The sequence below is a fragment of the Pseudomonas sp. GV085 genome (assembly GCF_003050925.1).
Classification (GTDB): domain Bacteria; phylum Pseudomonadota; class Gammaproteobacteria; order Pseudomonadales; family Pseudomonadaceae; genus Aquipseudomonas.
The window spans coordinates 401061-458079 of record NZ_QAOV01000003.1 but is presented as its reverse complement, the minus strand read 5'-3'; the positions used below and the strand labels follow the sequence as shown (position 1 = coordinate 458079).

Here is a 57019-nt window from a genome sequence, read left to right as displayed (position 1 = left end):
CCAACTTTCAGCTCGGTCTTTGAGTAACGCATCTTCAACGCGCCTTCCAGACGGCTGTAATCGTTCGCCGCGCGGCCATCGTCCTGCACCGGTAGCAAACCGGTATTGACCCGGTCCGGGGCGCTGTCGAGCTTGAGGCCGAGCAGGCCGATGATATCCACCCCAAAACCGACGGTGCCCTGGGTGTATCCGGACTTCACGTTGAGGATGAAACCCTGGGCCCACTCTTCAGCCTTCGATTGCTGGTTGGCGCCGACGATGTCGGAATAGTCGCGGCTGAAGTAGTAATTACGTGCTTGCAAGGTGGCGGTGGTGTCTTCAATAAATCCACTTTCGGCGGCCATCGCGCAGCTGGAAAAACTCGAGACGACAGCCATGGACAACACCGAACCGGTTGTTGGGAGATTCTGTTTCATCGTTTTTCTCTTATTGTTATTGATCGACAGGTTGAAGTGCTTCAGCAGTAACGGATTCGGGGCGACGGGCGCTCAACAGCACATGGGTGACCATGCCGAAAATCAGCCCCCAAAATGCGGCGGACAATCCAAACAGCGACATGCCCGAAGCCGTGACCAGAAAGGTCACCAGTGCGGCTTCACGATCGCTCGGCACAGCCATCGCGCCCGTTAACGCGCCGGCAATGGCGGCGAACAAGGCCAGCCCGGCCAGTGCTGCGATCAACTCTTTGGGGAACGCGGAAAACAGCGAGACCAGCGTGGCGCCGAAGATCCCCAGCAGCAGGTAACACAGGCCGCCGACGACCCCGGCCACGTAGCGCTTGCGAGGATCTTCGTGGGATTCGCGACCCGTGCAGATCGCCGCGGTGATCGCCGCCAGATTCAGTCCATGGCAACCAAACGGCGCCAGCAATGCCGCGCACAGCGCGCTACTGGCGATGATCGGGCTCGCCTGCGTCGGATAACCGCTGGCGCGCAGCACCGCCATGCCGGGCACGAACTGACCGGTCAGCGCCACCATCACCAGCGGCAAGGCGATGTTCAGGATCGCGCCCAGGCTGAACTCGGGCGAGATCCACACCGGCGTGGCCAGGCCGATCACCAGTGCTTCACGATGCAAATCACCGGTGAACGCGGCAATCGAACAGCCCACCAGCAGCACCATCATCACTGCATAACGCGGCATCACACGCTTGCAGATCAGGTAGCAGGCAAACATCGCCAGGACCAGCAACGGCTTGTGCTGCATCGACACGAACAATCCGGTGCCGAAACTGAACAGGATCCCCGCCAGCATCGCCGCCGCGATGGCCGCGGGCAGCTTGCTGATGATCCGGTCGAAAGCCCCCGAGATGCCAACCGCGAAAATGATCAGGCTGCTGACCAGATAAGCCCCCACCGCCTCTGCCATGGAGATGTCCGGCAACAGCGTCACCAGCAACGCCGAGCCCGGCGCCGACCAGGCGATGATCACCGGAACGCGGTAGCGCAGGCTCAAACCGATACCGAGCACGGCGCTGCCAATGGAGATCGCCCAGATCCAGGACGACAACACTTCCCGCGAAAGATGTGCCGCTTCTGCTGCCTGAAAGATGATCACCAACGGGCCGGCATAGGAAATCACCGTGGCAATGAATCCGGCCACGGCGGCTGACACCGAGAAGTCCTGGAAAAACGCTTTCATGATTCAGGCACCGGTCGCTGACAGGGCAGGGTTGACTGCAGAGACGCTACGCCGGCTGCTGATGGCGAACACAGTCATGGCAAAGGCCGCCACCGCACCGGGCAAGGCAAACGCCATGAAGTTCAGTTGCAGCGGCAGGCTGATCCCGAGCAAGGCGCCGCCCAACAGAGGACCGACGATGGCCCCGTTGCGCCCAATGCCCGACGCCCAGCCCAGACCGGTTGAGCGAATCGTCATGGAATAAAACTGCGCGGCGCAGGCGTACAAGAGAATCTGCGAGCCAATGGTGGTGGCACCCGCAATGGCGATCAGCAGGTACAACACCGGCGTTGGGCTGTTGAAGCCCAACAGGGTTATCGACACCGCCGCCATGGCGAAAAACACCGCCAGCACTTTCGGCAGATTGAGTTTGTCGCCCAGCACCCCGCCACCGACCGCGCCGAAGATCGCCCCGAAGTTCAACACCAGCAGGAACGACAGGCTCGAACCCAGGCTGTAACCGGCGTTGGCCATCAGTTTCGGCAGCCAGGAACTCAACGCGTACACCATCAACAGGCAGCAGAAAAACGCCAGCCACAGCATCAGCGTGCGCAGCGCTCGGCCTTCACGGAACAGCTGCAACACCGGGGTGCCCGTGCCTTTCACTTCGGCCATGTGCATTTGATCGGACGTTTGCGCGACGTAGGCCGGATCGATGCGCTCAAGAATATTGCGCGCCTCTTCATTGCGCCCCTGACGCAACATGAAGCCCACCGATTCGGGCAGGAAATACATGATCAGCGGCAACAACATCAACGGCAGGACCGCCACGTAAAACACCGACTGCCAGCCGAAACTCGGGATCAACACAATGCCCAGTCCGGCGGACAGCATGCCGCCCACCGAGTAACCGCTGAACATGATCGCAACCAGCGTGCTGCGGATTTTTTTTGGCGCGTACTCGTTCATCAGTGCCACGACGTTAGGCATCACGCCGCCAATGCCGAGCCCGGCAATGAAGCGACAGAGGCCAAACTCGGTGGGGTTTCGGGCGAAACCATTGAGCACGGTGAAGCCACTGAAGAGCATCACGCAGATCGTGATGGCTTTTTTGCGGCCGATCCTGTCCGACAGCGGTCCGAAGAACAGCGCGCCGAACATCATGCCGAACAGCGCATAACTGCCCAGTGCACCGGCTTGCAAAGGACTGAGCCCCCACTCTTTCATCAGCATCGGCAAGACCACGCCGTAGATCACCAGATCGTAACCGTCGAAGATGATGATCAGGGCACACCAGAACAGCACCATCCAGTGAAAGTGGTTGAAACGAGCGTTGTCGATAACCTCATGTACGTCGATCTTGCGCATGGCATATATCTCTTGTTGTTGTTTTTTTAGAGCGTCGGTAACACGGCTTACGTCCGTACAGCCGAGGGTAGAGGCGCCCGATACGTGGCAATAGCCAGTGCGCGCAGATCACTATCCGTTTTGTGCAGGGCCCTGGAACGGGCATGGGAACGGAAGGCTATGAGCCTCTGCGACAAAATTGTCTTCTTTGCGATCACGTTTGAACGCTAAGCTTGGGCCTATGGATGACTCAGACTATTTACGCCTGCTGACCATCGCGGCCGAGCAAGCCAATGCGTTCCTGTCCAATGCCCGCAAATGGGAGCGTGAGCGTTGGGTGTGCCAGCGCCTGCTGCAAGGCTTGAACATTCCCTATCGTGCCGATGAATTCGCCCCCGCCGGGGAGCCGCCGGATGTGTTGTTTCGCGATGCCAGTTTCGAGGTGTTCTTCGTGCTCGACGAGGGCCGGCGCCTCAACGATGAATGGCGCGACGAACTGCAACGCCGGCGCAGCGCGTTTTCCCTGAGCCAACTGGTGCGCCGCGAGGCCAAGCCACGACGTATCCCTGCCAACGAGTTCTTGCTGCGATTGGCGCCGACTTTGCGCAAAAAAGCGCACAACTACAAAGAGCGCGGCATGGATCTGGGTGAGCTGGACATCATTGCCTTCGCCAGCCTCAAACGCGAAGTGCTGGACCTCAACAGCCATTTCCCGCCACCGACCGAATACCTGCGCCAGGGCTGGCGTTCGCTGTCGCTGGTCGGGCCGACCTTCGCCCGTGTGCTGTTCGCTCACCCGGATGCGCCGGATTTCCTGCGCAGCAACCTGGGGCGCAGCATTGTTTTTGATGTCGGGATCAGTCTGTGAGACTCGAGCCTTTCCCCGGTCAGCAGCTAAGCTTCGTTCACAGCTGAATGATTTCCCTGTAGCTTCCACACATTCAGCAACGTCTACCCCTGACGAGGCCCGATATGACCAGCCGCCTGAACCCCGACGACCAAAAGCATGTCGAAGAGTACCTGCAGTTGTCCCAGCACCAAGTCGAGCGCCGGCCTTTCCGGCCCTGGATGCTCCTTGTGCTGGTATTGGCAGTGACCATTGGTCTGGGCCTGTTGAGCCGACTTATCAGTTACCTGACGCTATGAGCTGCCTTGCGCTCGCGTGGGTAACGACGACAAAGATTTCTTTTAGCCTTGCGAGTTATCCCCATGTCCCATCGTATTGTCATTGTCGGCGGCGGCGCCGGCGGTCTGGAGTTGGCTACCCGTCTGGGTAAGACTCTGGGCAAGCGCGGCACGGCCAGCGTGATGCTGGTCGACACGAACCTGACCCACATCTGGAAACCGTTGTTGCACGAAGTGGCGGCCGGCTCCCTGAACTCTTCCGAAGACGAACTCAACTATGTCGCCCAGGCCAAATGGAACCACTTCGAGTTCCAGCTGGGGCGCATGAGCGGGGTCGATCGCGCGAAGAAGAAAATCCAGCTGGCCGCCACCTATGACGAAGCCGGCCTGGAACTGGTGCCGGCCCGCGAAGTGCCTTACGACTCGCTGGTGATCTCCGTCGGCAGTACCACCAACGATTTCGGCACCCAGGGCGCGGCGCAACACTGCCTGTTCCTCGACACTCGTAAACAGGCCGAGCGTTTCCACCAGCAACTGCTCAATCACTACCTGCGCGCCCATGCCGGGCAGACCGACAAAGTCGAGCAAATCAGCGTAGCCATCGTCGGCGCCGGTGCCACCGGGGTCGAGCTGGCCGCCGAACTGCACAACGCCGCCCATGAATTGGCGGCCTATGGCCTGGACCGGATCAAACCGGAAAACATGCACATCACCCTGATCGAAGCCGGACCACGAGTCCTGCCGGCGCTGCCAGAGCGGATTGGCGGACCTGTGCATAAAACCCTGGAGAAACTCGGGGTCAACGTCATGACCAATGCCGCTGTCAGCGAAGTGACGGCAGACGCCTTGATTACCGCCGACGGCAAAGTGATCAACGCTAGCCTGAAGGTCTGGGCTGCGGGGATTCGCGCACCGGGTTTCCTCAAGGACATCGATGGCCTGGAAACCAACCGCATCAATCAGCTGCAAGTGCTGCCGACCCTGCAAACCACTCGCGACGAGAACATCTTCGCCTTCGGTGACTGCGCCGCCTGCCCGCAACCGGGTAGCGACCGCAATGTGCCGCCACGTGCCCAGGCCGCTCACCAACAGGCTTCATTGCTGGCCAAATCGTTGAAACTGCGCATCGAAGGCAAGGCACTGCCGGAGTACAAGTACACCGACTACGGCTCGCTGATCTCGCTGTCGCGTTTTTCGGCTGTGGGTAACTTGATGGGCAACCTCACCGGCAGCGTGATGCTCGAAGGCTGGCTGGCGCGGATGTTCTACGTGTCGCTGTACCGCATGCACCAGATGGCGCTGTACGGGCCGTTCCGCACGGCGATGCTGATGCTGGGCAGCAAGATCGGTCGCGGGACTGAGCCGCGCCTTAAGTTGCACTAACACCTGTAGGAGCAGCCGGTCGACGCTCGATTGCTCGCGAAGAACCTGAGAGCGCCGCGTTAAACCAGAAACGCTGCGTTTTCGTTAACGATCTTCGCGAGCAATCGAGCGTCGACCGGCTGCTCCTACAATTGATTCGCGGCAAGCAATTAACAGACAAAAAAAATCCCCGTATCTTTCGATACGAGGATTTTTAATATGGTCGGGGTAAGGGGATTCGAACTCCTGACATCCTGCTCCCAAAGCAGGCGCGCTACCGGACTGCGCTATACCCCGGTAAAAAAAAGGCACCCTTGAAGGCGCCTTCTTCGATCAGCGCTTTTGGCCTCTGATCTTAAGATTCGATTCCAGCGTTAACTGGTTTCAAAAATGGTGGGTCGTGTGGGATTCGAACCTACGACCAATTGGTTAAAAGCCAACTGCTCTACCAACTGAGCTAACGACCCAAAAATGGTCGGGGTAAGGGGATTCGAACTCCTGACATCCTGCTCCCAAAGCAGGCGCGCTACCGGACTGCGCTATACCCCGGTTTGAAATTGGCTCCGTGACCAGGACTCGAACCTGGGACCCAATGATTAACAGTCATTTGCTCTACCGACTGAGCTATCACGGAACTACACATTTCAATTTACAACTTTGAAGCTTTACTGCGTTCTCTTCGACCCGTTCGCATCGCTGCGTTCGTGTGTCTGAGGCGCGCTATTCTACAATCTTCAGCACCTCTGTCAACCCCCTAAATTGCTTTCAAGTTAATGATTTGCAACTTATTTTGGATTCCTGCCTGGGGAGCGGAAACCCTGGCGGGTGACTGACTGCGGGGCGCACTTTACAAGCCTTTTCCTTTGAGTTCAACAGCCTAACGAAAAAAAGGCCTCACAATGCTAGGCCAGTTGTAGGAGCGAGCTTGCTCGCGAAGAATTCACGAGCGCCGCGTTGAGCCAGCCAACCCGCGTTATCGTTAACGACCTTCGCGAGCGAGCTCGCTCCTACAGGTGTGGTAGCGGGTCAGACGAAAACGATTTCGTCGTTTTCCACCACACCGTGAGCGGTATCGCCCGGCATGAATCGACCGGACAGGATCAGCTGCGCCAGCGGGTTCTCGATCCAGCGCTGGATAGCGCGCTTGAGCGGCCGTGCCCCATACACCGGGTCGTAACCGACCGCGATCAGCTTGTCCATGGCTTCAGGGCTGAGCTCAAGCTTCAGTTCCCGCTCGGTCAGGCGGCTGCGCAGACGACCCAACTGGATCTCGGTAATGCCAGCGATCTGATCTCGCGCCAACGGCTCGAAAATCACCACTTCGTCGACCCGGTTGATGAACTCCGGCCGGAAGTGGCTGGAAATCGCATCCATCACCGCTGCACGCTGCGCCTCACGATCACCGACCAGTTCCTGGATCTGCACCGACCCCAGGTTGGAGGTCATGACAATCACGGTGTTCTTGAAGTCCACCGTACGGCCATGGCTGTCGGTCAAACGACCATCCTCGAGCACTTGCAGCAAGATGTTGAACACATCCGGGTGCGCCTTCTCGACTTCGTCCATCAGGATCACCGAGTAAGGCTTGCGACGCACCGCCTCGGTCAGGTAACCGCCCTCTTCATAACCGACATATCCTGGTGGCGCACCGATCAAGCGAGCCACGGAATGTTTCTCCATGAACTCGGACATGTCGATCCGCACCATCGCCTCTTCAGTATCAAAGAGGAACTCGGCCAGCGCCTTGCACAGCTCGGTTTTACCGACACCGGTCGGGCCGAGGAACATGAACGAGCCGCTCGGGCGATTCGGGTCGGACAACCCGGCGCGGGAACGCCGCACCGCGTTGGAAACCGCCACAACCGCTTCGTCCTGGCCGATCACACGCTGGTGCAACAGGCTTTCCATCTTCATCAGTTTTTCGCGCTCGCCTTCGAGCATCTTCGACACCGGGATACCGGTCCACTTCGAAACGACTTCGGCGATCTCTTCTTCAGTCACCTTGCTGCGCAACAACTGGTTTTCGGGTTTGCCATGCTGGTCGACCATTTGCAGGCTGCGTTCCAGGTCCGGGATCACCCCGTACTGCAATTCCGCCATGCGGTTCAGGTCGCCTTTACGGCGAGCGGCTTCCAGTTCCTGACGGGACTGTTCGATCTTCTGCTGGATCTGCGCCGAACCCTGAACCTCGGCTTTTTCCGAGTTCCAGATTTCCTCGAGATCCGAGTACTCACGCTCATGACGAGCGATTTCTTCCTGCAATTTTTCCAGACGTTTCTTCGCCGCGTCGTCGCTTTCTTTCTTCAGCGCCTGGGATTCCACCTTCAGCTGAATCAGGCGGCGCTCCAGACGGTCCAGCACTTCCGGCTTGGAGTCGATTTCCATGCGGATGCGGCTGGCGGCCTCGTCGATCAGGTCGATGGCCTTGTCCGGCAACTGCCGGTCAGTGATGTAGCGATGGCTGAGCTTGGCTGCGGCAATGATCGCGCCGTCAGTGATCGCCACCTTGTGGTGAACCTCATACCGCTCCTTGAGGCCACGCAGGATGGCGATGGTGTCTTCTTCGCTCGGCTCGTCCACCAGCACTTTCTGGAAACGTCGCTCGAGGGCGGCGTCCTTCTCAATGTATTGGCGGTACTCGTTGAGCGTGGTGGCGCCTACGCAGTGCAGCTCACCGCGGGCCAGGGCCGGCTTGAGCATGTTGCCCGCATCCATCGAGCCTTCGCCCTTACCGGCGCCGACCATGGTGTGCAGTTCGTCGATGAACAGGATGATCTGCCCTTCCTGCTTCGACAGTTCATTGAGCAGGGATTTCAGGCGCTCTTCGAACTCACCGCGATACTTGGCACCGGCAATCAGCGCCCCCATGTCCAGGGACAACAGGCGCTTGCCCTTGAGGCCATCCGGCACTTCGCCATTGATGATGCGCTGGGCCAGGCCTTCGGCGATGGCGGTTTTACCCACGCCAGGCTCACCGATCAGCACCGGGTTGTTCTTGGTCCGACGTTGCAGCACCTGGATTGTGCGGCGAATTTCATCGTCACGGCCGATCACCGGATCGAGCTTGCCGTCTTCGGCGCGCTTGGTCAGGTCGACGGTGTATTTATCCAGGGCCTGGCGCGCCTCTTCGTGGTTCGGGTCGTTGACGGCCTCGCCACCGCGCAGGTTGTTGATTGCGTTCTCCAGGGCTTTCTTGCTCACGCCCTGACCGAGCAACAGTTTTCCGAGCTTGCTGTTCTCGTCCATGGCGGCGAGCAGCACCAGTTCGCTGGAGATGAACTGGTCGCCCTTCTGCTGGGCCAGACGATCGGCCTGATTGAGCAGGCGCGCCAGATCCTGCGACATGTTCACGTCACCGGTCGGGTTCTGGATTTTCGGTAGCTGGTCGAGCTCTTTGGTCAACTCTTTACGCAGGCTGTTGACGTCGAAGCCCACCTGCATCAGCAGGGGCTTGATCGAGCCGCCCTGCTGCTCGAGCAAGGCTTGCATCAAGTGCGCCGGTTCAATGGCCGGATGATCGTGACCGACAGCCAGGGATTGGGCATCGGACAACGCTAACTGCAATTTGCTGGTTAAACGGTCTATACGCATGGGTCACCTTCCTTTTGAGCAGGCCGGACCTATAAAACATCCTGAATGAAGAAACCTGCCAGATATCACAATAGATGTGGTCGATTCTGGGAGATTCAAGCGTCGGGACGTTGATGCAGGTCAGGGAAGCTTAGCGGGCGAGCCAGATCAGCGAGGCGAATCGACCGGTGCGGGACGCACGGCGATAAGAAAAGAAGCGAGGGTCGTTTACGGTGCAGAAACCACCACCATAGACAGCCGTTACACCACGAGCTGCCAGACGCAAGCGGGCCAGCATATAGATGTCGGCCATGAACTTGCCGGGGTTTTGGCTTGGCACGAAGGCTTCTGACGCTTGCGGCAACTGCTGCACGAAGGTTTCACGCACTTCCGGGCCGACTTCAAAGGCTTGCGGGCCGATCGCCGGGCCGAGCCAGACCAATACTTCGGCAGGCGGTACCGCCAGACTGTCGAGCGTGGCCTCCAGTACACCAGCAGCCAGCCCGCGCCAACCGGCATGGGCCGCCGCGACACGAGTACCGGCACGGTCACAAAACAACGCTGGCAGGCAATCGGCCGTCATCGCCGCACAGGCGATACCGGGTGTCGACGTCCAACTGGCATCGGCGGTGACCACCCGGCCTGGATCGGCATGGGCCACGACAATGCCGTGGACCTGCTGCAGCCAGGCCGGTTGAATGGAGAAATGATCGGTAAGACGACGGCGATTCTCGGCAACAGCTTCAGGGCTGTCTCCGACGTGATCGCCGAGGTTGAGGCTGTCGAACGGCGCCACACTGACGCCGCCCGCACGAGTGGTCACACAGGCCTTGACCCCGGCCGGCGCGGGCCAGTCAGGAATCAGCCAGTCACTCATCCGACGAACGCCTCGCGGTCTTGCTTGAGCAGGGTCAGCAGCCAGACGAAATCTTCCGGCAACGGCGATTCCCAGCTCATGCGCTTACCAGTGGTCGGATGATCCAGTTCCAGGAAACGCGCATGCAGCGCCTGACGCGGGAAGTTTTTCAGGGATTCGACCATGGTTGGGTTGGCGGCCGGCGGAATACGGAAACGACCACCGTAGGCGGGATCTCCGACCAACGGGTAGTTGATGTGCGCCATGTGTACGCGAATCTGGTGCGTACGACCGGTTTCCAGCTTCACCCGCACGTGGGTGTGGGAGCGGAAACGCTCGAGCACGCGGTAATGGCTGACGGCCTGCTTGCCACCTTCCATCACGGCCATGCGCTGGCGCTGCTGGCCGTGACGACCGATCGGCGCATTGATCTTGCCTCCGGCTGTCACCACACCGATCACGATGCACTCGTAGATCCGGCTGACGCTGCGGCTCTGCAACTGTGTCACCAACTGCGTCTGCGCTTGAATGGTCTTGGCCACCACCATCAGACCGGTGGTGTCCTTGTCCAGGCGATGCACGATACCGGCGCGGGGCACATTGATGATGTCCGGCACGTGGTGCAGCAAGGCGTTGAGCAGGGTGCCATCGGCATGACCGGCAGCCGGGTGCACCACCAGGCCCGCAGGCTTGTTGATCACCAGGATGTCGTCGTCTTCGTAGACGATGTCCAGGGCAATGTCTTGAGCGACCCATTCGCCCTGAGCTTCCTGCTCGGCAGTCAACTCAAGGATGGCGCCGCCATGGACGATGTCTCGCGGGCGGATAACCGCCCCATCCACAGTCAGGCGGCCGTCTTTGATCCAGGCGGAAAGGCGCGAGCGCGAGTGCTCAGCGAATAATTGTGCGGCGACTTGATCGAGGCGTTGGCCGCCCAATTCGGACGGCACCTCTGCGCGAAGTTCAATTTTATCGGACATGCTCAGACTAGGCGTCGGCACAGCCTTTGGTTTCGGCTGCGCGCTTGTGGTTAAATACGGCGTCTTTTGCCCCGAGGCTATTCAACGGGGCGTTCATCATAACAGGACGGCCACGCCCAAGACAGCGGCCGTCATAGGGACGCAAGCCGCCATGCAAGTGAAACACCTGCTGCTGATCGCCATCCTCGCATTGACCGCTGCTTGCTCATCGAAGGAAGTCGTAGACGAAAACCTCAGTGAAGTCGAGCTGTACCAACAGGCTCAAAACGACCTGGACAACAGTAGCTACACCAGTGCCATCGCCAAGCTCAAGGCTCTGGAATCGCGTTATCCGTTCGGTCGCTATGCCGATCAGGCGCAACTCGAACTCATCTACGCCAACTACAAGAACACCGAGCCAGAAGCGGCCAAGTCCGCTGCGGAACGCTTCATTCGTCTGCACCCACAGCATCCGAACGTCGATTACGCCTACTACCTCAAGGGCCTGACTTCTTTCGACCAGGACGTCGGCCTGCTGGCGCGCTTCCTGCCGCTGGATATGACCAAGCGTGACCCGGGCGCCGCCCGCGACTCCTATAACGAATTCGCCCAGCTGACCAGCCGCTTCCCGAACAGCCGCTACGCACCAGACGCCAAGCAGCGCATGATTTATCTGCGCAACCTGCTGGCGGCCTACGAAATTCACGTGGCCGACTACTACCTGACCCGCCAGGCTTATGTCGCCGCCGCGAACCGCGGTCGTTACGTGGTGGAAAACTTCCAGGAAACCCCTTCGGTCGGCGACGGCCTGGCGGTGATGACCGAGGCCTACCAGCGCATGCACCTGGACGAACTGGCTGCCACCAGCCTGGAAGCCCTGAAGCTCAACTACCCGAACCACCCGACCCTGGTCGACGGTCAGTTCGTGCCGACCGTAGCCGAAGCCGACAACCGTTCGTGGCTGAGCAAGGCGACCCTGGGCCTGATCGAGTCGCGTCCGCCGCTGCCACCGGGTGAAACCCGCGCCAACCAGGACGTCCAGAGGCAATTCCAGGACGCCAAAGACGCAATCCCGGCCGAGCTCAAGCCTAAAGACGACAATGGCGAAGCGGTCGAAGAAGAAAATCACGAAGCGCAAGGCAACGACAGCGACCGTTCGTGGTTCAGCCACATGACCTTCGGCGTGTTCGACTGACACCTCGGGTTGTGCAAAAAGGGAGACTTGTAGGAGCGAGCTTGCTCGCGATGGACGTCAACGTTAACGCGCTTTGTCTGAATAAACGCGTCGTCCTTGAGACCATCGCGAGCAAGCTCGCTCCTACATAAGCTATTAGGCTGTGCGCTGGCCATGTCCTTGGCTAAACTAGCTAATCACTAGTCAAAAAGCAGCACACCATGCTTCGTTTATTGTTCTGGATTGCCCTGATTGCCGCTGCAGTATGGTTCTGGCGCAAGTTCAAGGGGCAGGCATCCACCCCCAGGCCCCCTGCCGAACGGGAAGCGGCGCCCATGGTCCGCTGTGCCCATTGCGGCGTTCACCTGCCCCGTGACCGCGCGCTGAGCCACGACCAACAATGGTATTGCAGCCAGGCTCATCTCGAGCAAGACAAGGGTTCCAGAGGCCGCTGATACGCCACCCGAAATGACGGCCGATTGAGGACTATCGCACGCACTCAAGGAACTGAAAGGCGTCGATTGACGTCTGACGCAGATTATTCAAGATCACTCTCTGCGAATGAACCGGGTAATCGAAAACGTCCTCCACTTGTTGTGCCGCGAGCAAATGTCGCCGCCATGGCTCGACCTGAAATCACTGGAAATACTCGATAATGAAGCCCCAGCCCCCTATATCAAGGGCCTGGGGCTTTATCTGTCCGGCCAGCCGGACGAAAGCATTCTGTCCCGCCTAGACTTCAAGGCACGCCAGGAAAGCGGCTGCTTTTGTATCACCTATGCTCACGGACGGAGCCCACGTTGAACACGAGACCACGACAAAAAGTCTTGATCGTCGATGACGAGCCGGACATTCGCGAACTCCTGGAAATCACCCTGGGAAGGATGAGACTGGAGACGTTCAACGCCCGCAACGTTGGCGAAGCGCAATCCCTGCTACAACGCGAAACCTTCGATCTATGCCTGACCGACATGCAGTTGCCGGATGGTACTGGCCTGGAGTTGGTGCAGCACATCCAGCAATGCCACCCTCAGGTCCAGGTGGCGATGATCACCGCCTATGCCAGCCTCGAAACCGCGATCAACGTGCTCAAGGCCGGGGCATTCGACTTCCTGACCAAACCGGTGGACCTTGCGCGCCTGCGTGAACTGGTCGCCAGCGCCCTGCTGGTTCCTGCCCGCAGGATCGGCATCGATCGTCGCTTGCTGGGCGACTCATTGCCCATGCGCAACCTGCGCAAACAGATCATCAAACTGGCCAGCAGCCATGCGACGGTATACATCAGCGGAGAATCCGGCAGCGGCAAGGAGTTGGTCGCGCGCCTGATCCATGATCAAAGCCCTCGCACCAATCAGCCGTTCATTGCGATCAACTGCGCGGCAATTCCCTCGGAACTGTTGGAGAGTGAGTTTTTTGGCCATCGCAAAGGCAGTTTCAGCGGCGCCATCGAAGACAAACCCGGTCTGTTCCAGACAGCTCACGGCGGCACCCTGCTCCTCGACGAAGTGGCTGACCTGCCGTTGGCCATGCAAGTCAAACTGCTGCGCGCGATTCAGGAGAAAGCCGTACGCAGTGTCGGCGGGCAGCAGGAAGTGGCGGTGGATGTGCGCATTCTCTGCGCCACACACAAGGACCTTGGCGCCGAAGTCGCCGCCGGACGCTTTCGCCATGATCTTTACTACCGCTTGAACGTGATCGAACTCCGGGTGCCACCCTTGCGCGAGCGTCGCGATGACATCGAAATACTGGCCAGCCACATACTCAAGCGCCTGGCCGCCGATACCGGCCAACCTGCAGCGAGACTCCACCCCCAGGCCCTCGATGCACTGAAAAGCTATCGCTTCCCGGGCAATGTGCGGGAACTGGAGAACATGCTCGAACGGGCACACACACTGTGTGAGAACAAACAGATCGAAGCCGGCGACCTGCGCCTGGCTGAAGGCAACTGTGGAGCTGAAGGCGGCGTGCCGGACCTGACCCGGATCGACAACCTGGAAACCTACCTGGAAAACGTCGAACGCCAACTGCTGCTCCAGGCCCTGGAGGAAACCCGCTGGAACCGCACGGCGGCGGCTCAGCGGTTGAACCTGTCATTCAGGTCGATGCGTTACCGGCTCAAGAAGTTTGGACTGGATTGATGCTTTAAAAAGATCGCAGCCTGCGGCAGCTCCTACCTGGGAGCGTACATTCTGTAGGAGCTGCCGCAGGCTGCGATCTTGTCAAAGTCTTCCGGCAGGCGCATAAGGCGCCGGATCGATGATCGGCGCCCGGCCCAGCATCACATCGGCAAACAACTGGCATGACGCTGGCGCCAACACCAGCCCGTTACGGTAATGCCCGCAGTTGAGCCAGAGCCCGTCAAACCCCGGTACCGGGCCGATATAAGGAATGCCCTCGGGTGACCCCGGGCGCAATCCGGCCCAATGCCCCACTACTTCGGCCTCGGCCAGTGCCGGGATCAATTCCACCGCGGACGCCTTCAGGCTTTCCAGTGCCGACCCGGTCGGCGTCTTGTCAAAGCCTTCATGCTCCAGCGTACTGCCGATCAGTATGTGCCCGTCGCGCCGGGGAATCGCATAACGGCCCTTGGCCAGGACCATGCTCAGCAGGAAATCCGCCGCACACTTGTAGAGAATCATCTGCCCTTTCACCGGCTCGACCGGCAGCGTCAGATCAAGAAGCTTGAGCAAATCACCGCTCCAGGCCCCCGCCGTCAGGACGACTTGATCGCCCGCGACAGTACCTGTGGAAGTCTGCACGCCGACCACTTTATTACCGTCACGAACAAACCCGCTGACTTCGCACTGCTCATGAATCGTCACGTTCGACAGCGCCAGCAACGCGGCCTTGAGTGACTTCACCAATCGCGGATTACGCACGTTGGCGACGTCGGCCATGTAGATCGCCCGGGAAAAACCGTTGCCCAGCACCGGCACGGCGTCGTGGGCTGCCGAAATATCCACCGCACTCAATGGACGATTTTCCCGGGCGGCCCATGCCAGCGCTTCAGCCTCGTCATCCAGATCCAGCCAGTACAGACCGGTGGTGTGCACTTCAGGATCAACGCCGGTGGCGGCAAACAAGCGCTCGCCCAGTTGTGGATAGAAGTCCTGGGACCAGTGAGCCAACGCGGTGACCGCCGGGCTGTAGCGCCACGGGTAAAGCGGCGAAACGATGCCACCACCCGCCCAGGACGATTCCTGGCCTACGTTCGAGCGATCCAGCAGCACAACGCTTTGCACTTCGGACGCGAGATTGTAGGCCGTCAGCAAACCAATCACTCCACCGCCGACAATCACCACTTGCTGTTGCCTGGTCATGTTCTGATCCAATCGTTAAATAGACAGAGAGTGCAAAAGGCACCCGAAAAAAACTCAGCGCCCCCAGCAGTCTTTGCTGGTCAGGCCGGTTTTTGCGTTGACCATGCCGAGGACTCCGGTATTGGTGATGGTCAGATCACCACACTTGTCAGTGGCCATGCTCGAGTCAGCCTTGCGCACTGCCGTCAGCAGAAAGGTCTGGTCGGCCAGGGTCGGAGTGATGCTGTAGTAATCATTGCCGACACTGAGGCCCGGCGCATCGGTGTAGGTGTTTTTCTGCGAGTAGAAGCGCTCCAGGAGCTGCGCCTGCTCCGAGAGCAGACCGGCCACTTCTGCGCGACGGCCTTTGTTCAGGTATTCGGTGAAACTCGGGGCGGCAATGGTCATGACAATCCCGATGATCGCAATCACGATCATGATTTCGATCAGGGTAAAACCGCGGTTGGAACTACGCATGCCTCAACTCTCACTTACTGTATTTGTCGCCACATGATGCGACGGCCGCCGCCGGATTTTTCCATCCCCGGTGTATCGTCGCCAGTGGAATCGTTCACGGCCCCGTCCTGGGTCGAATGCTCTCCAACAAAGATCACGCCATCGGATAGCGTGTCGATGTTGTCGACCACTCCATCGCCGTTGCTGTCGAGCATCTTAACGCCGATCGCCTCGGGCAGCTTCAGGCAGACGGCTTTCAACCCCTGATTGCTGTGGTAAAAACCGTACCAGTTGCCATTCGCCAGACAGGTTGGCCGGTTCAGCGCTGGCGAATCCGCTGACGTGGCAGCGTGAGCCGACATCGACAGGTCAAGCGCGACTACGACACCGATCAGTTGTGACCATAACCTGACAGGTCGCTCAGTACTTCGCATAGATGCTCTCCACCACACTGCGCGAATGCCCCGCGATGCCGACCGCCGTTACCCGATACAAGGTCGCCGGGGTATTGATGGGCACATTCACCGCATTTTTGCTGACACCGATATTTTGCACGCCATAAAAGCCCTTGCCCGATGCAACCCAGGTCACGCCTGAAGAGGCGTTGAAACCGGCAGCGGTAATAGCCGAAGACTCGGACGGTGGTGCGCATTGAACGATGCCGCTACAAACAGGTAACGCATAACTGTTTCGCCACACGGCACTCTCGCCCACCCGCAATGCGGCCTCGGCACTCTGGAACGATTGATTGCGCAAGACGACGCTACCGGCCATTTTTTCCTGCAGGGTGGCGCTCTGCATCGATGAAAGACCAATTAGCGTCAGCAAGAGCAGGAACACCAGACTGACCAACAGTGCCATCCCGCGTTGGGAGCGATAAGTCAGGGGAGAACGATTCATCGGCACTCCCTCATGGCAAGCGGTTGCGTAGAGCGGCAACCACGTTGAAGGTTTGATCGCTCACCCGGTTGTGCGGATCGAATAGGGTCAGGGTCAGGCGAACGCTACGAATCAGCGCGGGATCCGTGGGGTTGCTGCTGTAGCGCGAAGCAGCCAGATCAGTGGCCGTACTGGCCAGGCCGAAGCTCACGTCGAAAGCGCTGACGTTATCCACCAATACTTGATCTGCTGCAGCCCCGCCTTTCATCAACAGTTGGTTGTTGCTGAAGCTGTAAATCAGCCGCCGGATCGGAAATGCCAGCTGCCCTGCCACTGGCGTCCGACCTTCACTGTAGGCCGTCGAATTGTTTCGACAATCGGAAAGCACGGTCCAGTCCGGCTTGCCGCCATTGCCGCCGACATCCGCTGTAACCAGCGTCAACTTGCGGCCGCCGTTGTCCCAACGGATCGGTGCTAACTGACTGGCATGGAAATCCCTTTTCTCACTTGAATCGGTGATCGTTTCCAGGCAACCGAACATCCCGACCATGCGGACTTCCTGAATCATTTTGCTCAACACGAAACGTGCGTCCTCCTGCATGCTCGCGGCCGCATTCTGGCTGAGATAGGTGTTCTTGGCTGCGATAAAAACCTGTACCACGCCCAGCACCACAACCAGGCTCAAAGCCATGGCGATCAGCAGCTCGACCAGGCCAAACCCCTTGCTGCAGCGACTCACGGGGTCACCACCGGATCAATGGCCGTGCGACTGCTCAGGATGAAGCTGCGCCGCGAGTCGTCGGCCTTCGCAGCCCGTGAGTCGTCCCAGGTAATCGTGATGGTGTACACCTGCTGATTGACGGTGACGCTGCCCGTCGCGGTAGCACCGAGCGAACTGACAATATTGGCGTTGAAGTCAAACAGGTCCTGATCCCGGGTAACGTCCGGATTGCCCGAAGCCGGCGGCGCGATGGTGTAGTCCGCAGCAGCGTTGGCGCGAATGCGGTCCATCATGTCGTAGGCGATAAAACTGGCCTGACTGGTCATGCGCGCGCTGTCCGTGTACTTCAACGCATTGAGCTGAAACGCCGCTGCCCCCAGCAATCCCACTCCCAGAATGACTAACGCCACCAGGACTTCGATCAGCGTCATGCCCTCCTGCGTACGCTTGCTCCCTGCTTTCATCCGCAATTTCCACCCAATAGAATTCGTCCGTTCAAACACACCGTCAGCGTCCTGCTTTGTGCGCCCCGACCATAGCTGATCACCACCTCTGAGGACGGTGATGACAATCCGCCCATACTGTTGAAATCGATGGCAGTGACGCCAGAGGTTAGCGCCAGAGTTGCGCTGCTGCTCATCGCCGGAACAACCCGCAATACATTGGCCAAAGCGCCCGTACCGTCGTAAACCGCCAGTTCCCCACTCCAGACATCACCACCGGTCGTCGGGCGCACCCGTATGGTATTGCCGTGATCGATGGCTTCGAGCCGGGCAAAATTCAGGGCTCGTTGCAGGTCAGCGATTTCGGTATCGGCCCTGGTTGTTTGCGTCGAACGGGTAAACGCCGGAACAGCCAGAGTCAGCAGAATCAGAAGGATCGCGATCGCAACCAGCATCTCGATCAGCGTGAAACCTTTTGTAGGATGATCCATCGAGGCCTTCTGTTTCCTTCAGCTATACCTGCCCTTGCGCGGCACAACATTCGAGCGATGCGGTGCGTTTGCGTTGCCATTTCTCGCGCAGGGATTGCGCGAGCCACAGCACGCCACGGAGGGAATTGTCATGCGGCAACAAGGCTTCAGCCTGATCGAACTGCTCATGGGACTGGCAATTACAGGAATTGTTCTGCATTTGGTCAGTCCGACATACGGAGCACTCATCGAGTCGAACCAAAGAGAGCAAGCGGCACAGGCTCTTTTCAGCGGTATTCGCACCGCCCGGACTGAAGCCATCGTCCGCAACCAGGCCGTGGTGATTCACGGCATCAATGGCGACTGGAGCCAGGGCTGGCGGATCATTCTGGATATCAGCGGCAAGGGGGATATGGACAGTAACAACCCACTGCTGGCCGAACGCCGGAGCGGCGCACGCGTGTCGATCGTGGGGAACGGCCCGGTCGAAAGATCTATACGATTCAGGGGTCAGGGCGAACCACTGATTGGTGGAACGTTACACATTTGCGCAATTCGCGAACCGGTGAGCCAACATCAAGTGGTGTTGGCTCGGACCGGTCGCGTCAGCCTGCGCAGCGACAAGGCTGAGCAGCCGTCATGCAAAGAAAGGAAAAAACTCAGAGCAACGAGCGAACGCGCAGTTCTTTAGGCATCGAGAACGTGATGTTCTCCTCGCGACCGGCCAGTTCATCGGCACCGGTAGCCCCCCAGGCCTGCAACTGCTGGATCACGCCGCGCACCAGGACTTCCGGGGCAGATGCGCCAGCGGTGATGCCAATACGCTCGACGCCGTCGAACCAGCTTTTTTGCAGGTCTTCGGCACCGTCGATCAGATAGGCCGGAGTGGACATGCGTTCAGCCAATTCGCGCAAGCGATTGGAGTTGGAGCTGTTCGGGCTACCGACTACCAGCACCACATCGCACTCTTCGGCCAGTTGCTTGACCGCATCCTGACGGTTTTGCGTGGCGTAGCAAATGTCGTCCTTGCGCGGTCCACCGATGGCCGGGAAGCGCGAACGCAGCGCATCGATAACACGGCTGGTGTCGTCCATCGACAAGGTGGTCTGAGTCACGAAGGCGAGCTTTTCAGGGTTGTTCACCTGCAACGCCGCAACGTCTTTCTCGTCTTCGACCAGATAGATCGCGCCACCACTGCCGGCATCGTACTGGCCCATGGTGCCTTCGACTTCCGGGTGACCGGCGTGGCCGATGAGAATGCATTCACGGCCGTCGCGGCTGTAACGCGCCACTTCGATGTGGACTTTGGTCACCAGCGGGCACGTTGCGTCGAACACTTTCAGCCCGCGGCCAGCCGCTTCGCTGCGCACGGCCTGGGAAACGCCGTGGGCACTGAAGATCACGATGACGTCGTCCGGCACCTGGTCCAGCTCTTCGACGAAGATCGCACCACGGGAGCGCAGGTCTTCGACGACAAATTTGTTGTGAACCACTTCGTGGCGCACATAGATCGGCGGCCCGAAGACTTCCAGGGCGCGGTTGACGATTTCGATCGCCCGGTCCACACCGGCGCAGAAGCCACGGGGGTTGGCGAGTTTGATTTGCATGCTGTGCCTCGTGTCTTGCCCTGTAGGAGCGAGCTTGCTCGCGAAGAAATCAAAGACACCGCGTTCATTCAGAATGATCGCGTAATCGTTGACGCCCATCGCGAGCAAGCTCGCTCCTACAAAAGGCCGAATTCGTCAGTTAGAGCGCTTTGACGGAAATGATTTCCACGTCAAAGGTCAACGTTTTGCCCGCCAGCGGGTGGTTGAAGTCGATGGTCACTTGCGTGTCATCGAACTCTTTCACCACGCCCGGCAATTCAGTATTGGCCGCATCGTTGAAGATCACCAGCAAGCCAGGCGACAGTTCCATGTCCTGGAACTGTGAGCGCGGGATGATCTGCACGTTTTGCGGGTTGGGCTGACCGAAGGCGTTTTCCGGCTCGATGCTCAGCGTACGCTTGTCACCGGCCTTGAAACCGAACAGGGCCGCTTCGAAACCTGGCAACAGGTTGCCGTCACCAACCTTGAAGGTCGCCGGGGCTTTGTCGAACGTGCTGTCCACGGTGTCGCCGTTCTCCAGGCGCAATGCGAAATGCAAGGTGACTTCCGTGTTCTGGCCGATGCGTTGCTCAGCCAATACCTGTTCAGTCATGAACGGTTTCTCCGGTCTTTTTACTTTTGAACATGTCCAGTGCCAGCATGACAGCACCAACCGTGATTGCACTGTCGGCAAAGTTGAACGCCGGGAAATACCAGCGGTTCTGCCAATGCACCAGAATGAAATCGATCACATGGCCCAGGGCAATGCGGTCATATAGATTGCCCAGCGCGCCGCCAAGCACCAGTGCCAGCGCAATCGCCAGCCAGGTCTCGTTGCGCCCCAGACGCTTGAGCCACACCACCAGCACCGCACTGACCACCACAGCGATCAACGCGAACAGCCAGCGCTGCCAGCCGGAGCTGTCAGCCAGAAAGCTGAACGCCGCACCGGTGTTATAGGCCAGGGTCCAGCTGAAGTAATCGGGGATCACCACGATTTGCTGGTACATCGCAAGCTTGCCTTCGAAGTAGAACTTGCTGGTCTGGTCGATGACCAGAACCAGCAAACTCAACCAGAGCCAGCTCAGCCGTCCGAAACGGCCAACGGCATTAGGCATAGTGACGGACCTCGCCAGCACCGCTGATGTTATCCACGCAACGGCCGCAGATTTCCGGATGCTCCGGGTTCACACCAACGTCTTCACGGCAGTGCCAGCAACGGGCGCACTTGGCGTGGCTGGACTTGACGATCTTCAGCTTCAGGCCGCTGACTTCGGTGACCACAGCGTCGGCCGGTGCCTGCACCAATGGTGCAACACTGGCGGTCGACGTGATCAGTACGAAGCGCAGTTCGTTGCTCAGCCTGGCCAGGTCGGCGGTTAGCGCGTCTTCGGCGTACAGCGTCACTTCGGCCTGCAGGTTGCCACCGACAGCCTTGGCTGCACGCTGGATTTCCATTTCCTTGTTGACCGCGACCTTGACCGCCATGATCCGGTCCCAATACGCGCGGTCCAGCTCGATGCCTTCCGGCAGTTCGCTCAGGCCTTCGTACCAGGTGTTGAGCATGACGGACTCGTTGCGCTCGCCCGGCAGGTACTGCCACAGTTCGTCGGCGGTGAACGCCAGGATCGGCGCGATCCAGCGTACCAACGCTTCGGAGATATGGAACAGCGCAGTCTGGCACGAACGACGGGCCTTGCTGTCGGCGCCAGTGGTGTACTGACGGTCCTTGATGATGTCGAGGTAGAAGCCGCCCAGTTCCTGCACGCAGAAGTTGTGGATCTTCGAGTACACGTTCCAGAAGCGGTATTCGCCGTAATGCTCTTGCAACTCGCGTTGCAGCAGCAGGGTACGGTCCACGGCCCAACGGTCCAGAGCCAGCATTTCTTCTGCAGGCAGGATGTCGGTGGCCGGGTTGAAGCCGGTCAGGTTCGAGAGCAGGAAACGCGCGGTGTTACGGATACGCCGGTAGGCATCCGCACTGCGTTGCAGGATCTGCTCGGAAACCGCCATTTCGCCCGAATAGTCGGTCGATGCAACCCACAGACGCATGATGTCGGCGCCCAGGGTGTCGTTGACTTTCTGTGGCGCGATCACGTTGCCCAGGGACTTGGACATTTTGCGGCCGGACTCGTCGACCGTGAAGCCGTGAGTCAGCAGTTCGCGATACGGTGCGTGGTTGTCGATGGCGCAACCGGTCAGCAGCGACGAGTGGAACCAGCCACGGTGCTGGTCCGAGCCTTCCAGGTACAGGTCTGCACGCGGGCCGGTTTCGTGACCCATCGGGTGCGAACCGCGCAGGACGTGCCAGTGCGTGGTGCCCGAGTCGAACCAGACGTCCAGGGTGTCGCTGATCTTGTCGTACTGCGGCGCTTCAGCGCCCAGCAGCTCGGCGGCGTCCAGTTTGAACCAGGCCTCGATGCCTTCGACTTCAACGCGTTTGGCGACCTCTTCCATCAACTCGACGGTACGCGGGTGCAGCTCGCCGCTTTCCTTGTTCAGGAAGAACGGGATCGGCACGCCCCAGTTGCGCTGGCGGGAAATGCACCAGTCCGGACGGTTGGCGATCATCGAGTGCAGGCGCGCCTGACCCCAGGCCGGAACGAACCGGGTCTCTTCAATGGCCTTGAGAGAGCGCTGGCGCAGGGTGTCGCCGGTGGTCGGCTGCTTGTCCATGCCGATGAACCACTGCGCGGTGGCGCGGTAGATCAGCGGGGTCTTGTGGCGCCAGCAGTGCATGTAGCTGTGTTCGATGATGGTGGTGTGCAGCAGCGCACCGACTTCAGTCAGCTTGTCGACGATGGCCGGGTTGGCCTTCCAGATGAACTGGCCGCCGAAGAATTCCAGCGAGGTCGCGTACACGCCGTTGCTTTGAACCGGATTGAGGATGTCATCGTTGACCATGCCGTACTTCTTGCAGGTCACGAAGTCGTCCACGCCGTAGGCCGGAGCGGAGTGAACCACACCGGTGCCGGCGCCCAGTTCAACGTAGTCGGCCAGGTAAACCGGCGACAGACGGTCGTAGAACGGGTGACGGAAGTTGATCAGCTCCAGCGCTTTACCGGTGGTGGTCGCAATGACCGATCCTTCCAGCGAGTAGCGCGCCAGGCACGACTCGACCAGCTCCTCGGCCAGTACCAGCAGCTTGTCGCCGACGTCGACCAGGGCGTAGTTGAATTCCGGGTGAACGTTCAGCGCCTGGTTGGCCGGGATGGTCCACGGGGTGGTGGTCCAGATCACGATCGAGGCAGGCTTGGCCAGGGTTGGCAGACCGAAGGCGGCAGCCAGTTGGGCTTCATCGGCAATCGGGAAGGCCACGTCGATGGTCGAGGACTTCTTGTTCTCGTACTCGACTTCCGCTTCGGCCAGGGCCGAACCGCAGTCGAAGCACCAATTCACAGGCTTGAGGCCCTTGAACACGAAACCGCCCTTGACGATTTCCGCCAGGGCACGGATTTCGCCGGCCTCGTTCTTGAAGTCCATGGTCTTGTACGGGTTGGCAAAGTCGCCCAGCACACCCAGACGGATGAACTCGGACTTCTGCCCTTCGATCTGCTCGGTGGCATAGGCCCGGCACAGTTCGCGGGTCTTGTCCGCGCCCAGGTTCTTGCCGTGGGTCACTTCGACCTTGTGCTCGATCGGCAGGCCGTGGCAGTCCCAGCCCGGAACATAAGGCGCGTCGAAGCCCGACAGGGTCTTCGAGCGGATGATCATGTCCTTGAGAATCTTGTTCAGCGCATGACCGATGTGAATCGAGCCGTTGGCGTACGGAGGGCCGTCGTGCAATACGAACTTCGGACGATCCTTGCCAATCTCGCGCAACTTTCCGTACAGGCCAATGCTGTCCCAGCGCTGCAGAATCTGCGGTTCGCGCTGAGGCAGGCCGGCCTTCATTGGGAAGGCGGTGTCCGGAAGGTTTAGCGTGGCTTTATAGTCGGTCATTTAAGGCTCTTCATTAGCGATGGGCGCTAGGTGCGGCTAGTGCACGGGCGGCGGCGACATCCGCGTTGATCGCCGTTTTCAACGCCTCCAGAGAGGCGAAACGCTGCTCTTCACGCAGCTTGTGGTGGAAAACCACCGTTAAACGCCGGTCATACAGATCGCCGGCAAAATCTAAAAGATGTATTTCGAGGTGGGCCTTGCCATCACCTTGTACCGTTGGCCGCACGCCGATATTGGCGACGCCTGGCCAGGTCTTGCCGTCGATGTCGACGTTGACCAGATAAACCCCGGTAAGCGGAACGCGACGGCGCTTGAGTTGTATGTTGGCCGTGGGCGTACCCAACTGGCGCGCCAGCTTCTGGCCGTGCAGCACCCGCCCGGTAATCTGGAACGGCCGACCTAGCAGTCGCTCGGCCAAGGCAAAATCAGCTGCGGCCAGGGCGTTGCGGACCTGAGTGCTGCTGACGCGAATACCGTCCAGCTCAACGGTTTGCGCCGCCTCGACGGAAAAGCCCTGAACGATGCCGGCTTGTTGCAGGAAATCGAAATCCCCTACGCGGTCGCAGCCGAACCGGAAGTCGTCACCAACTTCAAGGTGCTGTACGCCAAGGCCGTCCACCAGGATGGTATCAACGAATTCGCTGGCGCTGAGCTTGCTCAGCCGCTGGTTGAAGGCCAGGCACAGGACGCGGTCGACACCTTCGTCGGCCAGCAGCTGCAGTTTGTCGCGCAGCCGGGCCAGACGGGCCGGGGCCGTGTCCGGGGCAAAAAATTCTCGCGGCTGCGGCTCGAAAATCACCACGCAGCTGGGCACGCCCAACTCGAGCGCACGTTCACGCAGCCGCGCCAGGATAGCCTGGTGACCACGGTGAACACCGTCAAAGTTGCCAATAGTGGCGACACAGCCCCGATGCTGGGGGCGCAGATTGTGGAGGCCTCGAACCAGCTGCATAACGCGCTTCTTGCTCATAAAGTGGTCGATTATAACCACACCCGGCGGCCGACGACAGGCAACACCGTAACCCAAAGTGATCGAGCCGACAAAACTGTCGGCCCGCCCGTGTTTATCGAAGCCAGAACCTCTATTCCAGCGTCTTGCGATTGAAGTCGCGCAAACGGAAACCCATCAACACTAACATGCCGAAATAAGCCACCACACCCGCCGCCACCAACACCCCCAGACGCAAGAAGCGCTCGAGCATATGCCCTTGATCCCAGGCTGGCATGAAGTGCATCACACTCAACAGTACCGCGGACATCACCGCCACCGCGACCAGCAGTTTGAACGCGAACTTCGCCCAGCCCGGCTGCGGTTGGTACATCTGCTGTTTGCGCAGTTGATAGAACAGCAAGCCGGCATTGAGGCAGGCGCCGGCACTGATCGCCAAGGCCAGGCCTGCGTGAGCCAGCGGCCCGATCAGCATCAAGTTGAACAACTGGGTGACCACCAGGGTAAAAATCGCAATTTTTACCGGTGTGCGGATGTTTTGTTGCGCATAAAAGCCGGGGGCCAGCACTTTGATCACGATAATCCCGAGCAAGCCGACCGAATAAGCGATCAGGGCACGCTGGGTCATCGATGCATCAAACGCATTGAACTGGCCGTACTGGAACAAGGAAACCGTCAACGGCTCCGCCAGAATCCCCAATGCCAGCGAGCAAGGCAGTACCAATACGAAGCACAGGCGCAGACCCCAGTCGAGGATGCGCGAATACTCGTGACGATCCTTGTTGGCGTAGGTCTTGGCCAGGGTCGGCAGCAGAATCGTTCCCAGCGCGACGCCCAACACGCCGGACGGCAGCTCCATCAAACGGTCGGCGTAATACATCCAGGACACTGAACCGGCGACCAGGAACGAGGCAAAAATAGTGTTGATGATCAGCGAAATCTGACTCACCGACACCCCGAGAATGGCCGGCAACATCTGCTTCATGACACGCCAGACGCCAGTGTCGCGCAGGTTCAGGCGGGGCAGCACCAGCATGCCGATCTTTTTCAGGTGCGGCAGCTGATAAAGCAACTGCGCCAGGCCGCCGACCAGTACCGCCCAGCCGAGCGCCATTACGGGCGGATCGAAGTACGGCGTCAAAAACACCGAAAAGATGATCATGCTGACGTTAAGCAGGGTCGGCACGAAGGCCGGCACCGAAAAGCGGTTCCAGGTATTGAGGATCGCGCCTGCTAACGACGACAGGGAAATCAGCAGGATGTAGGGAAAGGTCACCCGCAGCAGACTGGAGGTCAGTTCGAATTTTTCCGGCGTGCTGGTGAAGCCCGGCGCGGTCACCCAGATGACCCACGGCGCGGCAATCATGCCCAGCACGGTGACCAGCGCCAGCACCAGCGTCAACAGGCCCGAGACGTAGGCAATGAAGGTTCGGGTCGCTTCCTCGCCCTTCTGGCTTTTGTATTCGGCAAGAATCGGCACGAACGCCTGGGAAAACGCCCCTTCGGCAAAGATCCGCCGCAGCAGATTGGGCAGTTTGAAGGCGATAAAGAAGGCGTCGGTCGCCATTCCCGCGCCAAATGCGCGCGCTATGAGGGTGTCACGAACAAACCCCAGAACACGGGAAAGCATTGTGATAGAGCTGACGGCGGCCAACGATTTGAGCAGATTCATGGAAAGAGTTTGTGCCTGTCGATAAACAGCAGGCGAACTACGCGCCTACTTATGCGATACTCCGCGCCGCAACAGCACAGAGCCAAAGCTCGCGAGTTTACAGGTCGCACGCTGGAAAGAAATCTCCAAGCTTGCTTCACCTACCACTTAGCGGAACGTCTCAACCGCCCTTGACAAGAACTCAACTCATCGGCATGATTCGCGGCCTATTTTGTTTGCTATTTCCTAAAAAGTCTTTCGAGGAGCTCGACGGTGGCCAACTCACCTTCCGCCAAAAAACGTGCAAAACAGGCTGAGAAGCGTCGCAGCCACAACGCCAGCCTGCGTTCCATGGTTCGTACCTACATCAAGAATGTAGTTAAGGCCATCGACGCAAAAGACGCTGCCAAAGCTCAAGCCGCTTACGTTCTGGCTGTGCCAGTTATCGACCGTATGGCCGATAAAGGCATCATCCACAAGAACAAGGCCGCTCGTCATAAGAGCCGCCTGAATGGCCACGTCAAGGCCCTGAACGTTGCCGCTGCCGCCTAAGCGACTCGTTCATTAAAAAACCGACCTCAGGGTCGGTTTTTTATTGCCTGCGATTTGGCGAATCCAACGTAATAAAAATGTGGGAGCGAGCCCGCTCGCGAAGAGGCAATGCCAGTCAACATTGATGCTGAATGACACACCGCGTTCGCGAGCAGGCTCGCTCCCACATTGTTGAATTGCGTCAGATTATTGGGCGTGTGCCCACGGCAAAATCGGAATCGCCGTCACCGCATTCTGCGGACTGCCCTCGATCAAGCGATCGCTGTACACCAGATACACCAGCGTATTGCGCTTCTTGTCGAGGAAGCGCACCACCTGCATGGTCTTGAACACCAGGGACGTGCGCTCCTTGAACACCTCGTCACCATCCTTGAGCTCGCCCTTGAAGCTGATTGGCCCAACCTGCCGGCAAGCGATAGACGCTTCGGCACGATCCTCGGCCAACCCCAGACCACCCTTCACGCCGCCAGTCTTGGCCCGCGACAGGTAGCAGGTCACACCATCGACCTTGGGGTCATCAAAGGCCTCGACCACGATCCGGTCATTCGGCCCGACAAACTTGAACACCGTCGACACCTGACCGATCTCTTCGGCCGAAGCCAGCAGGGGCATGGCCAACAACAACCCCAACAATCCTTTTGCCACGCGCATTCAGGTATTCCTTCAGACCAGAATCAGGTTATCGCGGTGAACCAGTTCCGGCTCCGCCATGTAACCCAACAGACCGACAATCGCCTCAGACGACTGACCAATGATTTTTTGCGCTTCCAGCGCACTGTAGTTGGCCAGGCCACGGGCAATTTCACGACCGTCCGGCGCCACGCAGACGACCATCTCGCCGCGACGGAAGCTACCCTGCACCAATTTGACCCCGACCGGCAGCAAGCTCTTGTTGCCCTGGGACAACGCGATCACCGCACCCGCATCCAGCACCAGGGTGCCACGGGTTTGCAGATGACCGGCCAGCCACTGCTTGCGCGCAGCCAGCATGCCGCGCTCCGGCGACAGCAAGGTGCCGATGCGCTCGCCCGCCTTGAGGCGATCCAGCACACGCTCGATGCGCCCACCCACGATGATCGTATGCGCACCAGAACGCGCCGCGAGACGCGCAGCGCGCAGCTTGGTCTGCATGCCGCCACGCCCCAGCGCCCCGCCCGTACCGCCCGCCACCGCATCGAGCGCCGGATCATCGGCGCGCGCCTCGTAAATCAGCTGGGCATCCGGATTGTTGCGCGGATCAGCGTCGAACATACCGTCGCGATCCGTCAGGATTACCAGCAAATCCGCCTCGACCAGGTTCGCCACCAGCGCTGCCAGGGTGTCGTTGTCGCCAAAACGGATTTCATCGGTGACCACGGTGTCGTTCTCGTTGATCACCGGAATGACTTTCAGCTCGACCAGCGCACGCAAGGTACTCCGGGCATTCAGGTAACGCTTGCGATCGGACAGGTCGTCATGGGTCAGGAGAATCTGCGCGGTATGCCGGCCATGCTTGGCAAAGCTCGACTCCCAGGCCTGCACCAGCCCCATCTGACCGATTGCAGCAGCGGCCTGAAGCTCGTGCATCGCACTGGGTCGCGAGGTCCAGCCCAGACGGCTCATACCGGCCGCCACTGCCCCGGAGGACACCAGTACCAGCTCGACGCCCGCCTCATGCAAGGCCACCATCTGTTCAACCCAGACACCCATTGCCGCGCGATCCAGGCCTTTACCGTCCGCCGTCAGCAAAGCGCTGCCGATCTTCACGACCCAACGCTGCGCACCTGTCACCTTGCTCCGCATCATCTTCAACCTTAGCTTGAGGACAGCGCGACCTGGCACTGCCCGTGACGTTATTCGTGGTTATTCGTGACCAACAATCGATTTCCAGATACCAAAACGCCGCTCGATTGAGCGGCGCTTAAGTTTATCGCAACGAATCAGTCACGCACGTAAATGATTTCCGGACCGTCTTCATCATCCACATCTTCTTCGTCCCAATCATCGTCGCCGATGTCGTGGACCGACTTCACGCCACTGCGACGCAGGGCACGCTTGTCATCCAGCGCCTGCAGTTGCGCGCGAGCTTCGTCTTCGATGCGCTGATCGAGATCAGCCAGCTCTTCCTTGTAAGCCGGGTCATTGGCCAGGCGATCAGCACGATCTTCCATGTAACGCATGATGTCGTGGCACAGACGCTCGGTACCGAGCTTGGAGATGGCCGAGATCACGTAGACCGGCCCCGTCCACTCCAGGCGATCAACGATTTCCTTGACGCGAGCATCGTGCTCTTCATCAAGGATCTGGTCGCACTTGTTCAGGACCAGCCAGCGATCACGCTCCGCCAGGGACGGGCTGAACTTGATCAGCTCGTTGACGATCACTTCAGCGGCATCCGGCGCACTGGCGTCATCCAGCGGCGCCATGTCCACGAGGTGCAGCAGCAGACGCGTACGCGCCAAGTGCTTGAGGAAGCGAATGCCCAGACCAGCACCTTCGGAAGCGCCTTCGATCAAACCCGGAATATCGGCAATGACGAAGCTCTTCCAGCGATCGACGCTGACCACGCCCAGGTTCGGCACCAGCGTGGTGAACGGGTAGTCGGCAACTTTCGGCTTGGCGGCCGATACCGAACGGATAAAGGTACTTTTACCGGCATTCGGCAAACCCAGCAGACCGACGTCAGCCAGTACTTTCATTTCCAGCTTCAGGTCGCGCTGCTCACCCGGCTTGCCCGGAGTGGTCTGGCGCGGCGCACGGTTGGTACTGGATTTGAAACGGGTGTTGCCCAGACCGTGCCAGCCGCCCTGCACTACCATCAATTTCTGACCAGCCTTGGTCAGGTCGCCGATGACTTCCTGAGTCGCGGAGTCGATCACCGTGGTGCCGACCGGAACGCGCAGGATCAGGTCTTCACCCTTCTTGCCGGTGCAGTCGGTGCTGCCGCCGTTGGAGCCGCGCTCGGCATCGAAGTGCCGGGTGTAACGGTAGTCCACCAGGGTATTGAGGTTTTCGTCGGCCATCATATAGATGGAACCGCCGTCACCGCCATCACCGCCGTTCGGGCCACCGTTCTCGATAAATTTTTCCCGACGGAAACTCATGGCGCCATTGCCGCCGTCACCAGCCTTTACGCGAATCGATACTTCATCAACAAACTTCATAACAAACGCCTCTCGCCATACGGACGAGCCGAAAAACAATCAAGACATAAGACTCTTGCAAAAATGAGCGCAGCGACCCTAAACCACGACACCTACATCGTACGCCAACAGCCCATACAAACAGCTTTGCAAGAGACTCACCCCACAAACGAAAAAGCCCCGTCGCAAGACAGGGCTTTTCCAGCGATCGCGCAATTAAGCCGCGACTACGCTCACGTAACGACGACCGAAGGCGCCTTTTACTTCGAACTTGATCACGCCTTCGACTTTAGCGAAGAGGGTGTGATCTTTACCCATGCCAACGCCGTAGCCAGCGTGGAATTGGGTGCCGCGCTGACGCACGATGATGTTGCCTGCTTTGATAGCCTGGCCGCCATACATCTTCACGCCAAGGCGTTTGGCTTCTGAGTCGCGACCGTTACGGGTACTACCACCAGCTTTTTTGTGTGCCATGAGTTCAATTCTCCTAGTGAGGAATTAGGCTGAAATTAAGCCTGAATACCGGTGATTTTGATCTCGGTGTACCACTGGCGGTGGCCCATACGCTTCATGTGGTGCTTACGACGACGGAACTTGATGATGCGGACTTTATCGTGACGACCTTGGGAGATCACTTCAGCCACAACGGTAGCGCCAGCAACAACTGGAGCGCCGATATTCACGTCGTCACCATTGGCAACCAACAGAACGCGATCAAAGGTAACGGATTCGCCGGTAGCGATTTCCAGTTTTTCGATCTTCAGGTATTCACCTGGGGCGACTTTGTACTGCTTGCCGCCAGTAACGATTACTGCATAAGACATGGTATTTCTCCGATAATCCTGCTCACCCAGCTCTTTATAAGAAGAGGTATTGGCTGGCATGGCTGCATGGGGCTGGAGGCCCGCTTGCAATTGCGTAAGGCAGGTGCTGCCCAGGAAGTTCAGGGTGCGCGATTGTACGCAAGCCACGAGTCCCTTGCAAGGGGCCGTCCATCGCGCCTTGACAGGCCCGGACGTGGGTCCTAGCATGCCGCGCAACCCTTCTGGAGCGACTGTCGCTGATGCAACCCCAAGCTTTCTACCGCGCGGTGGCGGACGATTTTAGCGCCGTCGACGGCATCATCAAGAAGCAGCTGACTTCGCGCGTGCCGCTTGTATCGAAAATCGGCGATTACATCACCTCGGCTGGCGGCAAACGCCTGCGTCCTTTATTGGTGCTGCTGTGTGGCAAGGCCCTGGGTCGCGAAGGCGATGACCTGCGCCTGCTGGCCGCGACCATCGAGTTTCTGCACACCGCCACCCTGCTGCATGACGATGTTGTCGACATGTCCGGCATGCGCCGTGGCCGCTCGACCGCCAACGCCATGTGGGGCAACGCGCCAAGCGTGCTGGTCGGTGACTTCCTGTATTCGCGCTCGTTCGAAATGATGGTCGAGCTGGGCTCGATGCCGGTGATGAAGATCCTTTCGCAGGCCACGCGCATCATCGCTGAAGGCGAAGTGTTGCAGCTTTCGAAGGTTCGTGACGCCAGCACCACCGAAGAAACCTACATGGAAGTCATCCGCGGCAAGACCGCGATGCTCTTCGAAGCCTCGACCCACAGTGCTGCCGCCCTGTGCGAAGCCACGCCGGAACAGGCCGAAGCCCTGCGTACATTCGGGGATCACCTGGGGGTGGCCTTCCAGCTGGTCGACGACCTGCTGGACTACAAAGGCGACGCCGAAACCCTGGGCAAGAACGTCGGTGACGATCTGGCCGAAGGCAAGCCGACCCTGCCGCTGATCTACACCATGCGTGAAGGGACACCAGAGCAGGCCGCCCTGGTGCGCAAGGCGATCCAGAAAGGCGGAATCGAAGATCTGGAAAGCATCCGCGAAGCCGTGGAAGCCTCGGGCTCGCTGGAGTACACCGCGCAACTGGCCCGCGATTATGTGGCCCGCGCGATCAAGTGCCTCGAAACGCTGCCTGCCAGCGAGTACCGCGATGCACTGGTTGAACTGAGTGAGTTCGCGGTCGCCCGCACGCACTGAGGAACAACTGTAGGAGCGAGCTTGCTCGCGAAGAACTCAATGACCCCGTGTCCATTCAGGAAGCACGCGTTATCGTTGACGACCTTCGCGAGCAAGCTCGCTCCTACAGGAGTTGCAGCACCCCCTCCCGCTTAAAACCCTATATAATGTGCGCTTTTTAGCGATCCTGAATCCAAGGAGCCTTAGTGAGCACGCTGCCACCCTGCCCAAAATGCAATTCCGAATACACCTATGAAGACGGCGCACAGCTGATCTGCCCCGAGTGCGCCCACGAATGGTCCGCCAGCGGTGAAACCGAAGCAGCGTCCGATGACGCCGTGAAAAAGGACTCGGTCGGCAATGTCCTGCAGGACGGTGACACCATCACCGTGATCAAGGACCTCAAGGTCAAGGGTACGTCTTTGGTGGTCAAGGTCGGCACCAAGGTCAAGAACATCCGCCTGTGCGACGGCGATCACGACATCGATTGCAAGATCGACGGCATCGGCCCGATGAAACTCAAGTCCGAGTTCGTCAGGAAAGTCTGAACCTGCTGTCTTCCATCCCGCGCCCGGCCGCGGGATGGCGCCTCACCCTCCCCCCGCTTCACCCAGTCAATCCTCGCAATAGCCAGACGCCAGTCGTTTTTGACCTGACGCAATCTTTACCTGGAAAAAAGCGCAAACCGCCAATAGGCTCTTGCTATTTGGTGAATAAGAATTATTCTCATAAAACCTTCAATGGAGATGAGAACCATGACTTATCTGATCGATGCCTGGCTGGACCGACCACACCCTTACCTCAGGATCCTGCATCGGGAAACCGGGGAAGTCTGTGCGGTGCTTGAAGAAGAAGCCTTGAACGAACTGCAAGACCAGGGTGATCTTGACCTCAATGGCCTGAGCTCCAGCGAGCCGGTGGTGCTCAAGGAACTGGTGCGTAACCTGTTTCTGTTCTGCTATGCCCGGGCGTTGCGCCCGACGACGGATCTCAATGACAAGTTTCATCCATGAGAGACACTGCAAAACACTGTAGGAGCGAGCTTGCTCGCGAAGAACTGGAAGACACCGCGTTCATTCAGGATGGCAGCGTTATCGTTAACGCCCATCGCGAGCAGGCTCGCTCCTACAAGGTAATCAGCGGGTATTACAGAACGTCGAGCAGTTCGACGTCGAATACCAGTACGCTGTGCGGCGGGATGCTGCCAACGCCTTGAGCGCCGTATGCCAGTTCGCTCGGCACGTACAGGCGCCATTTGCTGCCAGCGTTCATCAGTTGCAGGGCTTCGGTCCAGCCGGCGATCACGCCGCCAACCGGGAATTCTGCAGGCTCTCCACGATCGTAGGAACTGTCGAACACGGTGCCGTTGATCAAAGTGCCGTGGTAGTGAGTACGCACGGTGTCTTCACGGGATGGCTTGGCGCCTTCACCGGCAGTCAACACTTCGAACTGCAAGCCGGAAGCCAGAGTGGTGATGCCTTCACGCTTGGCGTTTTCAGCCAGGAAGGCCAGGCCTTCGCCAGCAGCCGCTTCAGCCTTGGCAGCAGCTTCGGCCTGCATGATTTCGCGGATGACTTTGAAGCTGGCGGACATTTCTTCCTGACCCACACGGCTTGGCTTGCCGGCGAATGCGTCGGTCAGGCCAGCCAGGATCGCGTCCAGGCTGACGCCCGGTGGCGGGTTGTCGCGCAGTTGGTCGCCCAACTGACGGCCAATACCGTAGCTGACGCGGGTTTCGTCGGTGGACAGATTTACTTCGGACATGACACTGCTCCGCTGTGCGGACGGCTCGGGAACTTGCCATGCGTGCACAGCGCGTCCCGGAGCGCCCGGAACCAAAAGGGCCAGCAGACTAGCACAGATGTCATGCCATTGATGAGGGGCGTCAGGCGATCGGCACCTTCAGGTTTTCTTCCACGTCGGCAACCAGCCCGCACATTTCGTCATGCACGACCGTGTGCACAAGGTTGAAGTGCAACTTGGGAAAGGAGCGCAGCACATCACGGGCATGCTCCACCGAACGCAGGCTCATCATATGGCCGTGCGTATCGCTCAGGGGGTACGCCGCGCCATGCATCCGTGCTTCCAGCAGGTAAATGCCCCCCTCCATGGAGATCAGGTTCAGCTCATCGACCTTTCCGGCGATGGCATACGCATTCAACTCATTCAGGGTCATGAACGCACCTCACGCAGTGGCGAGCCAACATACTTACATGGATAGGCCTCGGCGCATCAAAGCACAAGCCACTGGCCAGACCGTTTGTCTGTTATCGCAGGAAGTTGTGGCGAGGGAGCTTGCTCGCGCTGGATTGCGAAGCGATCCCGCTTTTTTGGGGCCGCTTCGCAGCCCAGCGCGAGCAAGCTCGCTCGCCACAAAGGGAGCCGGTGTGGATCAGTGCTTGGTGAGTTTATCCAGGTAACCCATGGCGAATGCCGAAACCACGAAGGTCATGTGGATGATCACGTACCACTGCAGATGTTCAGGATCGACGTTCTTGGCGTCCATGAAGATGCGCAGCAGGTGAATCGACGAAATGGCCACGATCGACGCCGCCACCTTCATTTTCAGCGACGAAGAGTCCATGGTGCCCAGCCAGTTGAGCTTTTCCTTGGAGTCGTCGATGTCCAGCTGCGAGACGAAGTTCTCGTAGCCGGAAATCATCACCATCACCAGCAAACCGCCCACCAGCGCCATGTCGATCAGCGACAACAGCACCAGGATCAAGTCCGATTCGGCCATCGAAAACACGTTCGGGATGACGTGGGAGACTTCCTGGAAGAATTTCAGCGCCAGCGCCAGCAACCCGAGGGACAGGCCGAAATAGATCGGCGCCAGCAGCCAGCGCGAGGCGTACATTGTATTTTCGATAAAGCGTTCCATTAAATCTCACATGTGGGCTGAAAATGGCGGCGAGTATACCAGCCGCCCGTCTATACCCAGAAGTAGCCAGAAACCGTCGAAAAATCCGCCACCTGCGCCTGTGTATCAAAGTTTTTCTGCTAGTGTCCAAATCATTGACCGCTCAGCGATATCGGACAGGAAGACTGGAAATGGATGTGCGATTGCCTTTGACGAGTGCCGGATTTTGCATGGCGCTGCTTCTAAGCGGCTGCTCGCCCAGCGATGAAAAACGCCAGGTCAGCCTCGAAGAAAAAACCGCGCAATTCGAAAAGTCGCTGGACGCCATCCAGGATCCAAAGCTCAAGGATGCCGTGTCGGAGCTGGGCGGCTCACTGCTGCTGCTCGAGCGCGCGCAACTCAAGCTCGACAGTAAACTGGTGGAAACCGAATACGGCGAAGACGCCCTCGCCATGCTCAAGCACTACCCGACCCCTCAGGCCCTGGTCGACACCTACATCAACGGGTTGTTCGTGCTGCAAAAGGACTCCAGTTCCGACTACCTGACCGATCTGCAACCGGTGTTCCCCTTCACTTTCAGCGTTCCTGCCGCGTTTCTGTTTCCCCATGGCCTGGAATGGCAGTCGGTCACACTAAGTAATAAACGAGTGATCCCATTCCAGCCGGAATGGTCAGAAACCGACCCCGGCATTCAACTCAGCCCATCGAGTTCCAACCTGACCAACCCCGATGACCTGACTGTGGCCTACCCCTTCATCGAAGGCCTCGACGTCGACAGAAAGCAGCAACCGCAACCGGTGAGCCTGCTGGGCAAAGTAGAGGTCATCGCGCCACGCCGTCTCTACAGCTTCGACCTGACGAAAAAGGACGTAGGCCAGACCCGCACCAATGACAATCTGAGCGTCACCCTGCTCACATTGACGAACAATTACGCGGAAATCGAATACAACAACAGCGCGCCGCTAGCCCCCGAAGTCAGAGAAACACCGCTGAACCCGCTGATCGTCCAGGCCACGGACAGCACCGGGCAATTCATCTCGCGCGCCGGCTCAATCAACGAAACCGCGGTACAGATTGCGTTCTATCAGCAGCAGCTGGCCAAGATGCAGCAGCAAAAAAGCTGGAGCGAGGCCCTGGAAAAACAGCTCGACGAAGAACAGCGCAACTTTGAGAAACAGCAGGCTCGACATTATTCGAAGGTGTACTTCAACGGGACGATCGAAACCCTCGAAGTCAGCATGCTGGATTTTTCCGCCGTCACGGTCACCCGCAAGAGCCTCGACCTGCCGGTCCGGCACTTCGATGCCCAGACCACGGACAAGACCATCCAGCCCTTGAACCTGCCCGTGGTGGTCTATGACGACCAGGCGCCCGGTTGGCTCAAAGGGGCAACGCTGAGCAAGGATCAACTGAAAAAGAACGTCAGCATCAGTCAGTCGGTCGACGACCCCAGTGCTGCGCGAATCGAATTCACGCATCTGCGCAGCTTCAACGATGAACTGCTCGGCACATCGTTCAACCCCGGTGAAAGTCCGGTGAGTTTCTTTACCGAAGACGCGAGTGGCAAACGCGACGAGCCGATCGAGTTGCCGCCCGAGGCCTACCAGATCGACCCCCTGCGCGGCACCATTACCTACGATCTGAATCTGTTTGCGCAAACGCCGGCCTATGCGGTGGGCTCGATGCCGCTGTTCCTGGCCACCGTCGAGCAAAAAACCGTCGATGCCCGCCAACTACCCAAAGGCCTCGAGCTTAAAGCCAATGCTCTGGTGGTTGACTTGAAGAAGTTTCCCGCCCAGGACTGGAGTTTTTTCGCCAAGGACGACACCGGCAATTACTTGAAGGAGATTCTATCGGTCAGCCATGGTTCGGGCGCACAAGGGCCGGCACAGTTTGTCGTGCATTACTTCTACGGACAGCCTACACGCCTGGAAACCTATCAGCGCACTGACCTCGCCACCGTGCAGTATGGTTTCGAGGTTAAACTCGACAAGGCCGACATGACGCGCCTTGATCAATAGTGCGAATCAGTGCTCGGGGTGAAACTCGAAGCCGCCCATGTTTCGGCAGCGACCACCGTTGATTTCCCGCAGTTGGGCTTGCAGGTGCAGGCACCAGATTTGCGGATCGTCGGCCAACTCGTAGCCGTGCAAGGTCAGGCTTTCAACGATGGTGTCGAGGATTGATTCAGCGACGAACGGACCGTGAAACGGGCCTTGGGCCTTGATGGCAGAAGGTTGTTCACCGGCCATTCCGGCGGCGAACAGCAGAGTCCACATGCCCGTATCTCCCGCCAACGGACGGATGGCACATTCGATACGGGTCTCAAGGCCCAGGCATTGACGGGTGAGGCAGAGGTTGCGCGACATGGCGGCGACCCTCGGTAGATCCGGTATTCAGCCCCCATGTGAAGGCTGTTTCGATCCTGTGATTACTGTCGACATCCCTGAGCTGAGAATAGAAGAAAAGTCTGGCTTGCAGGCCGAGGCAAGACCGAAAGGCGCCGAATGGTCACAGCACGAATATTGACGTCATTCTGACGACGCTTTTTTACCATTCACCCCAAACAAAATGTGGGAGCGAGCCTGCTCGCGATAGCGGACCTTCAGCCAACACATGAGTTGAATGTCAGTCCCTCTTCGCGAGCAGGCTCGCTCCCACAGTACCGAGGCGAGCCAGACTCAAACAGATATCAAGCCGGTTTGGTTTGCGCCAAAGCCTCTAGCGCCAACTCCTTCTCGGTCTCTTTCAGATCATCGTCACTGATCATTTCCGCGATAACCCGCAGACGCTCCACGACCCGCGCGTTCACGCTGCCTTCAGGGAATTCGCCATTCTCGTCCGGCTCGCCGGCTGGCTCGCCAACCAGCAAACTCAAGGCTTCGTCGGCCTGACGGACCGCGTAGACATGGAATTGCCCCGCACGTACCGCCGCCAGCACCTTCTCGTCGAGCATCAGCGTGGCGACGTTGGCGTGAGGAATGATTGCCCCCTGCTCGCCGGTCAACCCGCGGGCCTCGCACAGACGGAAGAAGCCCTCGATCTTCTCGTTGACTCCACCGACCGCCTGCACTTCGCCGAACTGGTTGATGGAACCTGTGATGGCAAAGCACTGCTTGAGCGGGGTTTTCGACAAAGCCGAGATCAGGGTGCAGGCCTCGCCCAGGGAAGCACTGTCGCCATCGACATAACCGTAGGATTGCTCCAGGGCGATACTCGCGGAAATCGCCAGCGGAAACTCCTGGGCGTAACGACTGCCCAGATAACCGGTAAGGATCATCACGCCTTTGGAGTGGATCGGCTGGCCGAGGTTGACCTCGCGCTCGATGTCGACAATGCCGCTGCCGCCCGGGTACACCGTAGCGGAAATCCGCGCCGGAATACCAAAGGCCGAATCGCCGACTTCCAGCACGGTCAGGCCGTTGCACTTGCCGACCGCCGCGCCCGCAGTGTCGATCAGGATGATCCCGGCCAGCATGTCGTCGAGAATCCGCGCCGAAACCCGCCCGGTCCGCGTGGCCTTGGCTTTGAGTGCCCGTTCAATGTGCCCGGCGTCGGTCATTTCATCGCCGGCCAGATGGCGGATGAAATCCGCCTCGCTGACCAGTTGGAACAAGTCACCGATACGCGCCGACAAGCGCCCCTGGTGCTCGGCCAGACGCGCACTGTAAGTCGCCAGGCGCGCCACCGCATCGGCGGTCAGCGGCGCCATGCCTTCTTCGGAAGTACGGGTTTTGAGCAACTGGGCGAACTGCTCCAGGCTCTCGTCGACCATCGGGATGTCTTCGTCGAAATCCACCAGGACGCGGAACATTTCCTGGAAGTCCGGATCGAGGTCTTGCAGCGTGTAATACAGCTGACGGGCACCGATGATGACGACCTTGACCTGCAACGGAATGTGTTGCGGTGTCAGGGTCACGGTGGCCAGACGGCCCAGCTCACCCAGCGGCGATTCCATTTTCAGCTTGCGCGATTGCAGGGCGCGTTTGAGCGCATCCCACACGAACGGTTCGCTGAGCATCTTGTCCGCTTCAAGGATCAGGAAACCGCCATTGGCCCGGTGCAAGGCACCCGGCCGCAGTTGGCGGTAGGTGGTGTACAGCGCGCCCTGATCGGTGCTGTATTCAATGCGACCGAAGAGGTTTTCGTAGGTCGGGTGCGGCTCGAACACCACCGGCGCACCGCCGCTGGCCGCATGACCGACCACCAGGCTCGGCGCGTATTGCTCTTCCAGCAACTTGCGGGCGACGGCATCGATTTTGCTGTCGTCTACCAGCTGTTCGACCACAGTCTTGAGCAAATACACCTGCATCGCTTGCAGATAACCGCACACCGCGGCGTTCTCGGCGTACTTCTCCGACAACGGCGACAACAACGGCTGCAAGGCCAGGGTGATGGTTTCTTCGTTGAGGTGACGCAGTTGATTACTCGACTCGCGCTTCCATTGCGGCAGGCTGGCGAGCTCTTCGTTCAGGCGCTCCTCCAGTACCGAAATATCCTCGTGGAAGCGCTCGCGTTCGGCTTCCGGCAACTGGGCGAATTCAGCTTCGTCCAACGCCTTGCCGTCGCCCATCGGGGTAAATGCAATATTGCTGGCGTCGCGGTACAGCGCGACGTCCTTTTCCAGCGCCAGACGCTCGATGATGTCCAGGGCCTTGTCATAGCGCTGGTTGAAGGCGCGGTCGATGCTGCTTTTTTTCTGCTGGTAGGACGGATGCTCGAAGACTGCCGGAAACGTCGCCAGCAGGTTGTCGATCAAGCCGTTGATGTCACCGATGAAGGCACCGGCGCTGCCCGATGGCAGCTCCAGTGCACGCGGCTCGCGCGGCTCATCGAAATTGTTGACGTAGACCCAGTCCGCCGGAGTCTGCAGGCGCTTGCCTTCGGCCTTGAGATAGCGTTTGACGAACGAAAACCGGCCAGTGCCGGGTTCGCCCATGACGAATACGTTGTAACCGGGGCGTGGCATGGCCACACCGAACTGCAAGGCTTCGACCGCACGTTCCTGGCCAAGCACACCGCGAAAGGGCTCCAGATCATTGGTGGTAGAGAAGCTGAACTGTTCAGCGGAAAACGGACGGGTCAGCGCTTCGGGCGCTAGACGCAAGCTGGCAGCAACAGGATCAGGCATCGGGCTTCCTTAACAATCAGGCGGGGCAGATGACAGCATTCTGGCGCCGCCCATGCCCGACTGGCAAGAAGCGCCGCAGGCCTGTGCATCGTCAATCCGCCAACCCCAGGCGGGCCGGGCTTGCGCCGCCGGTTCTCATGAATGTTTTGCAAAAAAAAACGGAACCCCGTGATCGTGCCTAAACTCCAGACTGCGCGGCTGGACTAATGACCGGCCCACTTGTCCATCGGTACGCACATAAAGAGAACAAAGCTATGAAACGGATTCTTCTCGGTACTCTCTTCACTGCTGTATCCATCAACGCCATGGCTCAGGCGCCAGGCGGCCCGGATTGCGGCTGGGGCAACATGCTGTTCGAAGGCCAGCGTGGTACTCCGGCTCACTTCCTGGCATCCACCACCAACGGCACCTCCGGCAACGCAACCTTCGGCATGACCTCCGGTACCAACGGTTGCGCAACCAACGCGTCGCTGACCTATGGCGGCAAATCCTGGTTTGCCATGAATGGCATGATGAACGAGCTGTCCGAAGACATGGCCAAAGGCCAGGGCGAAGCGCTGACCACCTATGCCGTGGTACTGGGCGTAGCGCCGGAAGACCGTGCGCACTTCGCCGCCGTCACTCACGAGCACTTCCAGCAGATCTTCAGCAAGGCTGACGTGACTGCCGAAGACGTGCATACCAATACCCTGGCCGTGCTCAAAGCCGACCCTCGTCTGGCCAAGTACGCGACTCAAGCTTAAGCTCGACCCGCCCCGCTTCTTTCGGGAAGCGGGTTTTGTTTTTTTCGAGTTAAGTTGCCATCTATGCTCAAACGCCTTGCCTGGCTGGCGCTGTGTACCTGCGCCCCGCTGTCCGCCGCGCCGCACATCGATCCTCAACGTTTGCAGCAACTGGCCAACGACCCTTTCTGGATATCCCTGGGCCATTACGAAACCGCCAAGCTCGGTGGTTGGCGCAGCTATGTCAGCGACCCGAAATTCTTCCTCGCCGCCGATGGCAATGAACACCCGGACCATGAATTGGCGGCTACCGTACAAGCCTTGTACGCCCCGGCCAGTACCGGTGAACAGCACGCACAATGCGTCTACCCGGCCCGCACCCGCTGGCTCAAAGAGCAGCTCGGCCTGACCGGCCTGCCGACACCGGATTGCGCCGGGTTCAAGCAATGGTTCAAGGACGTCTCGCCCGACAGTGCGGTGATGATCTTCCCGGCGGCGTACCTGAACAGTCCGTCCTCGATGTTTGGCCACACCCTGCTGCGCATCGACCAGGCCGAAGTGAAGAGCGACAAGACTTCGCTGCTCAGTTACGCGATCAACTTCGGCGCCTACATCGAGGGCTCGGACAACAGCATCCTCTATGCCTGGAAAGGCTTGATGGGCGGCTATCCCGGCCTGTTCGCGCTGGTGCCCTATCAGGAAAAGCTCTCGGAATACCGCAGTCTGGAAAACCGTGACCTGTGGGAATACCGGCTGAACCTGACCCAACAGGAAACCGCGCGCATGGTCGAGCACGTCTGGGAGCTGAAGCAGATCAAGTTCGACTATTTCTTCTTCGACGAAAACTGCTCATACCGTTTGCTGGAACTGCTGCAAGTGGCCCGCCCGAGCTTGCGCCTGACCGAACAATTCCCGCTCACGGCCATCCCCACCGACACTGTCAAAGCCGTGAAAAATGCCGGGCTGGTGGAATCCATTCAGTATCGTCCGTCCCGGGAACGCGAGTTGCTCAGTCGTGCCGAGCCCTTGAACCCTGAAGAGCAGCAATGGGTGCTGAAAGTCAGCGCCGATCAGAAACAATTGCAAGATCCGGCCTTCAAGGCTCAACCCCGCGACCGCCAGGCGCTGATCATCGATGCGGCCTATCGTCTGGAGCGTTACCGCGCCAATGGCCAGGAGCGCGACCCGGCGCGCGCCCAGCGTAGCTTCGAACTGCTGCGGGCAATCAACCAGAACCCGGCGCCTGAGCTGGATATCCCGCAACCCGGCCTGCCTGAAGACGGTCACGAGTCCCGTACCTGGCAGCTCGGCCTTGGCACCCGTGGCGATAAAGCCTTTGGTGAATACGGCTTGCGCATGGCTTATCACGACCTCAATGACAACAACGAAAGCTTCCCCCTTGGCGCGCAGATCGAAATCCTGCAACTGAAACTGCGCCAGTACGAAGGCAATGACTGGCAAGTGCAGCGACTGGACCTGGCGACCATTCGTTCCCTGACCCCGCGTAACGAGTTGCTGCAACCGCTGTCATGGCAAGTCACCGGTGGTCTGGAGCGGGTGCCGGGCAAGCATGATGACCAAACCCTGGTCAGCCACGTCAACGGTGGTGGCGGTGGCACCTGGCAACTGGGCGATGACCTGCTCGGCTTTGCCCTGGGCACCGCGCGTATCGAGCACAACAACGACTTCGCCACTTTCATTGCCCCGGCCGCTGGCTTCAACAGTGGTGTGCTGTGGAAAAACCCGCTGGGCAACTTGAGCCTGGAAGCCAAGGGCGATTTCTTCACCAATGGCGAAATGCGTCGTAGTCTGAGCCTGAATCAACAATGGGAAATATCCCGCAATCTCGGTCTGCGCTTGAGCGCCCAGCGTGAGTTCAGCCATTTGGCGACGGCCGAGAACGAAGTGATGCTTGAGCTGAAGTGGTATCACTACTGACCCGAACGCACCGCAATTCCCTGTGGGAGCGAGCCTGCTCGCGATAGCGGATCAACCGTCGACATCGATATTGACTGACACACCGCCATCGCGAGCAAGCTCGCTCCTACAGGAGTACGCGATGTTGAATGGATTTTTCACTGCCTGCGCACACCATCCTCGCGAGCCAGCTTCTAGACTTTCCTTATAGACCGTAGGGGGCCGGGGTTCCGAGATGCGGCGTTGCGTGGTCGTGGACCGCGGCGGATGAGCGCAACAGTCATCAGGAAGAATGGGACAAGGCCTGACAGCAACAGAAAATCAGGATGCCGCCCGGGCCTATCGCTCGCCGTAAGTCGCTTTCAGACATCCAGTGAAACCAGATGCCTGCGACCATGACCCAAACCCTATACCGGGAGAACTCCATGAGCCGTGCCTTCGTCAATGAAGATAACGCTACCGCGCAAGCCGATCAGCCCGTCGAACGGCAAGTCAGCGCGCAGCCCAATTACGTCACGCCGCAAGGCCTGAAGCTGTTGCAGGGCAAAGTCGCCGAACTGCAAACCCTGCATGCCGAGCAATCGGCAAAAGGTGAGCAGGCGGACAAACAGCGCCTGGCCGATCTCGAACGTGATCTGCGTTATTTCAAACAGCGCCTGGGCAGCGCTCAGGTGGTACCCGCCGCGACCTCGACCCAGAAAGTGCAAATCGGCAGTTGGGTGACCTACGCCGATGAACACGCCACCGAGCGCCGGGTACAACTGGTGGGCGAAGATCAGGCCGATGCCGCCCACGGCCTGATCAATTGGGGCTCACCGCTGGGCCGGGCACTGCTCGGCGCACAACTCAACGACGAAGTACTGTGGCAGCGCCCCGCCGGGGATCAAATGATTGAAGTGATTCGCATCGAACCGACTTAAACGACGCCTTGGGCCAGCATGGCATCGGCGACCTTCACAAAGCCGGCGATGTTCGCACCCTTGACGTAATTGACCCGACCGTCCTCTTCGCCGTAGTGCACGCAAGCGTGGTGAATCGACTGCATGATCGCGTGCAGCTTGCTGTCCACTTCGCCACCGGTCCACGCCAGGCGCATGGCGTTCTGCGACATTTCCAGCCCGCTCACCGCCACGCCGCCGGCGTTGGACGCCTTGCCCGGTGCGAACAGAATGTCGGCCTCGATGAACAGGTCCACCGCCTCGAGGGTGGTCGGCATGTTCGCGCCTTCGGCCACACAGATGCAGCCGTTGCGCAGCAAGGTGCGAGCGGCTTCGACATCCAGTTCGTTTTGCGTCGCGCACGGCAGCGCGATATCGCAGCTCAGGCTCCATGGCAACTGACCGGTGCGGAACTCCAGGCCAAAACGACCAGCCAGTTCACGGATGCGCCCGCGTTGTACGTTTTTCAGCTCCAGTACGGCCAGCCATTGCTCTTCGGTCAAACCGCTTTCGCAATACAACGTGCCTTCGGAGTCGGACAGCGAAATCACTTTGCCACCCAGATCCATGACCTTGCGCGCGGCGTACTGCGCGACGTTACCCGAACCGGAAATCGCCACGCGCTTGCCCTCGACCGCCAGGCCACGGCGCTTGAGCATTTCTTCGGCGAAGTACACGCAACCGAAACCGGTAGCTTGCGGGCGAATCAAGCTGCCTCCGTAGCTTGGGCCTTTGCCTGTCAGCACGCTGGTGAACTGGTTGCTCAAGCGCTTGTACTGGCCGAACAGGAAACCGATTTCCCGCGCACCGACGCCGATGTCCCCGGCTGGCACGTCAACGTCCGCACCAATGTGGCGATACAACTCGCTCATGAAGGCCTGGCAGAAGTGCATGACTTCCGCGTCGCTTTTGCCTTTGGGGTCGAAGTCCGAACCACCCTTGCCACCGCCCATGGGCAATGAAGTCAGGGAGTTTTTGAAGGTCTGTTCGAAGGCGAGGAATTTCAAGACGCCCATGTTCACCGACGGGTGGAAACGCAGACCGCCCTTGTACGGGCCGATCGCGCTGTTCATCTGGATGCGGAACCCGCGATTGACCTGGACTTTGCCCCGATCGTCGACCCACGACACGCGAAACACCAGCGCCCGCTCCGGCTCGCAGATGCGTTCCAGAATGCCCGAGGTCAGGTAATGCGGATTGGCCTCGAGAAACGGCCACAGACTGCGTAGTACTTCTTCCACGGCCTGGTGGAATTCGGGTTGATCCGGGTCGCGTTTTTTCAGGCGAGCAAGGAAGGATTCGACGGATTCGATCATGGAAAAGTCTCGGCAGATTGATTGTCGTTGTAGGAGATTGAGCCGGACTGTAACAAACGACTTGCGCACAAGAACAGAGCAAAATGTCGCATTTATGAAATTAAATGGTGCACAGGATATAAATTAATCTGGTTTTTTGAGTGTTTCTGCACCTGAATGGGGATTCACAATTCAAATCCTGCACCATCAGGAATACCGCTATCGCGAGCAAGCTCGCTCCCACAGTTTGAAATGCATTCCCCTGTGGGAGCGAGCCTGCTCGCGATGAATGCGCCACGGTATCACTGAAAAACATGCATAAAAAAACGGAGCCCGAGGGGCTCCGCTCTCTTATGCAACCAACCCGAAATCAGGCCAGTTTCTTGTGCCGTACACGATGCGGCTGGGCAGCTGCTTCGCCGAGACGCTTTTTACGATCGGCTTCGTATTCGCTGTAGTTGCCTTCGAAGAACACCGCTTGCGAGTCGTCTTCGTACGCCAGGATGTGAGTCGCGACGCGGTCAAGGAACCACCGATCGTGAGAGATCACAATGGCGGCGCCCGGGAAGTCCAGCAGGGCTTCTTCCAGGGAACGCAGGGTTTCGACGTCGAGGTCGTTGGACGGTTCGTCGAGCAGCAGGACGTTGCCGCCCTCTTTCAGGGTCAGGGCCAGGTGCAAGCGACCGCGCTCACCACCGGACAGGTCCTTGACGAATTTCTGCTGGTCGCCGCCCTTGAAGTTGAAGCGACCGACGTAGGTACGCGACGGGATCTCGTAGTTGCCGATGCGGATCTGGTCGGAACCGTCGGAGATCTGCTGGAACACGGTCTTGCTGCCGTCCAGATCCTCGCGGCTCTGATCCACACAAGCCAGCTGCACGGTTTCGCCGACTTCGATGCTGCCCGAATCCGGCGTTTCCTTGCCCATCAACATGCGGAACAGGGTCGACTTACCGGCACCGTTACCGCCGATCACACCGACGATGGCGCCTTTAGGCATAGAGAACGACAGGTTGTCGATCAGCACGCGATCGCCGTAGCCCTTGGTGACGTTCTTGAATTCGATGACCTTGTCGCCCAGGCGCGGACCGGCCGGGATGTAGATCTCGTTGGTTTCGCTGCGCTTCTGGAATTCCTGGGATTGCATTTCTTCGAAGCGTTGCAGACGTGCCTTGGATTTCGACTGGCGGGCCTTGGCGCCTTTGCGCACCCACTCCAGTTCTTCCTTCATGGCTTTTTCGTGGGCCGACTGCTGCTTGGATTCTGCAGCCAGACGATCGGACTTGGCTTCCAGCCAACCCGAATAGTTGCCCTCGTAAGGAATGCCCGCGCCGCGGTCCAGTTCCAGAATCCAGCCGGCAACGTTGTCCAGGAAGTAACGGTCGTGCGTGATCGCTACCACGGTGCCCGGGAAGTCGTGCAGGAAGTGCTCAAGCCAGGCGACGGAATCGGCGTCCAGGTGGTTGGTCGGTTCGTCGAGCAGCAGCATGTCCGGGGCGGACAGCAGCAGGCGGCACAGGGCTACACGACGCTTTTCACCACCGGACAGAACTTCGACCTTGGCATCCCAGGCCGGCAGACGCAACGCGTCGGCGGCGACTTCCAGCTGGCGCTCCAGGTTGTGACCGTCGCTGGCTTGCAGGATCGCTTCGAGCTTGGCCTGTTCGGCCGCCAGTTTGTCGAAGTCAGCGTCTTCTTCAGCGTAAGCCGCGTAGACCTCATCCAGGCGCGCCTGGGCATTCTTGATCACGCTGACCGCTTCCTCGACCACTTCACGCACGGTTTTGGTCGGGTCCAGGATCGGCTCTTGCGGCAGATAACCGATGTTCAGCTCCGGCATCGGACGGGCTTCACCCTCGAACTCGGTGTCGACGCCGGCCATGATTTTCAGCAGCGTGGACTTACCCGAACCGTTGAGACCGAGCACGCCGATCTTGGCGCCGGGGAAGAAAGACAGAGAAATGTTTTTCAGGATTTCCCGCTTCGGCGGAACAACTTTGCCCAGCCGATGCATGGTGAATACGTATTGAGCCATGGAGAACCTAGGGTCAGTGACTGATGAATGATTGGAGCGCAGGCAATGCCCGGCCAGACCGTGCGCGTCGCTCGCTTGAGGCTATCAATACGTGCGCGCTGAAAAAGTCTGAGTCTAGGAGCTGGAACGCTCCCGCGTAACCGGCAAAGCTACCTGAATGACAGATGGCAGTCCAGCCGACGGGCAGGGGCTGGCACTTCGCCACAACTCAAGGCATGCTAGCCGCCCTTCGGGCGTCCGGCTTATAGTGCACGTCGCGCCAGTCCAGCCAAACCGCAGGATTACAGCTTGTCCAAAGTCCCTCCGCCTCTGACTTCCAGCGCGTCGGCCACAGCGCCCGGCTCTCCCCTGCGCGGGACCTTGAAGGGCACCTTGGCGACACTCGCATTATTGCTGCTGGCCCTGCTGTTCTGGCAGTTGCTCGACCAGTTGCGGGAAACCCAGAAGAACCAGCGTCAGTACACCATCGACTACACCGCCGATCTGGCCGCACAGGTCAGCCTGAACATGGCGCTCAACGCGCAGATCGCCCTCAACCTGTTGCCGATCGTCGAGCAACCGCAAGGCGCCGATGAACTGCAAACCCTGCTGCGCAAGCTGCAACAGTCGCTGCCGGAACTGCGCAGCCTGGCGTTGCTCAGCCCCTCGGGAAGAGTCATCAGTGACAGCGCTCCCGACAGCGATGAAAGCGGCTACCTGGGTGAACTGATACGCCGCAGCCACGCCCAGACGCACTACTTCAGCAACGCCACCGACGGCTCCGTGGTGCATTTATTGTTGCATCAGGCCAGCGGAAGTTCCCGAGGCTATTGGGTCTTGCGCCTGCCCCCCACCTTCTTTTCGTCCTTGACCAAGCAAAGCGAGGCAGGCAGCCGCCCATTGTGGCTGGTGGAGAACCGCATCAATCATCAGATCATCAGCCGCGACGATGCGCTGCCCTCGGCCAATCCGGGCACGCTGACCGAGGACGATGTCGCCAATAGCGTGCTGACCGTTGCGCTGAGCAGCAGCGATTGGCAACTGCGCGGCTTGTTCGACCGCCAGCGCGTGCTGGAAGAGCTGCTGCCGGCGTTCATCGGCAAATGTCTGCTGGGCCTGGCGTTTTCCATGCTGCCGTTCATCGCCTTGCTGAACATGCGCCGGCGTCAGCGCCAATTGAGTGAAGGCCGCCGGCGTTATCAGGACATTTTCGAAGGCACCGGCGTGGCTTTGTGTGTCCTCGACATGTCCGGGCTCAAGGTCTTTTTCGACAAGGCACAACTGCAGGGCAGCGAGCAACTGCAAGCGTGGCTGGCGATCCCCGAACAACGCCGGCAACTGCTCAAGGAACTGCGGATCACCGAGGTCAACCAGGTCGCGCTGCAACTGCTTAATGTCGATAGCGCCGACAAAGCCTGGAAACTGCTGATCGACGGCCATCCGCAGGACGGCACCGCCATCGGCAACCAGGTGCTCGACGCGATGCTCAACCAGCAGCAACTGCTTGAGCTGGAAATCAAACTGCAGGATGCCAGCGGTCGCGACCAGCATCTATGGCTGGTGCTGCGTCTGCCGCAAACCCAGGACGACTATAACGCGGTGATCCTGAGCATCACCGACATCACCAGCCGCAAGCTCATCGAATTGTCACTGCAGGAGCGCGAAGGGTTTTGGTCGGACGTGGTGCGCACCGTACCGGATCACCTGTATGTGCAGCATGTTTTCAGCCAGCGCATGATCTACAGCAACCATCATCTGGGCCAGACACTGGGTTACAACCGCACCGAACTGCACCAGATGGGCGAATACTTCTGGGAAATCCTCCTGCACCCCGAAGACGCCGACTATTACCATCGCTCCCGCCAGGTCCAGCGCCAGGCCGGTTATCGCCAACTGATGCAGTGCCAGTTACGCTTCCGCCATCGGGACGGTCAGTGGCGACGCTTCGAGATTCGCGAGCAGGCACTGGCGCGGGACAAGGACGATCAGGTCACGCGGATCATCGGCGTGGCCAAGGACATCACCGACCAGCTTGAAGCCAGTGAATCCCTGCGCGACAGCGAACAGCGCTACCGGATGCTCGCCGAAAGCATCAGCGACGTGATCTTCTCCACCGACAGTCGTCTGAACCTCAATTACGTCAGCCCTTCGGTGCAAGCGGTGCTGGGTTACGACGCCGAGTGGATTTTCCAGAACGGCTGGCAATCGACCATCGCCAACCCGCAACAACTGACCGGCATCTACCACCTGATGGACCGGGTCAGCAAAGCGCTGGATCAGCCGGACCAACTGGCGCTGCTGCGCAGCCAGGTGCAAACCCAATTGTTCCTGTTCGATTGCCTGCGGGCCGACGGGCGCAAGATCCCGATCGAATTGCGCCTGGTATTGGTCTGGGACGAACACGGTACGTTCGAAGGCGTGCTCGGCGTCGGCCGCGACATCAGCCAGCAACGCCGGGCCGAAAAAGACTTGCGCATGGCCGCCACGGTATTCGAACACTCGACCTCGGCGATCCTGATCACCGACCCGGCCGGCTACATCGTCCAGGCCAACGAGGCCTTCAGCCGTGTCAGCGGTTATGCCGTGGAGCAGGTCCTCGACCAGTTGCCGAACATGCTGACCGTCGACGAGCAACAGGAATCCCATCTGCGTTACGTGCTCAAGCAATTGGGCCAGCACAGCACCTGGGAAGGCGAAGTCTGGCTCAAGCGTCGCAACGGCGAGCACTACCCGGCCTGGGTCGGGATTACCGCCGTACTTGACGACGAAGGCGACCTGGCCAGCTATGTGTGCTTCTTCAGCGACATCAGCGAGCGCAAGGCCAGCGAGCAGCGGATTCACCGCCTTGCCTACTACGACGCCCTGACCCACCTGCCCAACCGATCGCTGTTCCAGGATCGCCTGCACACGGCGTTGCAATCGGCCGATCGGCAGAAGTCGTGGGTGGTGCTGATGTTCCTCGATCTCGACCGTTTCAAGCCGATCAACGACTCCCTCGGCCACGCCGCTGGCGACCGCATGCTCAAGGAGATGGCCACGCGCCTGCTCGGTTGCGTCGACGATGATGACACCGTGGCACGCATGGGCGGCGACGAATTCACCCTGCTCCTGCAACCACGAGCCAACCGTGAAATCGCCCTGAACCGGGCGATTCATGTGGCCGAGCAGATTCTCGCCAGCCTGGTGAAACCGTTCGTGCTCGAAGGCCGCGAATTCTTCGTCACGGCCAGTATCGGCATCGCCCTGAGCCCGCAGGACGGCAACGAACTCAGCCAGCTGATGAAGAATGCCGACACGGCGATGTACCACGCCAAGGAGCGCGGCAAGAACAACTTCCAGTTCTATCAGGCGGACATGAATGCCAGCGCCCTTGAGCGACTGGAACTGGAAAGCGACTTGCGCCATGCCCTGGAACAGAACGAATTCGTGCTGTATTACCAGCCGCAATTCAGCGGTGACGGCAAGCGCCTGACCGGTGCCGAGGCGCTACTGCGCTGGCGCCATCCACGCCGCGGGCTGGTGCCGCCGGGGGATTTCATTCCAGTGCTCGAAGAACTCGGGCTGGTGGTGGATGTCGGCGACTGGGTGATCAGCGAAGCCTGCCGCCAACTCAATGCCTGGCATCGGGCCAGGGTACGGGTGCCAAAGGTGTCGGTGAACATCTCGGCGCGGCAGTTCTCCGATGGCCAGCTCGGCACGCGAATCGCCACCATCCTCAAGGAAACCGGCCTGCCACCGGCGTGCCTGGAGCTGGAACTGACCGAAAGTATCCTGATGCGCGAAGTCAGCGAGGCGATGCAGATCCTCGCCGGGCTGAAAAACCTTGGGCTGAGCATCGCGGTGGATGACTTTGGCACCGGTTACTCATCGCTCAACTACCTCAAACAGTTCCCGATCGACGTACTGAAGATCGACCGCACCTTCGTCGACGGCCTGCCGTCGGGTGAGCAGGATGCGCAGATCGCCCGGGCGATCATTGCCATGGCCCACAGCCTGAACCTGGCGGTGATCGCAGAAGGCGTGGAAACCCATGAGCAGTTGGACTTCCTGCGTGAGCATGGTTGCGATGAAGTGCAGGGCTATCTGTTCGGACGGCCGATGCCGGCGAGCCGGTTTGAGGCGCAGTTCAGCAACGACGCCCTCTTCATGTTCGACTGAAGTTTTGTGGTGTTGCCGAAAAGATCGCAGCCTGCGGCAGCTCCTACAGGGATTGATGTTGGTCACAGAATCTGGCGGCTACCCCGATCAGGGTAGGAGCTGCCGCAGGCTGCGATCTTTTGAGGCCGGCACAAACACCATCTATCCATGCATGAACACCACTTGTCTGCGACATGATGCCGTTTCATATGCCATCTAAAACCCATTGGGTTAGAATGCCCCCCTTTTCCGCCCCCGATCCTTGAGGACCGCCATGTTCAGCCGTGATTTGACTATTGCCAAGTACGACGCCGACCTTTTTGCCGCCATGGAGCAAGAAGCTCAGCGCCAGGAAGAACACATCGAGCTGATCGCTTCGGAAAACTACACCAGCCCAGCGGTGATGGAAGCTCAAGGCTCGGTACTGACCAACAAGTACGCCGAAGGCTACCCGGGCAAGCGCTACTACGGCGGTTGCGAGTACGTCGACGTGGTTGAGCAACTGGCCATCGACCGCGCCAAAGAGCTGTTCGGTGCCGACTACGCCAACGTTCAGCCGCACGCCGGTTCGCAAGCCAACAGCGCCGTTTACCTGGCCCTGCTGTCTGCTGGCGACACCATCCTGGGCATGAGCCTGGCCCACGGTGGTCACCTGACCCACGGTGCCAGCGTTTCGTCTTCCGGCAAGCTGTACAACGCCATCCAGTACGGCATCGATGCCAACGGCCTGATCGACTACGACGAAGTCGAGCGCCTGGCTGTCGAGCACAAGCCAAAAATGATCGTGGCCGGTTTCTCTGCCTACTCGCAGATCCTCGACTTCCCGCGTTTCCGTGCAATCGCTGACAAAGTCGGTGCCTACCTGTTCGTCGACATGGCTCACGTGGCTGGTCTGGTCGCTGCTGGCGTCTACCCGAACCCGGTTCCATTCGCTGACGTCGTGACCACCACCACCCACAAGACCCTGCGCGGTCCACGTGGCGGCCTGATTCTGGCTCGCGCCAACGCCGACATCGAGAAGAAGCTGAACTCCGCAGTATTCCCGGGCGCCCAGGGTGGCCCGCTGGAGCACGTGATCGCTGCCAAGGCGATCTGCTTCAAGGAAGCGCTGCAGCCTGAGTTCAAGGCCTACCAGCAACAAGTGGTGAAAAACGCCCAGGCCATGGCCGGCGTGTTCATCGAGCGCGGTTTCGACGTGGTGTCGGGCGGTACTCAGAACCACCTGTTCCTGCTGTCGCTGATCAAGCAGGAAATCTCCGGTAAAGACGCCGACGCCGCTCTGGGCAAAGCGTTCATCACCGTGAACAAGAACTCCGTGCCAAACGACCCACGCTCCCCGTTCGTCACCTCCGGCCTGCGCTTCGGCACTCCGGCTGTGACCACTCGCGGCTTCAAGGAAGCAGAGTGCAAGGAACTGGCCGGCTGGATCTGCGACATCCTGGCCGACCTGAACAACGAAGCGGTGATCGACGCCGTTCGTGAGAAGGTCAAGGCCATCTGCAAGAAGCTGCCGGTGTACGGCGCCTAATCAGCCCCGCTAAACCGCTGCAATAAAAAACCGGCCAAGTGATTGGCCGGTTTTTTTTCGCCCGAAAATTGACACCGTTTACCTGTAGGAGCTGCCGAAGGCTGAGATCTTTTGATCCTCAAAAAAGCAAAATCAAAAGATCGCAGCCTTCGGCAGCTCCTACGTGGCTTTGGCCACCGGTCAGACCGGTAATGCCAATTTTCTAATTTTTGCTTGCGAACACCCAAAAACAGCGCCTACACTGCGCCTGCACTGGACATACCGGTAAGACCACAATAATTAAGTCCTGAATCTGATGTGCCCCGCACACGGCAGCCAGGACACCGACCAGGATTCCTCCCATGCTCAGATGGTGCTCGCGTTCAATCTTCCTCCAAGTGGTTCTCGGACTGGTGCTCGGCATCGTCTGCGGGCTGACCCTTCCCGAATACTCCGCTCAGCTCAAACCGCTCGGTGACGGTTTTATCAAGCTGATCAAAATGCTCATCGGCCTGATTGTGTTTTGCGTAGTGGTCAGCGGCATCAGCGGTGCCGGCGACCTGAAGAAGGTCGGCCGTATCGGCCTCAAATCGGTGATCTACTTTGAAGTGCTGACCACGATCGCCCTGGTGATCGGCCTGGTGTTCGCCTTCAGCACCGGCATCGGTAGCGGTGCGAACATTCACCTGGAGCAGCTTTCCGCAGCCGACATGGGCGACATTGCCCAGCGCGGTCAGCACATGCACACCACCACACAGTTCCTGATGGATCTGATTCCGACATCGGTGATCGGTGCCTTTGCAGATAACAATATCCTGCAGGTCCTGCTGTTTTCAGTGTTGTTCGGCAGTGCACTGAATCTGGTGGGAGAAGCGGCATCGGGTATTTCGCGGCTGATCAATGAACTCAGCCACGTGATTTTCCGCATCATGGGCATGATCGTGCGCCTGGCGCCGATCGGTGTGTTCGGCGCGATCGCCTTCACCACCAGCAAATATGGCCTGGACTCGCTGCAACACCTGGGCAGCCTGGTCGGCCTGTTCTACCTGACCTGTACTGCCTTCGTGGCCCTGATTCTCGGCCTGGTGATGCGCCTCTCCGGCTTGAAGATGTGGCCGTTGCTCAAGTACCTGCGCGAAGAACTGTTGATCGTCATGGGCACCGCGTCCTCCGATGCCGTGCTGCCACAAATCATGCGCAAGCTTGAGCATCTGGGCATCGGCAGTTCGACGGTCGGGTTGGTGATACCGACCGGTTACTCGTTCAACCTCGACGGTTTCTCGATCTACCTGACCCTGGCCATTGTGTTCATCGCCAATGCCACCGGTACGCCGCTGGCGATGACCGACTTGCTGACCATTCTGTTGGTATCGTTGATCACCTCAAAAGGAGCACACGGCATTCCGGGCTCGGCGCTGGTGATCCTGGCGGCCACCCTGACAGCCATTCCGGCCATTCCGGTGGTGGGTCTGGTGCTGGTGCTGGCCGTGGACTGGTTCATGGGCATCGGCCGGGCGCTGACCAACCTGATCGGCAACTGTGTAGCGACCGTCGCCATCGCGCGGTGGGAAAAGGACATCGATGTACAGCGGGCGAACAAGGTACTTTCCGGCCAGGCGGGTTATACCTTCCAGCCGCGTAAACCGGTCGCACCGGCGCATCAGCAGGAATTCTGAATCAACGGTGTGCCGACCTCGCCTTGGCCGGCACACCTTCACCACTTTTAGATGCTCATGGAGCGAACAGTGATTACCTCGTCAACCGTCGTAACTTCAGTCGTGGAAAAACTTCGGGCCGCTTTGGCCCGCGGTCAGTGGCGCTCGGGCGAAATGCTGCCAGGGCAACGCGAACTGGCCGAACAACTGGGTATCAGCCGCCCGAGCCTGCGTGAGGCGGTCATCGTCCTGGAAACCCTTGGCCTGGTGCGCTCGATGCCGGGCAAAGGCGTAGTGGTACTCGAGGCCAGTCTCAGCGATGGCCAGTCCCACGAAAGCGCAGTGGCCGCAGCGAGCCTGGAGGACGTGCTGCAACTGCGTTACACCCTCGAACCGTTCATCGTCGGCCTCGTGGCGCAGTCCATCAGCAGCAAGGAAGTCGGGCAACTGCGCCTGACCCTGATGGACATGCGCGAAGCCCTGGAGGCCAATGACAGTGAAGCCGGCGTAAGCGCCTACATCGCCTTCCACGAAGAGCTGTTCACGCTGACGTCGAATCCGATCTTCCAGAGCGTGGTCCAGCAAACCAGCAATGCCCTCAAGCAAAGCGCCGAAGTGTTGCGCAACTCCCCGGAGCATCTGGCTGAACGCCTTGAAGAAAACGAAGCGGTGGTGCGGGCGATCCGCAGCAAGAACAGCGCCCAGGCCAGCGCCGAGATGCGTCGGCACATTTTGCGCGAAGGCCAGCGCATGGGCATCGAACTGAACATCCCGGAAGACAACCTCGGCAGTTGAAACCTCTTCGAACTGGAGATTGGCCATGAACAGCTACGCCTCGCCACAAACGCTCGCTACCTTGCCCGTCCGCCCTTCGGTGGATGATCTGTATTCGCGGGTCCTCGATGCGATTCTCGAACAGCGCATCCATTCGGCCAGTCGCTTTACGGAAGAAAGCCTGGCGCAGATGTTCGGTGCAAGGCGCAGCGACATGCGTGATGTGCTGACGCGACTGTCCCATCAGCAGATCATCACTCTTCGAGTCAACCATCGTCCCCGCATCGCCGAGTTTGATGCAGAGCATACCCGGCAGGCACTGCATGCCCGGCGTCTGGCCGAGATCATGCTGTTGCGGCTGGCCTGTCAGCGACCCTGCGCGCAAGACCTGAAGCAACTGCGGACGCTGGTCGATAGCGAGCGTCAATGCACTGAGCGTGGTCGGACGATCCGTTTGTCGGGAGAGTTTCACCTGCGATTGGCTGAAATGGCAGGTAATGCACCGTTATCGCATTTTCTAGACAGCCTGGTGCCGCTGACTTCGTTGGCACTTGCGCAGTTTGATCCGCAGTCGATGGATTATTGCGCGTGGCAGGTGCACATGGAGATCCTGGATGCACTGGAGCGAGGGGATGCTGCGAAGGCGGAAATTGTGCTCAACCGGCATCTGGATTATCTGGAACAGACTCTGTTCAATACAACCCGTGAACATTGTGCTGCCGGCTAGATCGCATCGCGGGCAAGCCCGCGATGGCGTCCTCACAAACGCCATAAAGCTTCAGACCGCCGCCACCCGTGCAAACCCCTCACGAATCTTCTCTTCCGGCAAATCATCAGCAATAAACACGATCACGCTTTCACGCGATTCATCTTCAGCCCACTCTGTATCCCAGTCGAAACCATAAAGCTTCAGTACACCCTGAAACACCATGCGACGCGATTCGCCGAGGATATTCAATACACCTTTGTAGCGCAGCAGTTGCTTGCCATGGTCTTCCAGCAGTTCGTTCATGAACTCGCTGAGCCTGTCGATATCCAGCGGCTTGTCGGTGCGCAGCACCAGGCTGGAAATGCGGTCGATGGACGGGGCCTGGCTGACCGGGCGCAAGCTCACGCCGCCGCCGAGATCGGCATTGAGGTTGAAGCCGCGCACATCGAGCAACTCGGCCAGGTCGATCTTGCCGTGGTCGACCACGCGGATCGGCGCACGACGGTTGATGCGGGCCAGGCGCTCGCTTAACGCGGTGAAGGTCGCCTCGTCTACCAGGTCGCGCTTGCTCACCAGCAAGCGGTCGGCGAAACCGATCTGCGCCTGGGCGATGGTCTGGGTCAGGTGCAAGTCGGCATGTGCCGCGTCGACCAGCGTGATGATGCCATCGAGGATATAGCGCTCGCGCAACTCTTCGTCGATGAAAAAGGTTTGCGCCACGGGCGCCGGATCGGCCAGGCCGGTGCATTCGATCACCAGGCGGTCGAAGGCGATATCGCCCTGATCCAGACGCTCCAGCAACAGATAAAGCGCTTTGGTCAGGTCCGTATGGATGGTGCAGCAGACGCAGCCGTTGGACAGCGTCATCACTTGCACCGGCTCATCACCCAACAACTGGGTATCGATGCCGGCATCGCTGAATTCGTTCTCGATGACGGCGATTTTCAGGCCGTGCTCGGCCTTGAGCAGATGGCGCAACAGGGTGGTCTTGCCGGCACCGAGGAAGCCGCTGAGGATTGTGACCGGGACGGGTGTGAGCAAAACAAAAATCTCCCCTACGTTTAAAAAACTGTAGGAGCGAGCTTGCTCGCGATGGACGTCAACGATAACGCGTGCTTTCTGAATACACGCGTCAACCTTACGTCCATCGCGAGCAAGCTCGCTCCTACAAGATCAACAGCACTTCGGTCCACCCTTGCCACCGTAACGGGCTTCCTGACGCTCGCGAAAGAACGCTTCGTAGTCCATCACCGGTTTGTCCGGGTG

At 59.3% G+C, this 57019-nt stretch carries 53 protein-coding genes, 4 tRNA genes and 1 pseudogene (2 of these 58 only partly in view); 21 read left to right on the top strand and 37 right to left on the bottom strand.

Annotated features, from left to right (window positions below):
- The 3 genes in view from C8K63_RS09360 to C8K63_RS09350 are tightly spaced (at most 16 nt apart) and all read right to left on the bottom strand, a layout consistent with a single transcriptional unit that may run on beyond the window.
- Window positions 1-416, bottom strand: the start of a protein-coding gene (locus tag C8K63_RS09360; protein WP_108216449.1) for an OprD family porin. 853 nt of this gene lie to the left of the window's left edge; the window shows 416 of its 1269 coding nt (coding positions 1-416); its start codon is at window positions 414-416; the stop codon falls past the left edge of the window.
- 16 nt (window positions 417-432) lie between these two features.
- Window positions 433-1641: a benzoate/H(+) symporter BenE family transporter gene (locus C8K63_RS09355; RefSeq protein ID WP_108216448.1), complete on the bottom strand. Its 1209-nt coding sequence runs from the start codon at window positions 1639-1641 to the stop codon at window positions 433-435.
- 3 nt (window positions 1642-1644) lie between these two features.
- Complete coding sequence (locus C8K63_RS09350) at window positions 1645-2988, bottom strand: aromatic acid/H+ symport family MFS transporter (protein WP_108216447.1); 1344 nt, start codon at window positions 2986-2988, stop codon at window positions 1645-1647.
- A gap of 220 nt (window positions 2989-3208) precedes the next feature.
- Here C8K63_RS09350 and C8K63_RS09345 point away from each other — a divergent pair, with 220 nt between their 5' ends.
- The 3 genes from C8K63_RS09345 (at window position 3209) to C8K63_RS09335 (ending at window position 5475) form a co-directional block, all read left to right on the top strand.
- The gene (locus C8K63_RS09345) at window positions 3209-3835 is read left to right on the top strand and encodes a DUF1780 domain-containing protein (RefSeq protein ID WP_007970534.1); all 627 of its coding nucleotides are present in this window, start codon (window positions 3209-3211) and stop codon (window positions 3833-3835) included.
- Between the two features lie 104 nt (window positions 3836-3939).
- Window positions 3940-4113, top strand: a complete 174-nt coding sequence (locus C8K63_RS09340) for a DUF3094 domain-containing protein (RefSeq protein ID WP_007970531.1) — start codon at window positions 3940-3942, stop codon at window positions 4111-4113.
- 63 nt (window positions 4114-4176) lie between these two features.
- Window positions 4177-5475 carry an NAD(P)/FAD-dependent oxidoreductase gene (locus C8K63_RS09335; RefSeq protein WP_108216446.1) on the top strand — a complete coding sequence of 433 codons (1299 nt, stop codon included), beginning with the start codon at window positions 4177-4179 and terminating at the stop codon, window positions 5473-5475.
- 199 nt (window positions 5476-5674) lie between these two features.
- Here C8K63_RS09335 and C8K63_RS09330 read toward each other — a convergent pair.
- From C8K63_RS09330 to rluD, 7 genes are all read right to left on the bottom strand, one after another.
- A tRNA-Pro gene (locus C8K63_RS09330) sits at window positions 5675-5751 on the bottom strand.
- 94 nt (window positions 5752-5845) lie between these two features.
- Window positions 5846-5921, bottom strand: a tRNA-Lys gene (locus C8K63_RS09325).
- A 5-nt stretch (window positions 5922-5926) separates the two neighbouring features.
- Window positions 5927-6003, bottom strand: a tRNA-Pro gene (locus C8K63_RS09320).
- Window positions 6004-6012: 9 nt separating this feature from the next.
- Window positions 6013-6088 (bottom strand) — tRNA-Asn (locus tag C8K63_RS09315).
- Window positions 6089-6480: 392 nt separating this feature from the next.
- Window positions 6481-9045 (bottom strand): ATP-dependent chaperone ClpB, encoded by a 2565-nt coding sequence (gene clpB / locus C8K63_RS09310; RefSeq protein WP_108216445.1) that lies wholly within the window; start codon window positions 9043-9045, stop codon window positions 6481-6483.
- Window positions 9046-9175: 130 nt separating this feature from the next.
- Window positions 9176-9901: a peptidoglycan editing factor PgeF gene (pgeF, locus tag C8K63_RS09305; RefSeq protein ID WP_108216444.1), complete on the bottom strand. Its 726-nt coding sequence runs from the start codon at window positions 9899-9901 to the stop codon at window positions 9176-9178.
- Window positions 9898-10860, bottom strand: a complete 963-nt coding sequence (gene rluD / locus C8K63_RS09300; protein WP_108216443.1) for a 23S rRNA pseudouridine(1911/1915/1917) synthase RluD — start codon at window positions 10858-10860, stop codon at window positions 9898-9900. Before rluD ends, pgeF begins: the two co-directional genes overlap by 4 nt.
- Before the next feature lie 151 nt (window positions 10861-11011).
- Here rluD and C8K63_RS09295 point away from each other — a divergent pair, with 151 nt between their 5' ends.
- The 4 genes and pseudogenes from C8K63_RS09295 to C8K63_RS09280 all read left to right on the top strand — a co-directional run bounded on the left by C8K63_RS09295 (window position 11012) and on the right by C8K63_RS09280 (window position 14151).
- Entirely contained in the window at window positions 11012-12034 is a 1023-nt protein-coding gene (locus tag C8K63_RS09295; protein WP_108216442.1) for an outer membrane protein assembly factor BamD, read from the top strand.
- 200 nt (window positions 12035-12234) lie between these two features.
- Window positions 12235-12468, top strand: a complete 234-nt coding sequence (locus C8K63_RS09290; RefSeq protein ID WP_108216441.1) for a PP0621 family protein — start codon at window positions 12235-12237, stop codon at window positions 12466-12468.
- A 70-nt stretch (window positions 12469-12538) separates the two neighbouring features.
- A pseudogene (locus C8K63_RS09285) lies at window positions 12539-12817 on the top strand (hypothetical protein); the annotation flags it as partial.
- Complete coding sequence (locus tag C8K63_RS09280) at window positions 12814-14151, top strand: sigma-54 dependent transcriptional regulator (protein WP_108216439.1); 1338 nt, start codon at window positions 12814-12816, stop codon at window positions 14149-14151. The pseudogene C8K63_RS09285 and the gene C8K63_RS09280, both read left to right, overlap by 4 nt.
- 81 nt (window positions 14152-14232) lie before the next feature.
- Here C8K63_RS09280 and thiO read toward each other — a convergent pair whose 3' ends face one another.
- Genes thiO through C8K63_RS09245 form a run of 7 tightly spaced genes read right to left on the bottom strand, consistent with a single transcriptional unit; the run spans window position 14233 to window position 18302 of the window.
- On the bottom strand, window positions 14233-15333 hold the full coding sequence (gene thiO, locus C8K63_RS09275; RefSeq protein WP_108216438.1) for a glycine oxidase ThiO: 1101 nt from the start codon (window positions 15331-15333) through the stop codon (window positions 14233-14235).
- Between the two features lie 54 nt (window positions 15334-15387).
- Window positions 15388-15789 carry a type IV pilin protein gene (locus C8K63_RS09270; RefSeq protein WP_108216437.1) on the bottom strand — a complete coding sequence of 134 codons (402 nt, stop codon included), beginning with the start codon at window positions 15787-15789 and terminating at the stop codon, window positions 15388-15390.
- 14 nt (window positions 15790-15803) lie between these two features.
- The gene (locus C8K63_RS09265; RefSeq protein ID WP_108216436.1) at window positions 15804-16202 is read right to left on the bottom strand and encodes a hypothetical protein; all 399 of its coding nucleotides are present in this window, start codon (window positions 16200-16202) and stop codon (window positions 15804-15806) included.
- The gene (locus C8K63_RS09260; protein ID WP_108216435.1) at window positions 16189-16668 is read right to left on the bottom strand and encodes a PilX N-terminal domain-containing pilus assembly protein; all 480 of its coding nucleotides are present in this window, start codon (window positions 16666-16668) and stop codon (window positions 16189-16191) included. The genes C8K63_RS09265 and C8K63_RS09260 overlap by 14 nt, the downstream gene beginning before the upstream one ends.
- Before the next feature lie 10 nt (window positions 16669-16678).
- On the bottom strand, window positions 16679-17386 hold the full coding sequence (locus C8K63_RS09255) for a PilW family protein (RefSeq protein WP_108216434.1): 708 nt from the start codon (window positions 17384-17386) through the stop codon (window positions 16679-16681).
- The gene (gene pilV / locus C8K63_RS09250) at window positions 17383-17832 is read right to left on the bottom strand and encodes a type IV pilus modification protein PilV (protein WP_108216433.1); all 450 of its coding nucleotides are present in this window, start codon (window positions 17830-17832) and stop codon (window positions 17383-17385) included. The genes C8K63_RS09255 and pilV overlap by 4 nt, the downstream gene beginning before the upstream one ends.
- Window positions 17829-18302, bottom strand: a complete 474-nt coding sequence (locus C8K63_RS09245; RefSeq protein ID WP_108216432.1) for a GspH/FimT family protein — start codon at window positions 18300-18302, stop codon at window positions 17829-17831. Before C8K63_RS09245 ends, pilV begins: the two co-directional genes overlap by 4 nt.
- A 130-nt stretch (window positions 18303-18432) precedes the next feature.
- Here C8K63_RS09245 and C8K63_RS09240 point away from each other — a divergent pair, with 130 nt between their 5' ends.
- Complete coding sequence (locus C8K63_RS09240) at window positions 18433-18972, top strand: GspH/FimT family pseudopilin (RefSeq protein ID WP_108216431.1); 540 nt, start codon at window positions 18433-18435, stop codon at window positions 18970-18972.
- On the opposite strand, the gene ispH is transcribed toward C8K63_RS09240, so the two are convergent.
- From ispH to murJ, 6 genes are all read right to left on the bottom strand, one after another.
- A complete protein-coding gene (gene ispH / locus C8K63_RS09235; RefSeq protein WP_108216494.1) occupies window positions 18941-19888 on the bottom strand; it encodes a 4-hydroxy-3-methylbut-2-enyl diphosphate reductase in 948 nt (315 codons plus the stop codon). The genes C8K63_RS09240 and ispH overlap by 32 nt on opposite strands.
- Before the next feature lie 139 nt (window positions 19889-20027).
- On the bottom strand, window positions 20028-20465 hold the full coding sequence (gene fkpB, locus C8K63_RS09230) for an FKBP-type peptidyl-prolyl cis-trans isomerase (protein WP_177413227.1): 438 nt from the start codon (window positions 20463-20465) through the stop codon (window positions 20028-20030).
- A gap of 7 nt (window positions 20466-20472) precedes the next feature.
- Window positions 20473-20985: a signal peptidase II gene (gene lspA, locus C8K63_RS09225; RefSeq protein ID WP_108216429.1), complete on the bottom strand. Its 513-nt coding sequence runs from the start codon at window positions 20983-20985 to the stop codon at window positions 20473-20475.
- Window positions 20978-23809, bottom strand: a complete 2832-nt coding sequence (ileS, locus tag C8K63_RS09220; protein WP_108216428.1) for an isoleucine--tRNA ligase — start codon at window positions 23807-23809, stop codon at window positions 20978-20980. Before ileS ends, lspA begins: the two co-directional genes overlap by 8 nt.
- A 13-nt stretch (window positions 23810-23822) precedes the next feature.
- A complete protein-coding gene (gene ribF / locus C8K63_RS09215; protein WP_108216427.1) occupies window positions 23823-24761 on the bottom strand; it encodes a bifunctional riboflavin kinase/FAD synthetase in 939 nt (312 codons plus the stop codon).
- A 130-nt stretch (window positions 24762-24891) separates the two neighbouring features.
- A complete protein-coding gene (gene murJ, locus C8K63_RS09210; RefSeq protein ID WP_108216426.1) occupies window positions 24892-26430 on the bottom strand; it encodes a murein biosynthesis integral membrane protein MurJ in 1539 nt (512 codons plus the stop codon).
- A 252-nt stretch (window positions 26431-26682) separates the two neighbouring features.
- On the opposite strand from murJ, the gene rpsT reads away from it, so the two are divergent.
- Complete coding sequence (rpsT, locus tag C8K63_RS09205; protein WP_007970922.1) at window positions 26683-26961, top strand: 30S ribosomal protein S20; 279 nt, start codon at window positions 26683-26685, stop codon at window positions 26959-26961.
- Between the two features lie 186 nt (window positions 26962-27147).
- On the opposite strand, the gene C8K63_RS09200 is transcribed toward rpsT, so the two are convergent.
- From C8K63_RS09200 to rplU, 5 genes are all read right to left on the bottom strand, one after another.
- Window positions 27148-27612, bottom strand: a complete 465-nt coding sequence (locus C8K63_RS09200; protein ID WP_008022496.1) for a CreA family protein — start codon at window positions 27610-27612, stop codon at window positions 27148-27150.
- Window positions 27613-27624: 12 nt separating this feature from the next.
- Entirely contained in the window at window positions 27625-28743 is a 1119-nt protein-coding gene (gene proB, locus C8K63_RS09195; protein ID WP_108216425.1) for a glutamate 5-kinase, read from the bottom strand.
- Between the two features lie 137 nt (window positions 28744-28880).
- On the bottom strand, window positions 28881-30104 hold the full coding sequence (cgtA, locus tag C8K63_RS09190; protein WP_008052064.1) for an Obg family GTPase CgtA: 1224 nt from the start codon (window positions 30102-30104) through the stop codon (window positions 28881-28883).
- Window positions 30105-30299: 195 nt separating this feature from the next.
- The gene (rpmA, locus tag C8K63_RS09185; protein WP_003281574.1) at window positions 30300-30557 is read right to left on the bottom strand and encodes a 50S ribosomal protein L27; all 258 of its coding nucleotides are present in this window, start codon (window positions 30555-30557) and stop codon (window positions 30300-30302) included.
- Between the two features lie 35 nt (window positions 30558-30592).
- Window positions 30593-30907, bottom strand: a complete 315-nt coding sequence (rplU, locus tag C8K63_RS09180; RefSeq protein WP_003176051.1) for a 50S ribosomal protein L21 — start codon at window positions 30905-30907, stop codon at window positions 30593-30595.
- A 239-nt stretch (window positions 30908-31146) separates the two neighbouring features.
- Between rplU and C8K63_RS09175 the strand changes: the two genes are divergently transcribed.
- The 3 genes from C8K63_RS09175 to C8K63_RS09165 all read left to right on the top strand — a co-directional run bounded on the left by C8K63_RS09175 (window position 31147) and on the right by C8K63_RS09165 (window position 33107).
- Window positions 31147-32115 carry a polyprenyl synthetase family protein gene (locus tag C8K63_RS09175; protein ID WP_108216424.1) on the top strand — a complete coding sequence of 323 codons (969 nt, stop codon included), beginning with the start codon at window positions 31147-31149 and terminating at the stop codon, window positions 32113-32115.
- A 185-nt stretch (window positions 32116-32300) separates the two neighbouring features.
- The gene (locus C8K63_RS09170) at window positions 32301-32642 is read left to right on the top strand and encodes a zinc ribbon domain-containing protein YjdM (protein WP_108216423.1); all 342 of its coding nucleotides are present in this window, start codon (window positions 32301-32303) and stop codon (window positions 32640-32642) included.
- A gap of 207 nt (window positions 32643-32849) precedes the next feature.
- A complete protein-coding gene (locus tag C8K63_RS09165) occupies window positions 32850-33107 on the top strand; it encodes a hypothetical protein (protein ID WP_108216422.1) in 258 nt (85 codons plus the stop codon).
- A gap of 133 nt (window positions 33108-33240) precedes the next feature.
- Here C8K63_RS09165 and C8K63_RS09155 read toward each other — a convergent pair whose 3' ends face one another.
- From C8K63_RS09155 to C8K63_RS09145, 3 genes are all read right to left on the bottom strand, one after another.
- Window positions 33241-33858, bottom strand: coding sequence for an FKBP-type peptidyl-prolyl cis-trans isomerase (locus C8K63_RS09155; protein ID WP_108216420.1), 618 nt, complete (start codon window positions 33856-33858; stop codon window positions 33241-33243).
- A 121-nt stretch (window positions 33859-33979) separates the two neighbouring features.
- The gene (locus C8K63_RS09150) at window positions 33980-34270 is read right to left on the bottom strand and encodes a DUF6482 family protein (protein ID WP_108216419.1); all 291 of its coding nucleotides are present in this window, start codon (window positions 34268-34270) and stop codon (window positions 33980-33982) included.
- A 216-nt stretch (window positions 34271-34486) separates the two neighbouring features.
- The gene (locus C8K63_RS09145; protein WP_108216418.1) at window positions 34487-34975 is read right to left on the bottom strand and encodes a TIGR00645 family protein; all 489 of its coding nucleotides are present in this window, start codon (window positions 34973-34975) and stop codon (window positions 34487-34489) included.
- Between the two features lie 170 nt (window positions 34976-35145).
- Here C8K63_RS09145 and C8K63_RS09140 point away from each other — a divergent pair, with 170 nt between their 5' ends.
- Complete coding sequence (locus C8K63_RS09140; protein WP_108216417.1) at window positions 35146-36975, top strand: hypothetical protein; 1830 nt, start codon at window positions 35146-35148, stop codon at window positions 36973-36975.
- A gap of 6 nt (window positions 36976-36981) precedes the next feature.
- Here C8K63_RS09140 and C8K63_RS09135 read toward each other — a convergent pair whose 3' ends face one another.
- Both C8K63_RS09135 and C8K63_RS09130 read right to left on the bottom strand, forming a co-directional pair.
- A complete protein-coding gene (locus tag C8K63_RS09135; protein WP_108216416.1) occupies window positions 36982-37323 on the bottom strand; it encodes a hypothetical protein in 342 nt (113 codons plus the stop codon).
- Window positions 37324-37646: 323 nt separating this feature from the next.
- Window positions 37647-40085, bottom strand: coding sequence for a Lon protease family protein (locus tag C8K63_RS09130; RefSeq protein ID WP_108216415.1), 2439 nt, complete (start codon window positions 40083-40085; stop codon window positions 37647-37649).
- 254 nt (window positions 40086-40339) lie between these two features.
- Here C8K63_RS09130 and C8K63_RS09125 point away from each other — a divergent pair, with 254 nt between their 5' ends.
- The 3 genes from C8K63_RS09125 (at window position 40340) to C8K63_RS09115 (ending at window position 43644) form a co-directional block, all read left to right on the top strand.
- Window positions 40340-40828 carry a DUF3015 domain-containing protein gene (locus C8K63_RS09125; RefSeq protein ID WP_007970900.1) on the top strand — a complete coding sequence of 163 codons (489 nt, stop codon included), beginning with the start codon at window positions 40340-40342 and terminating at the stop codon, window positions 40826-40828.
- 63 nt (window positions 40829-40891) lie between these two features.
- Entirely contained in the window at window positions 40892-42745 is a 1854-nt protein-coding gene (locus C8K63_RS09120) for a DUF4105 domain-containing protein (protein ID WP_108216414.1), read from the top strand.
- Window positions 42746-43149: 404 nt separating this feature from the next.
- The gene (locus tag C8K63_RS09115) at window positions 43150-43644 is read left to right on the top strand and encodes a GreA/GreB family elongation factor (RefSeq protein WP_108216413.1); all 495 of its coding nucleotides are present in this window, start codon (window positions 43150-43152) and stop codon (window positions 43642-43644) included.
- On the opposite strand, the gene gdhA is transcribed toward C8K63_RS09115, so the two are convergent.
- Complete coding sequence (gdhA, locus tag C8K63_RS09110) at window positions 43641-44978, bottom strand: NADP-specific glutamate dehydrogenase (protein ID WP_108216412.1); 1338 nt, start codon at window positions 44976-44978, stop codon at window positions 43641-43643. The genes C8K63_RS09115 and gdhA overlap by 4 nt on opposite strands.
- Window positions 44979-45327: 349 nt before the next feature.
- Window positions 45328-46992, bottom strand: coding sequence for an energy-dependent translational throttle protein EttA (ettA, locus tag C8K63_RS09105; RefSeq protein ID WP_108216411.1), 1665 nt, complete (start codon window positions 46990-46992; stop codon window positions 45328-45330).
- Between the two features lie 288 nt (window positions 46993-47280).
- On the opposite strand from ettA, the gene C8K63_RS09100 reads away from it, so the two are divergent.
- From C8K63_RS09100 to C8K63_RS09080, 5 genes are all read left to right on the top strand, one after another.
- The gene (locus C8K63_RS09100) at window positions 47281-51129 is read left to right on the top strand and encodes an EAL domain-containing protein (RefSeq protein ID WP_108216410.1); all 3849 of its coding nucleotides are present in this window, start codon (window positions 47281-47283) and stop codon (window positions 51127-51129) included.
- 253 nt (window positions 51130-51382) lie between these two features.
- A complete protein-coding gene (gene glyA, locus C8K63_RS09095; RefSeq protein ID WP_108216409.1) occupies window positions 51383-52636 on the top strand; it encodes a serine hydroxymethyltransferase in 1254 nt (417 codons plus the stop codon).
- Window positions 52637-52977: 341 nt separating this feature from the next.
- Window positions 52978-54291: a C4-dicarboxylate transporter DctA gene (locus tag C8K63_RS09090; protein WP_108216408.1), complete on the top strand. Its 1314-nt coding sequence runs from the start codon at window positions 52978-52980 to the stop codon at window positions 54289-54291.
- 69 nt (window positions 54292-54360) lie between these two features.
- Entirely contained in the window at window positions 54361-55065 is a 705-nt protein-coding gene (locus C8K63_RS09085) for a FadR/GntR family transcriptional regulator (protein WP_108216407.1), read from the top strand.
- A 25-nt stretch (window positions 55066-55090) separates the two neighbouring features.
- On the top strand, window positions 55091-55771 hold the full coding sequence (locus C8K63_RS09080) for a GntR family transcriptional regulator (protein ID WP_108216406.1): 681 nt from the start codon (window positions 55091-55093) through the stop codon (window positions 55769-55771).
- Window positions 55772-55822: 51 nt separating this feature from the next.
- Here the strand turns inward: C8K63_RS09080 and yjiA are convergent, their stop codons facing one another.
- Together yjiA and C8K63_RS09070 are read right to left on the bottom strand one after the other, a co-directional pair.
- Window positions 55823-56794, bottom strand: a complete 972-nt coding sequence (gene yjiA / locus C8K63_RS09075) for a GTPase (RefSeq protein WP_108216405.1) — start codon at window positions 56792-56794, stop codon at window positions 55823-55825.
- A gap of 132 nt (window positions 56795-56926) precedes the next feature.
- On the bottom strand, window positions 56927-57019 hold the final stretch of the coding sequence (locus C8K63_RS09070) for a YbdD/YjiX family protein (protein ID WP_108216404.1). 105 nt of this gene lie beyond the right edge of the window; the window shows 93 of its 198 coding nt (coding positions 106-198); its start codon lies beyond the right edge, outside the window; the stop codon is at window positions 56927-56929.

Excerpts from the sequence above, each read along its gene's own strand:
- C8K63_RS09355 (WP_108216448.1), bottom strand. The coding sequence starts at position 1,641 with ATGAAAGCGTTTTTCCAGGACTTCTCGGTGTCAGCCGCCGTGGCCGGA.
- C8K63_RS09350 (WP_108216447.1), bottom strand. The coding sequence starts at position 2,988 with ATGCGCAAGATCGACGTACATGAGGTTATCGACAACGCTCGTTTCAAC.
- C8K63_RS09345 (WP_007970534.1), top strand. The coding sequence starts at position 3,209 with ATGGATGACTCAGACTATTTACGCCTGCTGACCATCGCGGCCGAGCAA.
- C8K63_RS09340 (WP_007970531.1), top strand. The coding sequence starts at position 3,940 with ATGACCAGCCGCCTGAACCCCGACGACCAAAAGCATGTCGAAGAGTAC.
- C8K63_RS09335 (WP_108216446.1), top strand. The coding sequence starts at position 4,177 with ATGTCCCATCGTATTGTCATTGTCGGCGGCGGCGCCGGCGGTCTGGAG.
- clpB (WP_108216445.1), bottom strand. The coding sequence starts at position 9,045 with ATGCGTATAGACCGTTTAACCAGCAAATTGCAGTTAGCGTTGTCCGAT.
- pgeF (WP_108216444.1), bottom strand. The coding sequence starts at position 9,901 with ATGAGTGACTGGCTGATTCCTGACTGGCCCGCGCCGGCCGGGGTCAAG.
- rluD (WP_108216443.1), bottom strand. The coding sequence starts at position 10,860 with ATGTCCGATAAAATTGAACTTCGCGCAGAGGTGCCGTCCGAATTGGGC.
- C8K63_RS09295 (WP_108216442.1), top strand. The coding sequence starts at position 11,012 with ATGCAAGTGAAACACCTGCTGCTGATCGCCATCCTCGCATTGACCGCT.
- C8K63_RS09290 (WP_108216441.1), top strand. The coding sequence starts at position 12,235 with ATGCTTCGTTTATTGTTCTGGATTGCCCTGATTGCCGCTGCAGTATGG.
- thiO (WP_108216438.1), bottom strand. The coding sequence starts at position 15,333 with ATGACCAGGCAACAGCAAGTGGTGATTGTCGGCGGTGGAGTGATTGGT.
- C8K63_RS09270 (WP_108216437.1), bottom strand. The coding sequence starts at position 15,789 with ATGCGTAGTTCCAACCGCGGTTTTACCCTGATCGAAATCATGATCGTG.
- C8K63_RS09265 (WP_108216436.1), bottom strand. The coding sequence starts at position 16,202 with ATGCGAAGTACTGAGCGACCTGTCAGGTTATGGTCACAACTGATCGGT.
- C8K63_RS09260 (WP_108216435.1), bottom strand. The coding sequence starts at position 16,668 with ATGAATCGTTCTCCCCTGACTTATCGCTCCCAACGCGGGATGGCACTG.
- pilV (WP_108216433.1), bottom strand. The coding sequence starts at position 17,832 with ATGAAAGCAGGGAGCAAGCGTACGCAGGAGGGCATGACGCTGATCGAA.
- C8K63_RS09245 (WP_108216432.1), bottom strand. The coding sequence starts at position 18,302 with ATGGATCATCCTACAAAAGGTTTCACGCTGATCGAGATGCTGGTTGCG.
- C8K63_RS09240 (WP_108216431.1), top strand. The coding sequence starts at position 18,433 with ATGCGGCAACAAGGCTTCAGCCTGATCGAACTGCTCATGGGACTGGCA.
- ispH (WP_108216494.1), bottom strand. The coding sequence starts at position 19,888 with ATGCAAATCAAACTCGCCAACCCCCGTGGCTTCTGCGCCGGTGTGGAC.
- lspA (WP_108216429.1), bottom strand. The coding sequence starts at position 20,985 with ATGCCTAATGCCGTTGGCCGTTTCGGACGGCTGAGCTGGCTCTGGTTG.
- ileS (WP_108216428.1), bottom strand. The coding sequence starts at position 23,809 with ATGACCGACTATAAAGCCACGCTAAACCTTCCGGACACCGCCTTCCCA.
- ribF (WP_108216427.1), bottom strand. The coding sequence starts at position 24,761 with ATGCAGCTGGTTCGAGGCCTCCACAATCTGCGCCCCCAGCATCGGGGC.
- murJ (WP_108216426.1), bottom strand. The coding sequence starts at position 26,430 with ATGAATCTGCTCAAATCGTTGGCCGCCGTCAGCTCTATCACAATGCTT.
- C8K63_RS09200 (WP_008022496.1), bottom strand. The coding sequence starts at position 27,612 with ATGCGCGTGGCAAAAGGATTGTTGGGGTTGTTGTTGGCCATGCCCCTG.
- proB (WP_108216425.1), bottom strand. The coding sequence starts at position 28,743 with ATGCGGAGCAAGGTGACAGGTGCGCAGCGTTGGGTCGTGAAGATCGGC.
- cgtA (WP_008052064.1), bottom strand. The coding sequence starts at position 30,104 with ATGAAGTTTGTTGATGAAGTATCGATTCGCGTAAAGGCTGGTGACGGC.
- rpmA (WP_003281574.1), bottom strand. The coding sequence starts at position 30,557 with ATGGCACACAAAAAAGCTGGTGGTAGTACCCGTAACGGTCGCGACTCA.
- rplU (WP_003176051.1), bottom strand. The coding sequence starts at position 30,907 with ATGTCTTATGCAGTAATCGTTACTGGCGGCAAGCAGTACAAAGTCGCC.
- C8K63_RS09175 (WP_108216424.1), top strand. The coding sequence starts at position 31,147 with ATGCAACCCCAAGCTTTCTACCGCGCGGTGGCGGACGATTTTAGCGCC.
- C8K63_RS09165 (WP_108216422.1), top strand. The coding sequence starts at position 32,850 with ATGACTTATCTGATCGATGCCTGGCTGGACCGACCACACCCTTACCTC.
- C8K63_RS09155 (WP_108216420.1), bottom strand. The coding sequence starts at position 33,858 with ATGTCCGAAGTAAATCTGTCCACCGACGAAACCCGCGTCAGCTACGGT.
- C8K63_RS09150 (WP_108216419.1), bottom strand. The coding sequence starts at position 34,270 with ATGACCCTGAATGAGTTGAATGCGTATGCCATCGCCGGAAAGGTCGAT.
- C8K63_RS09145 (WP_108216418.1), bottom strand. The coding sequence starts at position 34,975 with ATGGAACGCTTTATCGAAAATACAATGTACGCCTCGCGCTGGCTGCTG.
- C8K63_RS09140 (WP_108216417.1), top strand. The coding sequence starts at position 35,146 with ATGGATGTGCGATTGCCTTTGACGAGTGCCGGATTTTGCATGGCGCTG.
- C8K63_RS09135 (WP_108216416.1), bottom strand. The coding sequence starts at position 37,323 with ATGTCGCGCAACCTCTGCCTCACCCGTCAATGCCTGGGCCTTGAGACC.
- C8K63_RS09130 (WP_108216415.1), bottom strand. The coding sequence starts at position 40,085 with ATGCCTGATCCTGTTGCTGCCAGCTTGCGTCTAGCGCCCGAAGCGCTG.
- C8K63_RS09125 (WP_007970900.1), top strand. The coding sequence starts at position 40,340 with ATGAAACGGATTCTTCTCGGTACTCTCTTCACTGCTGTATCCATCAAC.
- C8K63_RS09120 (WP_108216414.1), top strand. The coding sequence starts at position 40,892 with ATGCTCAAACGCCTTGCCTGGCTGGCGCTGTGTACCTGCGCCCCGCTG.
- C8K63_RS09115 (WP_108216413.1), top strand. The coding sequence starts at position 43,150 with ATGAGCCGTGCCTTCGTCAATGAAGATAACGCTACCGCGCAAGCCGAT.
- gdhA (WP_108216412.1), bottom strand. The coding sequence starts at position 44,978 with ATGATCGAATCCGTCGAATCCTTCCTTGCTCGCCTGAAAAAACGCGAC.
- ettA (WP_108216411.1), bottom strand. The coding sequence starts at position 46,992 with ATGGCTCAATACGTATTCACCATGCATCGGCTGGGCAAAGTTGTTCCG.
- glyA (WP_108216409.1), top strand. The coding sequence starts at position 51,383 with ATGTTCAGCCGTGATTTGACTATTGCCAAGTACGACGCCGACCTTTTT.
- C8K63_RS09090 (WP_108216408.1), top strand. The coding sequence starts at position 52,978 with ATGCTCAGATGGTGCTCGCGTTCAATCTTCCTCCAAGTGGTTCTCGGA.
- C8K63_RS09080 (WP_108216406.1), top strand. The coding sequence starts at position 55,091 with ATGAACAGCTACGCCTCGCCACAAACGCTCGCTACCTTGCCCGTCCGC.